The sequence below is a fragment of the Armatimonadota bacterium genome (assembly GCA_031081585.1).
Lineage (GTDB): Bacteria > Sysuimicrobiota > Sysuimicrobiia > Sysuimicrobiales > Humicultoraceae > Geohabitans > Geohabitans tengchongensis.
Map to the genome: position 1 here is coordinate 1 of JAVHLY010000007.1, position 42525 is coordinate 42525.

At 71.2% G+C, this 42525-nt stretch carries 39 protein-coding genes and 2 tRNA genes; 14 read left to right on the forward strand and 27 right to left on the reverse strand.

What is annotated here, in order from left to right:
- Positions 1–690: 690 nt before the first annotated feature.
- Positions 691–1368 carry an aminoglycoside phosphotransferase family protein gene (locus tag RB146_03990; protein MDQ7828144.1) on the forward strand — a complete coding sequence of 226 codons (678 nt, stop codon included), beginning with the start codon at positions 691–693 and terminating at the stop codon, positions 1366–1368.
- A 457-nt stretch (positions 1369–1825) separates the two neighbouring features.
- On the opposite strand, the gene RB146_03995 is transcribed toward RB146_03990, so the two are convergent.
- The 7 genes from RB146_03995 to RB146_04025 form a co-directional block, all read right to left on the reverse strand.
- Positions 1826–1901: transfer RNA gene (locus RB146_03995), tRNA-Arg, on the reverse strand.
- A 94-nt stretch (positions 1902–1995) separates the two neighbouring features.
- The gene (locus tag RB146_04000; GenBank protein MDQ7828145.1) at positions 1996–2568 is read right to left on the reverse strand and encodes a DinB family protein; all 573 of its coding nucleotides are present in this window, start codon (positions 2566–2568) and stop codon (positions 1996–1998) included.
- A 2-nt stretch (positions 2569–2570) separates the two neighbouring features.
- A complete protein-coding gene (gene mazF, locus RB146_04005) occupies positions 2571–2924 on the reverse strand; it encodes an endoribonuclease MazF (GenBank protein MDQ7828146.1) in 354 nt (117 codons plus the stop codon).
- A complete protein-coding gene (locus tag RB146_04010) occupies positions 2921–3163 on the reverse strand; it encodes an AbrB/MazE/SpoVT family DNA-binding domain-containing protein (GenBank protein ID MDQ7828147.1) in 243 nt (80 codons plus the stop codon). Before RB146_04010 ends, mazF begins: the two co-directional genes overlap by 4 nt.
- A 220-nt stretch (positions 3164–3383) precedes the next feature.
- Positions 3384–5285 (reverse strand): adenosylcobalamin-dependent ribonucleoside-diphosphate reductase, encoded by a 1902-nt coding sequence (locus RB146_04015; protein ID MDQ7828148.1) that lies wholly within the window; start codon positions 5283–5285, stop codon positions 3384–3386.
- Positions 5285–7645 carry an LAGLIDADG family homing endonuclease gene (locus RB146_04020; GenBank protein ID MDQ7828149.1) on the reverse strand — a complete coding sequence of 787 codons (2361 nt, stop codon included), beginning with the start codon at positions 7643–7645 and terminating at the stop codon, positions 5285–5287. The genes RB146_04015 and RB146_04020 overlap by 1 nt, the downstream gene beginning before the upstream one ends.
- Positions 7646–7747: 102 nt before the next feature.
- The gene (locus tag RB146_04025) at positions 7748–8662 is read right to left on the reverse strand and encodes a hypothetical protein (GenBank protein ID MDQ7828150.1); all 915 of its coding nucleotides are present in this window, start codon (positions 8660–8662) and stop codon (positions 7748–7750) included.
- Between the two features lie 277 nt (positions 8663–8939).
- Here RB146_04025 and RB146_04030 point away from each other — a divergent pair, with 277 nt between their 5' ends.
- Positions 8940–9677 carry a hypothetical protein gene (locus tag RB146_04030; GenBank protein ID MDQ7828151.1) on the forward strand — a complete coding sequence of 246 codons (738 nt, stop codon included), beginning with the start codon at positions 8940–8942 and terminating at the stop codon, positions 9675–9677.
- A gap of 57 nt (positions 9678–9734) precedes the next feature.
- Here RB146_04030 and RB146_04035 read toward each other — a convergent pair whose 3' ends face one another.
- From RB146_04035 to RB146_04050, 4 genes are all read right to left on the reverse strand, one after another.
- Positions 9735–10505: an ABC transporter substrate-binding protein gene (locus RB146_04035; protein ID MDQ7828152.1), complete on the reverse strand. Its 771-nt coding sequence runs from the start codon at positions 10503–10505 to the stop codon at positions 9735–9737.
- A 234-nt stretch (positions 10506–10739) separates the two neighbouring features.
- The gene (locus RB146_04040) at positions 10740–11018 is read right to left on the reverse strand and encodes an LLM class flavin-dependent oxidoreductase (GenBank protein ID MDQ7828153.1); all 279 of its coding nucleotides are present in this window, start codon (positions 11016–11018) and stop codon (positions 10740–10742) included.
- Between the two features lie 733 nt (positions 11019–11751).
- A complete protein-coding gene (locus RB146_04045; protein ID MDQ7828154.1) occupies positions 11752–12471 on the reverse strand; it encodes a hypothetical protein in 720 nt (239 codons plus the stop codon).
- 97 nt (positions 12472–12568) lie between these two features.
- Entirely contained in the window at positions 12569–14512 is a 1944-nt protein-coding gene (locus RB146_04050; protein ID MDQ7828155.1) for an acetate--CoA ligase, read from the reverse strand.
- 217 nt (positions 14513–14729) lie between these two features.
- Here RB146_04050 and RB146_04055 point away from each other — a divergent pair.
- Positions 14730–14823 (forward strand) — tRNA-Ser (locus tag RB146_04055).
- Between the two features lie 117 nt (positions 14824–14940).
- Here the strand turns inward: RB146_04055 and RB146_04060 are convergent.
- The 3 genes from RB146_04060 to RB146_04070 form a co-directional block, all read right to left on the reverse strand.
- Positions 14941–15444, reverse strand: a complete 504-nt coding sequence (locus RB146_04060; protein ID MDQ7828156.1) for a hypothetical protein — start codon at positions 15442–15444, stop codon at positions 14941–14943.
- Positions 15445–15464: 20 nt separating this feature from the next.
- Positions 15465–16931, reverse strand: coding sequence for a DUF309 domain-containing protein (locus tag RB146_04065; protein ID MDQ7828157.1), 1467 nt, complete (start codon positions 16929–16931; stop codon positions 15465–15467).
- A gap of 68 nt (positions 16932–16999) precedes the next feature.
- On the reverse strand, positions 17000–19162 hold the full coding sequence (locus RB146_04070) for a thioredoxin domain-containing protein (protein MDQ7828158.1): 2163 nt from the start codon (positions 19160–19162) through the stop codon (positions 17000–17002).
- A 131-nt stretch (positions 19163–19293) separates the two neighbouring features.
- Between RB146_04070 and RB146_04075 the strand changes: the two genes are divergently transcribed.
- Together RB146_04075 and RB146_04080 are read left to right on the forward strand one after the other, a co-directional pair.
- Positions 19294–20208, forward strand: a complete 915-nt coding sequence (locus RB146_04075) for a hypothetical protein (GenBank protein ID MDQ7828159.1) — start codon at positions 19294–19296, stop codon at positions 20206–20208.
- Positions 20209–20293: 85 nt separating this feature from the next.
- Complete coding sequence (locus RB146_04080; GenBank protein ID MDQ7828160.1) at positions 20294–20944, forward strand: hypothetical protein; 651 nt, start codon at positions 20294–20296, stop codon at positions 20942–20944.
- 45 nt (positions 20945–20989) lie between these two features.
- Here the strand turns inward: RB146_04080 and RB146_04085 are convergent, their stop codons facing one another.
- The 6 genes from RB146_04085 to RB146_04110 all read right to left on the reverse strand — a co-directional run bounded on the left by RB146_04085 (position 20990) and on the right by RB146_04110 (position 26479).
- Positions 20990–21307 carry a PIN domain-containing protein gene (locus RB146_04085; protein MDQ7828161.1) on the reverse strand — a complete coding sequence of 106 codons (318 nt, stop codon included), beginning with the start codon at positions 21305–21307 and terminating at the stop codon, positions 20990–20992.
- 23 nt (positions 21308–21330) lie between these two features.
- Positions 21331–21789, reverse strand: coding sequence for a DUF1844 domain-containing protein (locus RB146_04090; GenBank protein MDQ7828162.1), 459 nt, complete (start codon positions 21787–21789; stop codon positions 21331–21333).
- A gap of 4 nt (positions 21790–21793) precedes the next feature.
- Positions 21794–23986: a TRAP transporter fused permease subunit gene (locus RB146_04095; GenBank protein MDQ7828163.1), complete on the reverse strand. Its 2193-nt coding sequence runs from the start codon at positions 23984–23986 to the stop codon at positions 21794–21796.
- Complete coding sequence (locus RB146_04100) at positions 23983–24435, reverse strand: hypothetical protein (GenBank protein MDQ7828164.1); 453 nt, start codon at positions 24433–24435, stop codon at positions 23983–23985. The genes RB146_04095 and RB146_04100 overlap by 4 nt, the downstream gene beginning before the upstream one ends.
- 98 nt (positions 24436–24533) lie before the next feature.
- The gene (locus RB146_04105) at positions 24534–25520 is read right to left on the reverse strand and encodes a TAXI family TRAP transporter solute-binding subunit (GenBank protein MDQ7828165.1); all 987 of its coding nucleotides are present in this window, start codon (positions 25518–25520) and stop codon (positions 24534–24536) included.
- A 182-nt stretch (positions 25521–25702) separates the two neighbouring features.
- Positions 25703–26479 carry a methyltransferase domain-containing protein gene (locus RB146_04110; GenBank protein ID MDQ7828166.1) on the reverse strand — a complete coding sequence of 259 codons (777 nt, stop codon included), beginning with the start codon at positions 26477–26479 and terminating at the stop codon, positions 25703–25705.
- 245 nt (positions 26480–26724) lie between these two features.
- Between RB146_04110 and RB146_04115 the strand changes: the two genes are divergently transcribed.
- Positions 26725–26898: a tudor domain-containing protein gene (locus tag RB146_04115; protein ID MDQ7828167.1), complete on the forward strand. Its 174-nt coding sequence runs from the start codon at positions 26725–26727 to the stop codon at positions 26896–26898.
- Positions 26895–27710, forward strand: coding sequence for a hypothetical protein (locus RB146_04120; protein ID MDQ7828168.1), 816 nt, complete (start codon positions 26895–26897; stop codon positions 27708–27710). The genes RB146_04115 and RB146_04120 overlap by 4 nt, the downstream gene beginning before the upstream one ends.
- On the opposite strand, the gene RB146_04125 is transcribed toward RB146_04120, so the two are convergent.
- Positions 27707–28732, reverse strand: a complete 1026-nt coding sequence (locus RB146_04125) for an acyl-CoA desaturase (GenBank protein MDQ7828169.1) — start codon at positions 28730–28732, stop codon at positions 27707–27709. The genes RB146_04120 and RB146_04125 overlap by 4 nt on opposite strands.
- Before the next feature lie 314 nt (positions 28733–29046).
- On the opposite strand from RB146_04125, the gene RB146_04130 reads away from it, so the two are divergent.
- Entirely contained in the window at positions 29047–29421 is a 375-nt protein-coding gene (locus RB146_04130) for a metalloregulator ArsR/SmtB family transcription factor (protein MDQ7828170.1), read from the forward strand.
- A 76-nt stretch (positions 29422–29497) separates the two neighbouring features.
- Positions 29498–31420: a cation-translocating P-type ATPase gene (locus tag RB146_04135; GenBank protein MDQ7828171.1), complete on the forward strand. Its 1923-nt coding sequence runs from the start codon at positions 29498–29500 to the stop codon at positions 31418–31420.
- Here the strand turns inward: RB146_04135 and RB146_04140 are convergent.
- Genes RB146_04140 through RB146_04150 form a run of 3 tightly spaced genes read right to left on the reverse strand, consistent with a single transcriptional unit; the run spans position 31417 to position 34486 of the window.
- A complete protein-coding gene (locus tag RB146_04140) occupies positions 31417–32394 on the reverse strand; it encodes a uroporphyrinogen decarboxylase family protein (protein ID MDQ7828172.1) in 978 nt (325 codons plus the stop codon). The two genes, RB146_04135 and RB146_04140, sit on opposite strands and share 4 nt — an antisense overlap.
- Positions 32391–33341, reverse strand: a complete 951-nt coding sequence (locus RB146_04145) for a DUF1028 domain-containing protein (GenBank protein ID MDQ7828173.1) — start codon at positions 33339–33341, stop codon at positions 32391–32393. The genes RB146_04140 and RB146_04145 overlap by 4 nt, the downstream gene beginning before the upstream one ends.
- Before the next feature lie 5 nt (positions 33342–33346).
- Positions 33347–34486, reverse strand: a complete 1140-nt coding sequence (locus RB146_04150) for a Xaa-Pro peptidase family protein (GenBank protein MDQ7828174.1) — start codon at positions 34484–34486, stop codon at positions 33347–33349.
- Positions 34487–34621: 135 nt separating this feature from the next.
- Here RB146_04150 and RB146_04155 point away from each other — a divergent pair, with 135 nt between their 5' ends.
- Positions 34622–35857 carry a hypothetical protein gene (locus RB146_04155; GenBank protein ID MDQ7828175.1) on the forward strand — a complete coding sequence of 412 codons (1236 nt, stop codon included), beginning with the start codon at positions 34622–34624 and terminating at the stop codon, positions 35855–35857.
- On the opposite strand, the gene RB146_04160 is transcribed toward RB146_04155, so the two are convergent.
- Positions 35803–36330 (reverse strand): GNAT family N-acetyltransferase, encoded by a 528-nt coding sequence (locus tag RB146_04160; GenBank protein MDQ7828176.1) that lies wholly within the window; start codon positions 36328–36330, stop codon positions 35803–35805. The two genes, RB146_04155 and RB146_04160, sit on opposite strands and share 55 nt — an antisense overlap.
- 68 nt (positions 36331–36398) lie before the next feature.
- On the opposite strand from RB146_04160, the gene RB146_04165 reads away from it, so the two are divergent.
- The 3 genes from RB146_04165 to RB146_04175 are packed head-to-tail and all read left to right on the forward strand — an operon-like array spanning position 36399 to position 40008.
- Complete coding sequence (locus tag RB146_04165) at positions 36399–37856, forward strand: DUF1800 domain-containing protein (protein ID MDQ7828177.1); 1458 nt, start codon at positions 36399–36401, stop codon at positions 37854–37856.
- Positions 37857–37869: 13 nt separating this feature from the next.
- Positions 37870–39132, forward strand: a complete 1263-nt coding sequence (locus RB146_04170) for a DUF1501 domain-containing protein (protein MDQ7828178.1) — start codon at positions 37870–37872, stop codon at positions 39130–39132.
- Positions 39133–39192: 60 nt separating this feature from the next.
- Positions 39193–40008 (forward strand): inositol monophosphatase family protein, encoded by an 816-nt coding sequence (locus RB146_04175; protein ID MDQ7828179.1) that lies wholly within the window; start codon positions 39193–39195, stop codon positions 40006–40008.
- Between the two features lie 21 nt (positions 40009–40029).
- On the opposite strand, the gene RB146_04180 is transcribed toward RB146_04175, so the two are convergent.
- Positions 40030–40539 (reverse strand): NUDIX domain-containing protein, encoded by a 510-nt coding sequence (locus RB146_04180; protein ID MDQ7828180.1) that lies wholly within the window; start codon positions 40537–40539, stop codon positions 40030–40032.
- 51 nt (positions 40540–40590) lie between these two features.
- The gene (locus RB146_04185; GenBank protein ID MDQ7828181.1) at positions 40591–41322 is read right to left on the reverse strand and encodes a VOC family protein; all 732 of its coding nucleotides are present in this window, start codon (positions 41320–41322) and stop codon (positions 40591–40593) included.
- A gap of 172 nt (positions 41323–41494) precedes the next feature.
- On the opposite strand from RB146_04185, the gene RB146_04190 reads away from it, so the two are divergent.
- Positions 41495–42525 (forward strand): hypothetical protein (locus tag RB146_04190; protein ID MDQ7828182.1); only part of this gene is annotated, 1031 nt, incomplete at its 3' end.

The following is a 42525-nucleotide window of genomic DNA, read 5'->3' on the forward strand; positions in this document are numbered from 1 at the left end:
GGTGTGCTCCTATGAAGGGAGTGAGTGAGGTGCGTCCGTTGAGAAGAAAGATTCGTCACGAGTCGGCGAGAACCTGCGGTTTTTCAGCACCCTGCTAGGTGTTGCGCTTCCACACAGGCGGCAGCGGCAGCCGGAGCCCGGTTGATCGTGGGGTCGCCTATGGCTTAGCGGTCAAGGGCTCGAAGGTTATGAATTTGGACTTCCTTTAGGCCGCGCCAGCATGGCGGGGGAGGCACCAAGAATGCCGGTAGGGTCGGCCCCATGCCGATTGGGCTGGGGTCGGACGCCTGCGGAGGTGTTTCACCATGCGTGAGGAAGGGTCGAAGCGTCAACACCTTTCCGAGACTGATATCCTGGACCAAGCGCTGGCGGACGCCCTGGGGGGTGCCGGGAATCATCGATGCACTGCCGATAGGTCTTGGGAGATCTCACACCTCCTGCAAGAGGCCGAAGAGAGATGCGATGGTGGCGGATTTGCCGATAGACTGTGACCTGCGATCGGCCTAATCTGAAACAGAGCTCTCAGCCTCACGGATCCTGATGACGATTGGTCACCGGGACATGCCGAGAGCCAACTCGGAGTTTGAGTCGGCAATCACACGTGAACTGACCAGGCTGAAACTACGGCCGGTCGGGGCTCCGGTGGTGGGCAGGAAGACGTTTCGGCTTGTTGTGCAGACTCCGCAGGGAATGAAGGCGTTCTTCAAAGCGCTCACGTCGCGTGAAGATCTGTGGGTCCGAAATTTTCAGCACGAGTTCGATTTCAATATCCTCTTCTCTCAAGTACTCAGGCGCTATTCCAGACACATCGCTCCGGCGCTCATCGATGGCCGGATTGCCACTTCGCCGGGAGAAATTTCCTGGATGTTGTTCGAATACGTTGATGGAGTCCCCCTCGCGAAGGCTCGGGTCCCAGGTCCAGGAGAATTGCGGGAGGACATGGTCGCCCCCTTGATTGACTTGCTGGCGGCCCTTCAGGCTCTCCCAACGAGTCCCTTTTTGGATTCGGAACGGCATGTGTCAAGGTTTGGTCCCGATCGGCTCATTTGTAAGGTGGCGGGCTATCGACCACTCGTCACAAGAAGATTCCCTCAGCACACCGGAACCTTCAGTATCGGGATTGAGCGGTTATCCGTTGCCAAGCGTGCCCTTGGGACAGGACCTCAGGTGCTTGCTCACGGGGATCTCATCGCGCGAAACGTATTGAAGACGAACGGGGGATTCTGCCTGGTCGACTGGGAGTACGCGTGTGGCAGTAACGTCGGCCTCGATGCCGCCATCGTGTGGACGACGAATACGTTCGAACCGGATTGGCGTCGGGACTTTCTCAGGAAGCTGCATCAAACGTGGGCTGGTGCGCGACAATGAGAGTTCGAGATCGCATTCTCTTGCAGCGTCATACGGTTCGCACTCAGAGAGTTAAACGCCTGGGGGAAGGTTGAGTCGCCGAATCGAGCCAAGCAGATTGAGAGCATCTTCGCTGATCAGTGGAGGTCGATTTCTACAGCGCTGCGAGCACTTGATGATTTCGAAGAGTTCTTCGCTATGCCGCGAATTTCCTGACGCCCTGTGATGGATTCAATGTGTGCCGAGAAGCTTCGGAGCGACGATGTACGCGCCGTTTGTCGCATGGTGTCAAGGCAGGAGGGAGTCTTCCGCTTTCCTCGGGTCCTTCGGTCTGTTCCATCAGGCTGTCGGCGTGTGGTTCGACCATGAGATGGCGGGAGCCTCTTTGGATCGTCACCTCGCTCCCTATTTCCACCCGGCACCTCGACCTGGACACCGGGAGATCATGGCAGGAGGGAGGGTTCGGCGAGCGGATCGCTGGCGCGCCCGGCGGGACTTGAACCCACGACCTTCGGCTCCGCAGGCCGACGCTCTATCCACTGAGCTACGGGCGCGCGACGGAGGACGATCAGGTCTATTCTACCATCCCCAGGGCCCCCGACCAGCCGTCGTCCCCGCGGCTGCTGTGGGCCGGGGAGGGCCTCCCGACTACCCCGGCTGACGAGCCGGCGAGGCCGTCCCGCCATCCCCCGGCTCCTCGAGTGGCCGGACCACTTCTTCCTGCACGAAGAAGATGAAGTCCAGGTCCTGGGCGGGGACCCCCAGCTGGCGGAGCATGGCCATCGCCTGCGCCCGGTGGTGCACCTCGTGCAGCAGGAGCTGGGTGGCGATGTCCCGGGCCCGGGCCCGCAGCGTGGCCACCTGCCGCCTGCCGTAGAGCCTGGTCTCGATGACCCGCTCCCAGTCGCGGTCCTCCGCCAGGGTGGCGCGCGTGCGCGGCCACTCCGCCCGCCAGGCCGCCTCGAGTTGCGCGAAGGTGGGGAGGGCCCCTTCGTTCAGGGGCAGCCGCTCCAGCCGGAAGGGGCGGGGCATGGGCTCCTCGCGGAGCCGCATGGCCAGCCAGAGTTCCGTGGCCGCGATCTCCACCAGGGTGGCGCGCAGCGTGCGGTGGGCGAAGGGGAACTCACGGGTGTAGGCTTCCTGGGGCAGCGGGCGGATCCAGTCGAACAGGCGCTCGCGCGCCTGCGTGTGGACGTCGTAGACGCGCACCAAGTCCATCATCGTCACGGCTCACCTGCCCCCAGCAGGACCTGCAGTCTTGCCAGCGTCTCCTCCACCTGCGGGCGAGGGAGCCGGCAGATGAACTCCGCCCTGCGCACCCGCCAGTCGAGGCTCCTGACTTGGTCGGCGAGGACGACACCGGTCACGGGGAGCCCGGGCGGGATCGTCACCTCGAACGGGTACTCTTTGGCCCGGCTGGTGATCGGGCAGCACAACGCCAGCCCCACGCGCGCGTTGTAGGCTCCCGGCGAGAGGACGAGCGCCGGCCGCCGTCCGGCCTGCGCATGTCCCGCCTGCGGCTGGAGCGACAGCCACACGACATCCCCGCGGCGTGGCGTGTAACGCCGCGGACTCACCACACCTCGCGTCCGACGGGCCCTCCGGTCTCGATTTCACCGTGCAGGTTCGCCTTCGTCACCCGAGCCAGCAGGGTCCTCAGGTGAAACCTCCCGGGTCTGACCGGGGTCAGCACCAGGCGGCCGTCCGCGGCGCGCATGTCGACTCCGGCGCCTTCCTCGAGCCCCGCCTCCGCGGCGAGAGGTTTGGGGATTCTCACTGCCAGGCTGTTCCCCCACTTTCGCACCCGGGTGCGCACCCGTCACTCCCCTCCAGTCCTCGACAAGAACAATTGCGGATCGACGCTCAGTATCCTCTTTGTATCTACACCTTTAGATATTCACCCTGTTCCCGCGTGACCGTCAAGAGGGCCGGGATGCGCGTATGAGCGGTTCCAGCCACGCGGAGGGGGGATCCCGGGAAGGGGGGTGCTCGCCGCCGTCAGCTCGCGGGGAATTGCCTGGAATCCGTGAGACGGCCTAGCAGGTCGAGTGGCCGCAAGAGTGGCACTTGCCGCAGGCCTCGGCGAACTCGAACGAGGCCTGGCCGCAGACCGGGCAGACCTCCAGCACCCGGGCCCCGCGCTCGGGCGGGAGCGTCGGCTTGTCCTCCTCGGGGGCGGGAGCCGAACCTTCGATGGTGCCGATGTCGGTGCCGGCGGGGCGGCCCAGGTTGAGGACCTGCCAGCGCTTGGACCGGTCGCGGTAGACCGTGATCCCCTTGCAGCCCAGCTCCCACGCCAGCAGGTAGATGCGGCGTACGTCGTCGGGGGTGGCCCGGTGGGGCAGGTTGATGGTCTTGCTCACCGCGTTGTCGACGTGCGCCTGAAACGCCGCCTGGTGCCGGACGTGCCAGACGGGGTCGATCTCGTGCGCCGTGCCGAAGAGGCGGTGGAGCTCCTCGGGGACGTCGGGCAGGCCGCGGCAGCCGCCCCGCTCGACCAGCGCTTCTGCCAGCGCGTCCGACCAGAGGCCCCGCGCCCGCGCCAGCTCCTCGAAGGCGGGGTTCACCTCGCGCAGGATGGTCCCGTCCAGCACCCGGCGGTAGTAGGCCAGCGCGAAGAGCGGCTCGATGCCGGACGAGCACCCGGCGATGATGGAGATCGTGCCCGTGGGGGCGATGGTCGTGCGCGTGGCGTTGCGCATGGGGCGGTTCCACCCCTCCGGGCCGTAGAGCGAGCGCGCCCAGTTGGGGAAGACGCCGCGCTCCGCCGCCAGCGCCTCCGACGCCGCGTCGGCCTCCTGCTGGATGAAGGCCATCAGGCGGCCGGCCAGGGCCACCGCCTCCTCCGAGTCGTAGGGCACGCCCAGCCGGACCAGCAGGTCGGCCCAGCCCATGACCCCGAGCCCCACCTTGCGGTTGCCGTGTTTGTGGATGCGTTCGATCTGCGGGACGGGATAGCGCGACTGCTCGACGGCGTTGTCCAGGAAGCGCACCGCCAGGCGCACCACGTCCCCCAGGCGCGCCCACTCGACCTCGCCGTTGCGCACGAAGTGCGCCAGGTTCACCGAGCCCAGGACGCAGGCCTCGAAGGGCAGCAGCGGCTGCTCCCCGCACGGGTTGGTGGCCTCGATGCGGCCCAGGAAGGGCGTGGGGTTGGTGCGCGGCGCGTTGATCCGGTCGAGGAAGACCAGGCCCGGGTCGCCGGTCTCCCAGGCGGCCTGCACGATGCGGTCGAGGACCTCGCCGGCCGAGCGGCGGGCCACGGCGCGGCCCGTGCGCGGGTTCACCAGGTCGTAGGCCTCACCAGCCACCGCCAGGCGCATCCACGCCTCGGTCACCCCAACGCTGATGTTGAAGTTGGTCACGCCGCCGGTGCGCTTGCAGTCGATGAACTCCAGGATGTCAGGGTGCGTCACGTCGAGGATGCCCATGTTGGCGCCGCGCCGGAACGAGCCCTGCTTGATGCGCTCGGTGGCGGCGTCGTAGATCTCCAGGAAGGAGACCGGCCCCGAGGCCACGCCCATGGTCGTGCGGACCAGGTCGCCGCGGGGACGCAGGCGGGAGAAGGAGAAGCCGGTGCCGCCTCCCGACTGGTGGATCTTGGCGGTGAGCTTCAGCGTCTCGAAGATCGACTCCAGCGAGTCCTCGATGGGGAGGACGAAGCAGGCCGCCAGCTGCTGCAGGTCGCGCCCGGCGTTCATCAGCGTGGGGGAGTTGGGCAGGAAGTCCAGCGAGGTCATGAGGGCGTTGAAGCGCTCGGCCCACCGCTCCACGTCCCCGCCCCAGGCAGCCTCGGCCTCGGCGATGTTGCGGGCGACGCGCCAGAAGAGCTCCTCCGGAGATTCGGCCGGCCGGCCCTGCGCGTCCCGCTTGAGGTAGCGGCGCTCCAGGACCTGCCGGGCGTTGGGGGTCAGCGGGACGGGCGTGCGGACGGCCATCACACGGCCGCGGCTGCCGGCACGGGCTCCCAGCGCACCCAGGGCCGGCGGGGGATGCGCACGTCCAGCCGGACCAGTCCGGCCTCCCGCGCGGCCCGTAGCGCCTCGGCGAACTCGGCGGGGAAGAGGCGCCGGTTGATGTCCTCGTACTTGGGGTTCTTGCCGACCTGCCCGGCGGGGTAGTACTGGTCCATGACGTTCACGTAGGTCTCCGGACCCAGGGTCGTGGCGATCCAGCGCAGGATGGCCCGCGTGTCGTCGAGCGCCCCGGGCATGACCAGGTGGCGGACGATCAGCCCGCGCTTGGCCAGGCCATGCTCGTCCAGGCGCAGCGGCCCGACCTGCCGGTGCATCTCCGTGATGACCCGCCGCGCCACCTCGGGGTAGTCGGGCGCCTTCAGGTAGTGGCGGGCCCGCTCGGGGGTCCAGTACTTGAAGTCGGGCATGTAGATGTCCACGATGCCGTCCAGCAGCCGCAGCGAGTGCATGGAGTCGTACGACGAAGTGTTGTAGACGATGGGCAGGCGCAGGCCGTGCTCCACCGCCAGGGGCAGGGCCTCCAGGATCTGCGGTACGACGTGCTCGGGGGTGACGAAGTTGAGGTTGTGGCACCCCTGGTCCTGCAGGTGGAGCATCATGGCGGCGAGCTGCCGCGGCGTGACCACCCGCCCCTCGCCCAGCTGGCTGATGTCGTAGTTCTGACAGTTGGCGACCGCGACGCCGTTGACGAGGTAGGAGTGGCTCTCGTCGGCGACCTCCAGGTTGTACACCGGGCCGGTGTAGGGCACCCGCGTGATGCTGCGAATCGGGACGCATGCCGGTGCTGGCCGCCGCCCTGCGCTCGGCCCGTGTCCCTCCCAAACATCCCTCCGGCACTTCACCAAGAAGAGCGTTGTGGACTGACGGACCACACGCTGGCCGATGACCTGCCACGGGGGTCGCGGTGTCGCGTAGAAGTATGGGTGGATGCCGATCCGCAGCAGGAGTCCGGCGAGCCCGTAGGCCAGCTCTTCGGAGACCGTGGTCGCCGTGATGTACGCGCCCTGCCGGGTCCCGTCGCCAGCCCAGTAGGCTTCCAGGAAGGCCCGGACGATGTGCTCCGGGCTGCGGAAGAGTACTGCGGGAACATGCTTGCCGTGAGAGCCCTTCCCGCAGAGACCGACCATCAGCAGGGCGAGGGACGCACTACCTACTTCGACGGTCACAGTTGTCTGACGCGGATAGACTCTGGCCTCCACCCCGAAGACGGCTCGGAACGGTCCCCGGACTTCTTCGACCAGCGAGGTCTCGTGTCGGCCAAAGGAGAGCACCAGGCGGTAGGAGTTGGGTCGGCCGGCCACGCGGGCCACGTGGCCTTCGGCACAGTAATAGCCCAGCAACCGGGCCAGTTCCGGAGTGACCGGGAGGGTGGATGGGACGCCGGCGCCTCTCTCGGTCGTGAATCGGATGCGGTCACCCTCACGGACCAACTCGTTGCGATGTGATCCCTCCTGGGGCCGCAGTCCCCTACGGACCCGAGCCAGCAGTGCTCGAGCATAGGTCGGATGGTAACCCAGCCGGTCGGCGACCTCTCGCGATGAGGCCAGACCTGCCGATGCCAGCGCTGCCTCCGCTTGCAGCACGAGGAGCGGTGCGCGGCGCCTGGCCGGCCTGCGGTACGTCCCGACGAACGGCTGGAGCACCGCCTGCGCGTCAATGGCCGGTGGAGGATCCAGCGCAGGCAGCGGGACCAGCAGTCGGTGGCGTGGAGTGAGCTCGTCGGCCCGAACCCTGTTCATGGTCGGTTGACCGTCGAGACGGGCAAAGAGCTCGTGGTTGGGGGTGCACGCGATGGCGGGGAGCCCCACCGGCTTGATGACGACCAGCGTCCCCTCGTAGGGGTGCTGGAAGGCTTTGGTGACGGTGGCCAGGCGCCCCGTGGCCGTGACGACACGCACGCCCCGAGGGAACCGGACCCGGCCCCCGGGGACGACGACTTCGTCTCCGGCCGCCTCGAAGATCTCCTCGATCCGCTGCATCCCGAGGTCCGTCAGGACCCGCGCCCCAGGCCGGAAGCAGAAGACGCACCGCAGGTTGCACATGCTGAAGAAGATCGTCCCGCTGCCGTTCCACCCCCGCAGGCAGTCCTCTTCGCCGAAGTGGGCGAAGAAGGAGCCGACGATGGCGTAGCGCCCGGTCTTGCAGAGGGCCCACTTGTCGGCCAGGCGGTCGACGCGGCAGTCGCGCGGGCAGACGACGCAGGAGCGCAGCAGGTCCAGGGCCTCCTCCGCCCGCCGGCGGAGGTCCGTCAGCCCCAGCTGCAGGTAGGCCGGGGTGAAGCGGGTGGACGGCAGGAAGAAGGCCTCGGGAATGGCCGGCATCCTGGGATCACCTCAGCCCACCTCCAGCATGGTCCACGAGTGGCGCGAAGTTCAAGGGCCGGAGGGCACGCGGGCGGCGAGCCCGCACCTGGGGGGGAGTGATCACCTCGTCTCCTCGGTGCGGTAGAACCGGAGGGCTTCGCCGTTACCAACGTAGAGTGTGACGGTGATCGCCCGGACGTCCTTGCGCTGAAGGAGCTCCTCTGCACGAGCGACGAAGTGGGGCACCTCACGCGAGAAGACCTCCGTGCGCAGGCTCTGTTGTGCGGTCACCCGCTTCCAGTCGCCGAGGTCCGCTTCCAGAAAGAGGTGCCGGCCGCGTTTGTGCCACCGCAGGCGCGCCCGCTCGACACGGAACTCCTGCAGGCTGACCGGCACGGGGGCGCTGACCATGCGGGCACCGGGAGGGGCGGGGGGAGGGGGGATCGGTGACGTGGGGATCAGGTGCAGCGCGTGGGGGGTCGCGGACTGAAGGCTCTGGATGGCGTATTGCACCGGTTGCCGGTCGACGTACCGAAAGTAGACGGGCGCCACCTGCGGGTAGGCGACGAGACCGATCACTCCACCCAGCATCCCCGCAGCCAGCCTGTGCCAGTACTGCCTCGAACCCGCGCGGGCGACCCGCCGTTGCTCCAGCATCAGGACGACCATGGCGTACAATACGCCAGGCCACCAGAAGCCGAGGATCTGCGCCAGGAGGACCGTGATCCCGAGCATCTCCCAGTCCTCATACGCCCAGACCCGGAGCCAGTAGTAACCGGTGACCGCAGCTGCCAGCATCAAGACCAGGAGCGAGAAGGCCCAGGACTCGCGGGGAGCCGCCGCCGCGCCCCGTATGCCCCGCGCCCGCACTCCCAGGATCGCCGCCACCAGCACGGTCACGATGACTGCCGGGATGGCCAGCAGCCCCAGCGCGACGGAGTGAAGGTGATACATCACGAGCAGAGGCAGGGCGGCCGGCAGGAGGGCGATGAGGAGGCGCATCGCTACGGGGAATGGTAGGATCGGCTCGGTCATCGCTGCTCTACCGATTCCCTGCCCGAACCTGACGGGTCCAAGGCGCCCTCCCACCTCTGGGCCCCCGGGCCAACTGGCGATGATAGCCGCCCCGGGATGGCCTCTCAGGGCAAGTCGCCCCAGGCGCCGGGCGTCGCCCGGTCCACGCCGCATGGCTCACCCATCGCCACGCGTGCTAGCATGAGTGATCGATGGCTTCCGCCGTTGTCACCCACCGTTCACGTCACGTCCCCGCCGTCGTCCAGGTGTTGCGGGTCGGCCTCGAAGGAGGCGGGTGGTGAGCAACCGGCCCGTCGTGCTCCAGCTGCCATCACGCACGGTCGGCCTTGGGCTCGCCGCCATGCAGCTCCTTCTCATGGGGCTGAACGAACTGGCCCATCTCATCCACGCGCGGTACCATACTCCGTTCACGACACAGTTCGTTCTGCTCTTCGACCTGGGGCGCGAGCGGTCCATCCCCGCCTGGTACACCTCCGTGCTCATGGCCGCCGCCGCGGGGCTGCTCCTCTTCATCGCCACCTGGGCGTGGCGGCACGAGCGGCAGAGCTTCCCGGGGTGGCTGGTTCTCACCGCCGGCGTGCTCCTCCTCTCCGTGGACGAGATGCTGGCGCTCCACGAGCCGGTGACCGACCGGTTCCACGGGGGGGTGCAGGCGCTGGCGGGGCAGACGGGGGTGTGGATCGCCGCGGTTGTTGCTGCTGTCATCGCCGGGTTCTGGATCCTCAGGCTGCTGGTGGTGCTGCCGGCGCGGGTTTGGGTGCTGCTGGCGCTCGCGGCGGCCTTCTTCGTGGGCGGCGCCCTGGGGGTCGAGTGGTACGAAGGCGTGGCCCACCGCCTCTACGGCGGCATGAGCCTGCCCTTCCGGGTGGCCGTTCTGGTCGAGGAGCCGATGGAGCTGGCCGGGATGTCGCTCTTCCTCTACACGTTGTGGGTGGTGGTTGGCGTGAAGATGGGCCGGGTGGAGATTCGCCTGCGCAGGGAGACCACAACTGGGTCCAGGCCATTGGTCTCATGACGAAAGATCCCTCCGGACCGGGTCTCCAGCGCCTCCGAGTTGAAGACTCCCGTGAAGCTACGGTACGCGGTAATACACGAGGGGCACGACCGGTGCGTCTGTCAGAATCAGTCGTTCAGCCTGGCGGAGCAGCTCCAGACGTCGGCTTTGGTCGGGTTCCCTCTGAAGATCGGCGATGAGGAGCCCGACGTCGGGGTTGCGATAACCGTAGATATTCTGCGGGCCACCCGGGAGGAACATTTCCCTGAGGAAGTCGCCGGTGGGACCCGCAACCCACGCCAGCACCGCCATCTGAAAGGCTCCAGGGCTGCCGCTCGGGCCACGGCCAACCCGTCGGAAGAAGGCATCGGCCGTGGGTAGACCGACAGCTCTGGCGCGGATTCCGACCGCGGCCAGTTGCATTGTCAGCATCTCGGCCTCAACCCGGCGAAACCTGAGGTCCCCCCGATAGAGAATTTCGAACTCCGGGAGGCCGCTTCCATCTGGGAATCCTGCCGTGGCAAGGAGTTCTCTGGCCTTTGGCGGATCGTACGGATGAATCCGGAGGTCAGGTGTGTGCTGGGGCAGGATAGGCGGAAACCATGAGCCCGCCGGCCCGGGGGAGGACCACCCGGAGGGCAGCGTAGTTCTGACCGCATCGAAGACGGCCTGCCGATCCACAGCCGAGGCCATCGCCTGGCGGAGCGTGGTGTTGTTTAGGGGCGAGACCTCGACGTTGAAAGCCAGGTGCTCAATCCACTGTGCGGGCGACACCTGCGCCGATGAAGGCGCAATCACTAGGCCTGCGATGACAAGCAGTCCCAGCGTTGCTATCGCCTTGTGCCCCATTGAACTCCCCCCATGCCTTACGGACGCCCCCTGTAGTCTTCGCTAAAAAATTGTTACACGAGTTCGGCCCCCTTTGGGGCGTGGTAAGTCAGGTGGCCGTCCTCCGACCAAAGGGCGATCGCCGGGCCTCCCCGCTCGTCGAATCCCACCCAGCCAGACACGCTTCTGCTCGTCCGCAGGATAGAAGAAGGGCCATGCTGCTCCTCCTGACACGGAGCAGACGCTCCAGCGTCCTCAGTTGAAAGCGGGTATCACTTCTTCGGCAAAGAGCCGAATGGTGTCGAGGGGCTCAATGCCATGAAGAAGCACAAAGACGAGGGCGAGGCCAAGACAGAGGCGAAGCCGCGTCGTAAAGGCTGCGGCGGCCGCGAAGACGGTCCACGTCTCCAGCATATGCCAGAGCGGATGGTCGGCCATGGAACAGGCGTAGAAGCCCAGCCGGTCGGCCTCCTGCCACCGGGCTCGAATCGTGGCAATGTCAGGTCCGCCGCTGTGCAGGCCGAACCGCATCATCCTGCGTCACGTCCCTCGACGGACTGCGCGGCGTACTGCCCAGCCGGGGCAGGACCGAAGAGGCCGCGGCGCTGACCGGCTGCCCTTCCCCAATCAACCAGAGCTAATAGACGAGATCGGTGCCGGGGTCGCGCGGGTCGGCAACGACCGAGGCGCCCCGGTCCCGGGCGGGATCGTAGGAGCATAGGCACCATAGAGGGCCTTTTGGCCCTTGGCCCTGGAGTCCTCCTGCTAGGGAGAGGAGAGCAACGATGCCGAGCGCCCGACCGCTGCTGCGCGTCTGAGGGAGTCTCCCATGATAGCTGCGCGTCTGAGAGAGCTTCCCATGATAGAGTGCATGAAGGGAGCTCTCTCGGATTGGAAGGAGGGGTGCCCAACCAGGAGACGGCACGAGGCACGCCCGCAGGCGCACCGACGGGCCACGTGGCCGGCGGTCAGACCAGCAGGTCCCTCATGAGGCCCACGGAGCCGGCCGGAGGGGGGCTAGGGTGCGTCGGGGCGGGAGATCTCCGTCGAAAGCCCCAGGTGCGCGAGGATCGTGTGGATGACCTGGGAGATCGATGGTCGCGGTGAGGCTCATGCGGCCGCCACAGCGAGGGCAGGCCAGCACGTCGATGTCGACGCGCGCCGCATCAGGTCGGTGCACGCCTGGCAGTGGAATCTGCTGGCGAGTGGCGGTGCTCATCACCTCCGGACACGCTGTGGGGGAGTAGGCGCCTTGGCGGAGAGAGGGCTATGCCGAATAGAGTAGCCACTCGTGGCCGTCCGGATCGCGGACCCTCGCTAAGGTCCCCTCCAGTGTGTTGACTGCCGAGAGCCCTTCGATGACCGCCGCACTGACCACAACTGTGGCGCGAACATATTCAGGCCGCTCACCTGGTCGAAGTCGCAACCTCTGGCCGCTGGCCGCGACCAATACGTCGTCGCATACGCCGAAACCGACCTGCTGGTAGAAGAGCTTGAGCCGATCGGGGCGTGACGAGGCGACTTCGATTTCCAGGAGCCCCGGCGTCTCCCGCACGGTCCGATCTGGATAGAGATAGACCAGCTCAATCGAACGGCCGTCCGGATCGGAGACTTCGACGAACAGCGGGGTCTCCAGGAGAGGCCTGACTACCTCAACGTCTTCGGCGAATCGCCTTTTCAGCACCTGGGGCGCCATGCTGGTGCTCCCGAGTTTTCTGACAAAGGGTAAGAGTCTCCGTTGCGCGAGATCGGCCAGCGCAGTGTCCGCATTTGGAGCAAAGAGCCGGAGCTCAATGTGATGCAGGCCAGCAGTCTGGCGTGCAAACAAACCCAAGAAATCCTCGCCATCAGACCATCGGAGAAAGGCCTCCCGACCGAAGCTGCCTTCTACCTGGAGGTGCAACGTCTCTGTGTAGAACTCTACAGAGCGACGAAGATTGGTTACTCGCAGATTGAGGCCGCGAATTCGCCGCACGCCAGACGACATGGGAGGATCCTCCCCAAAAGAGCTCTTCGCAGGATGGCCTCGAGCGCAAGCGTCCGCCCCGGACGCTCAACCTCGAGAGCCTGGAGTGCCGACCCCTTTAAACGGCTATGCGGATCTCCTCCACCGCCTGCGGGTTCTCCAGTGAGGAGAGGTCGCCGGGATCCGTGCCCAGGTAGGCCGCGCGGATGACCCGGCGCATGATCTTGGCGTTGCGGGTCTTCGGCAGGTCGCGCACGAAGCGCACCTCCCGGGGCTCCAGGGTCTTGCCGAGGACGGCCACCACCGTCTCCCGGATCTCGCGCCGCACCGCGTCGGAGGGCTCGACGCCGGGCCGCAGGACGGCGAAGACCACCACCGCCTCGCCCTTCAGCTCGTCGGGGACGCCCACCGCCGCCGCCTCGGAGACGGCCGGGTGCGCCACCACAGCCGACTCCACCTCCGCCGGCCCCACCCGCTTGCCGGCCACCTTGATGGTGTCGTCGCTGCGGCCCAGGATGTACCAGAAGCCGTCCTCGTCGACCATCGCCCAGTCGCCGTGCACCCAGACGTCGGGCCAGCGCGACCAGTAGGTCTCCAGGTAGCGGTCCGGGTCCTGCCAGAAGCCGCGGGTCATCCCCGGCCAGGGGCGGCGCAGCACCAGCTCCCCCACCGCTCCGCGCACCGGGCGGCCCTGCTCGTCATAGACGTCGGCGTCCATGCCCAGCACCGGGGCGGTGAACGCCATCGGCTTCTGAGGGTGGAGGAGCGTGCACCCCAGGATGCCTCCGGAGATCTCGGTGCCGCCCGTGTAGTTCATCACCGGGCAGCGGCGGCCGCCGATGCGGTCGAAGTACCACATCCACGGTTCGGGGTTCCAGGGCTCTCCCGTGGCCCCCAGCATCCGCAGCGAGGAGAGGTCGTGGCGCCGCGGGTGCTCGTCGCCGTAGCGCATCAGCGCGCGCACGGCGGTGGGGGAGATGCCCAGTGCTGTGACCTGGTGGCGCTCGATGATCTGCCAGAGCCGGTCGGGCCCGGGGTGGTCGATGGCCCCGTCGTAGGCCACCATGGTGGCCCCCAGCGTCAGCACGCCGATGATCTCCCAGGGGCCCATCATCCACCCCAGGTCGGTGAGCCAGAACATCACGTCCCCTTCGTGGATGTCGAAGCCGTAGGCCATGTCCATGGTGGCCTTGATGGGGAAGCCGCCGTGGACGTGCACGGTGCCCTTCGGCCGACCGGTCGTACCCGAGGTGTAGATGAGCATGTGGAGCTCTTCGGCGCCGGTCCGCTCCGCGGGACACGTCTCGGGTTCAGCGGCGACCAGGTCGTCGAGCCAGCGGTCGCGTTCCGGATGCCAGGGGACCTGTGTGCCCAGACGGCGCTCCACCACGACGTGGCGCACGGTCGGCGTCTGCGCCACCGCCTCGTCGGCGACGGCCTTCATGGCCACGGGCCGACCGCGCCGCTCGAAGCCGTCTGCTGTGATGAGGCAGACGGCCCCGGCATCCTGCAGCCGCGTGGCCACCGCTCCCGCGGCGAACCCGGAGAAGATGGGGACGTAGGCCGCACCGATGCGGTTCACCGCCAGGGTGGCGGCCACGCAGGCGATCCCCATGGGCATGAAGATGCCCACGCGGTCCCCGCGCCCTACGCCCAGCCGCCTGAGGGCGTTGGCCAGCCGGTTGACGCGGGCCAGCAACTCCGCGTAGGTGACCCGCTCGACGGTGCCGTCCTCGCGCTCGGCGATGACGGCGGTCCGGTCCGCCAGGCGCGGCAGGTGGCGGTCCAGGCAGTTGTGCACGTAGTTGTACTGCCCGTCGATCCACCACGTGGTCCAGGGGAGGCCGCGCGAGGTGTCGAGGACGCGGGTGTAGGGGCGGAACCACTCCAGGCCCAGGTCCTGGACGACGGCGTTCCAGAACCACTCCAGGTCCTCGACGGAACGGCGGTGCAGCGCTGCGTAGTCGGAGCAGCCGTGGCGGCGCATGAAGGCGGCCAGGCGGGTGGCCGCGGCCTGCTCCGGGGTGGGCTGCCAAACGATCTCCGTAGAGAGGACGGCCACGCTGTGCTCCCTCCGGTCGTGTGGTCTTCCCGCGCGCCCGGGCCGCCGTCCCGGAGACGCGCGCGAGCCGCCGGTGGCGACCCAGGCGGCTTCCCGGCGTCCTTCGACGGGGCGGGGGAAGTCCCTCTGCACTCCAGGGTACAGGCGGGAGATGGTGGCGGGTCAATGCCTGCGGGGCCAGCGCGGCAGGAAGTTTATGGTAAGATAGCATCGTTGCGGAGGGGTGGCCGAGCCTGGTCCAAGGCACCCGGTTGCTAACCGGGGCTCGGTTAGAAGCCGAGCCGTGGGTTCAAATCCCGCCCCCTCCGCCACCACCTACTCGTCATCCCCGGTTCCTCGGAAGACCCGCATAGCCCGGCCGAATTGGGATGGTGGTGGAGCCGCATCGCGATCCGCTCCCGTGCTGCCAGATAGTCCACAAGGTGGACTCAGGTGGAGCCCCTGGCAATGACGAGGGTGAAGTGAGGTCGCTTGAACACCGCCAGCGGTGTCTCCCCGTCGGAGGGTCCCGCAGGCGGGCTCGTTCCGGCAGGCACGGCCTCGATCCTGAGTTGGCGCAGTGCCACCCCGGGCCGCCCGAACGTCTCCCGGAGCTGTTCCAGCGCCGCCTCCGTGCCGTAGACCACCACCTGCGGCTCTACCCCGGGCGCCCGCTCGACGGCCGCCAGGCTCGGGGCGGCCGGGTCGAAGATGCCGATCAGGCTCCGCCGCCAGTCGTCCTGCCTGGAGAGGTTCACCGCCCCGGGCGCACCGAGCAGGAGCGCATTCGCCCACGCCCAGCCGATGGCGGGCGCCGGCAGGGTGCGCGGGGGAAGAGCCAGCACCACCCGCAGGGCGTCCACCCATTCAGCCGTCGGTTCGTCGGCCGCCGCGAACCACTCCCCCACCTTCACGTACTCCTCCGGCCCCCGGTGCGGCCCCCGCAGCCTCATGAAACCGCAGGGCTCCAGGTTCAGACTGCGCAGCCACCCTTCCTCCTTCCGCAGCACCACCGAGGCCTGCAGTCCGGCACGCAGCCAGAGGGGATGACCAGCACGCCTCCTTCGCGCAATTGTTCAACCCAGTGCGGTGAGAGATCCCAGACGCCGACGGTCGCCACGATCCGGTCGAAGGGGGCGTCCTCCTCGACCCCGAGCCAGCCGTCCCGACAGACGACCTGCGCGGCGAAGCCCGCGTCCGCCAGGTGGGCCCGCGCCTCCTGCACGATGTCCTCGTCGAGGTCCACCGTGGTCACGCGCCCTGTCGGTCCGGCCAGCGCGGCCAGGAGCGCCGCGTTGTAGCCGGTCCCCGCACCGATCTCCAGGACGCGGTGCCCGGGCCGGACATCGAGCTGCTCGAGCATGGCCGCCATGATGGCGGGCATGCTGGAGGAACTGATGGGCATCCCCGAGGGGTCGCGCCGGGTGACCACGGCCTCCTCGCTGTACGCCACCTCCATCGCGACGTGGGGGAGGAAGAGGTGGCGGGGGACGCTGCGGAAAGCCTGTTCGACGCGTGGTGACCTGACGTAGCCCTGCTCGCGCAATGTTGCCACGAGGCGGTCGAGGAACGGCGCTACCGTGGCGGACGGCCGGGCCGCGGAGGTGGTGCTTCCGTGGGGGGCGTGCCGGCCCTCTGACAGCAGCACGATGCGGGGCCGGTCGGGCGGAGCGATCGGCCGGCCGGGCTCGGGGGTGCGGAAGCGTTCCTGCCACGGTTGCAGCGCCGCCAGGAGGGCCTCGACGTCGATGTCGAGGTGCGCCGGTCGGTAGCGTTCCAGCCGCGGCAGGGCCTTCTCCAACGACCGCCGGGCGCCGAACTGGTTGCCCTTCTCGAAGTGGTAGAAGGCGGCGGCCACCTGGATGATCCCCTGGTAGAAGTCGCGGTCGCCGGGCGGCGCGCGGTGGCGCCAGACCTCCTCCAGGTACTCGTGGCACTCGAAGTAGAGCCCGGCGTTGAAGAGGATGACGCCGCGCAGCAGCGCCGCCTGGAGGTCCTCCCGGCGCCACAGCCCGGCGACGGCGTCCAGCGCCTCCACGGCGTCGGCCAGACGGGCTACCCGCTCGACGAAGTAGGGGGCGTGCGGCCGGAACGCCGGGGGCAGGGCGACGGTCCCGTCGGCGGTGACCACGAGGCCGAGGGCCTGCAGCCGTTCCACCGCCTCGCGGAGTGAGATGGCCTCGCCGGCAACCAGGGGCTCCGCGCGCGCTTCCGTCGGACCGTGCGCCGAGTCTCGCTGCTCCTGTCCCTCTAGCGGCGCCGTCCTTGCCGTTTCTATCGGAGCCGGAACCTGCTCCAGCGCCTCAATCGACACCGGGCCGCCCGAGGGGGAGAGGGCGACGAAGGCGCGCAGCCAGGGCAGGACGCGCCGTCCGGGCGGCAGCGTGATCGTCTCCAGGACGAGGGTGGAGAGGGCGTGCTTCAGCCGGACGTAGCTCACGGACGGATGCGGCTCACGGGGGCGCGGCGGTCCCTGCGCAGGCGAGGGAAGGATTCGGCTGGCGGTCGCTAGCTTCGCCCAAAGCCCTCGATGAGCTGAGCCAGCTCGTCGGGATCGGCGGTGGGAGGGGCGCAGGCTGTCCCCGCGCACACGTAGGCCCGCGTCCCCGTCGCCGCCGCCACCATGGCGCGCACCGGCGCCGGCAGGATCGCACCGTTCCCGTCGGACGTCACGAGCGTGACGATCTTGTCCGGACGGAAGGTCCGCAGCGCCCGGTCGTGGAGGGCTGCCGCCAGGGCATCCACCGGCGGACCGCCTGCCACCAGGGCATCCGCCGGCGGGCTGGCTGCAGCTGGGGAGCCCGCGCCGTCCCGGCCGGCGGCCACCACCACCACGTGGGCCGGCTCGTGGAGGAAGTCGTCCAGGGCGATCACCGCGGTGGAAGCGTACAGTCCGAAGTCGGCCAGCACGCCGGCGAAGGCCCGCAGCGTGCGCTCCGCCGCCTGGCGGTAGCGAGGTTCGTCCAGGAGCCGGCTGAGGCGGTTCAGCACCAGGACGGCCACGCCGTTGGCCGACGGGGTCGGGGAGTCCTGGATCGGCTTGTTCACCGCCGCGAGCACGGGCTCGTCCTGCGCGCGGGCCTCGGCCACCGAGCGAGCCACGTCCACGAACCCGCCGGACGGGTGCTCGTGCTCGCGCAGCACCACCTCCGCCAGGTCGCGGGCCACCTCGAGGTAGCGCGCCCGCCCGGTGACCTCGAAGGCGTCGAGGCAGGCGGCGGCCACGTGCACCTGGTCGTCCAGCAGGCCAAAGTGGGCCGGTCCGGCGGGGGCCACGCGGTGCGCCACGCCGACGCCCGGCCGGTAGGCCTCCGCCAGGACCCGGTCCAGGGCCCGCAGGGCGAGCTCGCGCGCCTCCTCGATGCCCAGCCCCACGGAGGCCTCCAGGCAGGCGCTGGCGGCCATGCCGTTCCACCCCGCGTAGACGGTCTCGTCGACGGCGGGGCGAGGGCGCTGCGCCCGTGCGGCGGCCAGCCGCTCGCGCGCGGAGGCGAGCAGGGCCACGACGCGCGCCTCGGGCAGCCCGGTCAGCAGGGCGATGGCATCGGGGTCCCGGGCGATGTGCAGGACGTTCCGGCGCGGGTCGTGCTGCATCGCCCCGCGCTCGCCGATGTCGTAGTGCAGCACGGCGACGCGGAACTCGTCGTCGGGCAGGACCGCGTGCACCTCGTCGAGCGTCCAGGTGTAGAAGTCGCCGTCGTCGTGCGGCCCCACGTCGGCGTCCTGGCTGGCGTAGAACCCGCCGCGGTCGCGGTCGGCCAGCACCGTGGTCAGGTAGCGGTAGGTGCCGCGCGCCAGCTCGGCGAGGAACGGCCGCTGCGTCAGGCGGTACGCCTGCACCAGGACCCGCAGCAGCGGGGCGTTGTCGTAGAGCATCTTCTCGAAGTGCGGGACGATCCAGCGCGCGTCCACGCTGTAGCGGTGGAACCCGCCGCCCAGCTGGTCGTAGACGCCCCCCCGCCCCATCTGCTCCAACGTCCGCACGACCATGTCGGTGAGCGTGGCGTCCCCGGTGCGGTAGGCCCGGCGGATCAGCAGCTCGAGCGTCGTGGGGTGGGGGAATTTGGGCGCGCGCCCGAAGCCGCCGTGCTGCGGGTCGTAGGCGCGGCGCACCTGCTCCATCGCCCGGTCCACCAGTGTCGGGTCAAGCTCGCCGGGCGCGGTGGCGGCCAGGTCGGGCGCGAGGCGCTGGTGGACCTCCTCGGCGGCGCGCAGCAGCTCCTCGCGGTGGTCCTCCCAGTACTGGGCGATGTGGCGCAGCAGGCGGGTGAAGGACGGCCGGCCGTACTGGTCCACCGGCGGGAAGTAGGTCCCGCCGTAGAAGACGCGGCCGTCGGGCGTGAGGAAGGCCGTCAGCGGCCAGCCGCCCTGGCCGGCGATGGCCTGCACCGCGTGCTGGTAGCGGGCGTCCACGTCCGGGCGCTCGTCGCGGTCGACCTTCACCGGGATGAAGTGCTGGTTGATGATGGCGGCCACCTGGGGGTCATCGTACGACTCCCGGTCGATCACGTGACACCAGTGGCACCACGCCGCCCCGATGTCCAGCAGGATGGGCTTCCCCTCGCGGCGGGCCTGCTCGAAGGCCTCCGGCCCCCAGGGATACCAGTCCACCGGCTGGTGGGCCGCGGAGCGGAGGTACGGGCTGGCCTGGTCCTTGAGCCGTTCGGCCACGAGCGGACGCCTCCGGGATCGGCCTCAGCCAGCGCTCCTGCTCCCGGCCAGGGGCCGGATACCTCCCGGCGCTGCCGGCTAAACCGCACCGATCCCCCTCCAGTCTACCCCTTCGGAACGGAGGGACCGGGATGACCACGATGGCGCGGCTGGCCCTGGGGGTGCTCTTCCTGGGAAACCTGACGCTCCTGCTCGGGCTCCGCCTGGATGCCCGCCTGCACGCCCTGGATCCGGGGCTGGCCGCTCGTGAGGAGGTCTTCACCATGAGCAACCCCGGGCATGCGCTGGCGGGGGTGGGCATCGCCCTGGTCGTCGGCGCGACCGCGCTCCTGCTCCTCAGCACCGTGCGCCGCCGGGCTGTGCTGGCCGCAACGGCGGCCGTCGCCGCGACCGTCCTGCTCGGGCTCCTGTCGCTCTCCACCGTCCGCCTGACCGTCGCGCAGAGCGGCGACGACGGGCACCGGCACCACCACCCACCCGCCCCGGCAGGCGGTCCTTCGCCCGCTCCCGGCACCCACGCGCCCGACGGGGCCACCCCCGAGCAGCGGGCGGCCGCCGAGCGGCTCCTGGCCGAGGTGCGCGCGGCGGCGACCCGCTTCGCCACGGTGGAGGCGGCGGAGGCGGAAGGGTACCGCCGCACCACCCCCTTCCTCTTCGGCACCTGGGGGCCGGCGCACTGGCACAACCGCGCCTACAACCGGGACGGCCGCTGGCTCGACCCCCGCTACCCCGAGGGGCTCGTCTACCTGCGGCTGCGCGACGGGCGGACGGTGCTGCTCGGGGTGATGTTCGTGGCCTTCAAGGGGCAGGGCCCGCGCCCCGGCGGGTCGCTCACGGAGTGGCACACCCACGAGAACATGTGCATCCGCCCCGACGGCCGCGTGGCGCTGGCCATCGCCCCGGGGCAGTGTCCCCCGGGCAGCACCTTCGTGGGCGAGGCGGTGGAGATGATGCACGTGTGGCTCTTCGACCATCCGGGCGGACCCTTCGCCCACCATCTCGACGCGGAGGCCCTGCGCGCAGCGCTGCGGCAGTTTGGGCGGTGATCGTAGACGGCGCGTGACGGTACCGACCGGGTGCCCGCCCCGTGACCGCGTGACGAGGGCCAGGAGAGCAAAGGAGGTCGGCAGGATGGTGACGGTCAGGACGACGACAGCGAGGATGGCGATGCTCTGCACCCTGGCACTGGGGCTGGCGGCGGCACTGACCGCGGCGGCCCCGGCGTTCCCGGCGCTGGCCCAGGGTGCCGGACACCAGCACGCTCCGGCTCCGCAGGCCACCCCCGAGCAGCAGGCCGCGGCGGCGCACCTGCTGGCCGCCGTCCGCGCGGGGATCGCCCGCTTCGCCGACCGCCAGGTCGCCGAAGCGGAAGGGTACCGCCAGTCCGGCCCCTGGCGCTTTCAGACGTGGGGTCCCGCGCACTTCGGCAACCCGCTGTACCGCCAGGACGGCCGGCTCCTCGACCCCCAGCGGCCCGAGGGGCTCGTCTACCTGAAGCTGCCCGAAGGCCGGGAAGTGCTCCTGGGGGCCTTCTTCGTCGCCCCCAGGGGGCAGGGGCCGCGTCCGGGGGGCCCGCTGACCGAGTGGCACAGCCACGAGTGCCTCACCGGCGACGGTCGGCGCCTGCGGTCAGAGGGTGGCGCCTGCCCGCCGGGGACGGAGCTGCGGCCCGCTCGGGTCGAGATGCTGCACGTGTGGACGTTCGACAACCCCGACGGCCCCTTCGCCCACGCGCTCACGCGCCGGGCCATCGAGGCGGCCGTACAGGCGGCCCGGCGCTGAGCCGAGTACGCCCCCGAGGGGCCACTACCGGCCCGCCGGGTGAGATCAGCGGGGCAGGGGGATCTCTGCGAGTCTGGTGAGGCGGTCGTCCCGGTGGTACAGGTCCAACCCGTGGATGCGGGCACAGGCAGAGACGAGGAGGTCTGCGGCGGGGAAGGTCCGTCCGCGGGCGCGGGCCGCACCCGCCAGCCGCCTGGCAGCCTCCCACACGCTATCGTCCGTGGGAACCGTTTCCAGGAGACCTTCCATCCGGCGAAGCCACTGCCGTTTCGCCTCGCCGATGCCGGCCCACAGCTCCAGGCGGACCCAGTCACAGAACCGGGCCTGGCCATTCCGGATGAGAGCCTGCACCCGGGTACGCACGGCCTCATCCCCGCCTCGGCGCACTACCGCTGCCCCGCCTCCCGGCTGCGCTGCTCGACGTAGTTCAGGCGGAGGTTGGTGAGGAGCGTCTCCAGCTCCCGCCGGTCCGTCTCGCCCACCCGGCCCCGGACGACTTCCACCAGCGCCGCCGCGGCGTCGATGGCCAGCCGGGCGTCCTCCAAATGGCGCTCGATCTTCCCCGACGCCGGGTCCGGGACCAGGCCCAGCGCCGCCCAGGCCTTCTGCCCCAGCAGCGAGATGCAGGTGAGGACGAGGGCGGTGGCGTCGACCTCGGCCGGCCGCGCGGCGGACTCCTGCGGCGCTTCGGCGGCCTGCGACGCTGCGGGCGTCCGCAGCGGCTCCGCTGCCGGCGACTCCGGCGCCGGCGCCCTCGGAGAGTCTCCTGCCGGCGGCTGGGTGTCCTGCGGCTCTGGCGTGTCCCCTGGCGTCGCGGTGTCCCGCGGGGTTTCCGCGTCCGTCATGGTCTCACTCCGCGGAGAGGGCCTGGGCTACCCGCGGGCGGAGGAGCTGCATCACCACCGCCAGCGCGATCAGCCCCACGGCCATGAGGTCGAGCGCGGTGGCCGGGTAGATCAGGAGCAGGCCCCCGACGAGCAGGATCGCCCGCTCCAGGAGGGTGGTCCGGCGCAGCAGCCAGGCGCTGACCCCCGACGCCAGCGCCGCCAGGCCTACCAGCGCGGTGAGGGTCACCCTGGCCACGTCCACCCAGTGCGGCGATTCGAGGAGCAGGGCGAGGCCGGAGGGGTGGATGGTGAACATGAGCGGCACCACGAAGGCCGGGAGCGTGTACTTCCACGCCTGCATCATCGTGCGGAAGGGGTTGCCGCCGGTGAGCGCGGACGCCGCCAGCGGGGAGAGGCCCACCGGCGGTGAGACCTCCGAGAGGATGGCGTAGTAGAAGATGAACATGTGCGCGGCGAGCTCGGAGACGCCCAGCCGGATGAGCGCGGGCGCCACCATGACCGCGGCGATGATGTAGGTGGCGGTGATGGGCAGCGCCAGCCCCAGCACCCACAGCGCCACGCCGGCGAAGAGCAGCGTGAAGAGCAACGTCGTCTCCGGCCACGGGGAGACCGCCGCGGCGCTGGTCACGATGATGTCCGAGATCTTCAGCCCCAGGCCGGTCAGGTTCGTCACGCCGACGATGATGCCGGCGGCCGCGGTGGTCACCGCCACGCCCAGTACCTGGCGGCTGCCGTCCGCCAGCGCGGCCACGCCTTTGGTGGCGTTCACGGTGATCCGTCCGACTCCGAGCCCGTCCCGCACCAGGGCGGCTACCAGGAAGAAGGCGGAGAGCGCCGCCCACACGGCCGCCGGCGGCCAGGGCATCGCCTGCCGCCATCCGGCGATGATCCAAGTCAGCGCCAGGGCCAGGATGCTCATGACGAGCCACGGCCAGACCCGGCGCGGCCCTGGCGCTCGCTTCACGACCACGAGCGCCGTCTCCCGCCGGAAGAAGGACGTCACCAGCGCGATGATGGTCGCCCACAGCACCGCGTTGATGGCGGTGAACCCCAGGACCATGAAGAGCGGGATGACCACCAGCGAGGAGAGCAAGTACCAGTAGCGGGCGACCAGCGCCAGCGGGTCTTCCGCCTGGATCTCCACCTGGCGCAGGTGGAAGCGGCGGGCGTCGAGCTCGATCATGAAGAAGATGGCCGCGTAGTAGAGCAGCGTCGGGATGATGGCCATCTTCAGCACCTGCAGGTAGGAGATCTTCAGGATCTCGGCGATGATGAAGGCCGCCGCCCCCAGGATGGGGGGAGAGATGACGGCGCCGATGCCGCCCGCGGACAGCAAGCCGCCGGCGGCCTCGCGGTCGTAGCCGGCGCGGCGCAGCAGCGGGTAGGCGATGGCCCCCACCGTGACCGTGGTGGCCACGCCGCTGCCGGAGGGACCGCCCAGCAGGAACGACGCCACCGTGACCGCCTGCCCGGCGCCCGTGCGCCGGCGCCGCGTCAGGGCAAAGGCCAGGTCCACGAAGAACTTGCCCGCCCCCGACTGCTCGAGGAAGGCGCCGTAGATCGTGAAGAGGATGATGAAGGTGGACGAGACCTCCAGCGGGACGCCGAAGATCCCCTCGAGGGTCATGTAGAGCTGGCCGACCACACGGGCCAGGTCGTAGCCGCGGTGGGTGAAGGGTGGGGGCAACCACGGCCCCACGAAGGCGTAGACCAGGAAGGCGACGACGAGCAGGAGCAGCGCCTTGCCCACGGTGCGCCGCGTCGCCTCCAGCACCAGCAGGATGGTGATGACCCCGAAGGTGATGTCCAGCGGGGTGGGGATGACCGCGCGGTAGATGAACCCCCGAAAGTCCACGAAGATGTAGCCCAGGGCCAGGACGGCCAGGCCGGCCAGGACGACGTCGCCGGGGGTGATGCGCGCGAGCGCCGCGCGCCGCGACGGGTAGAGCAGGAAGGTGAGCACCAGGACGAAGAGCAGGTGGATGGCCAGGTGCGCCTGCCGGATGAAGGTGGCCTGCGCCGCGTACAGGTGGTAGAGGCTCATCAGGACGAGGCCCGCCGTGATGAGCCAGCCGGCCAGCCCGCCGAGCCGCCGGGTCTTGCCCTCGAACTCCTCGACGATCTCCTCGAGCGCCTGCGCGGACGTCGGCAGCGCTGGCTCGCCGGACCGGGCCGGACGCTCCTTGTCCCTCACCCTCGTCCCTCCGCCAGCCAGAGGCGCAGGCGCGGCAGGCGTCGCACCTCCACCCGCAGCCCCGTCCCCACCCCGGCGTCGAACAGCGGCAGGCTCGCACCGTCCACGTGCAGTACCGGGCGGCCCCGCTCCCCCACGCGCAGCGTGAGCGCGTCCAGCGTCACCCCGGTCACGGGGGCGGCGAGGCGGCCGTCCTCGCGCCGGTAGGGCGCCGGCAGGCGGTGGTACTCCAGGACCGCCTCCGCCGTGCTCGCCACCTCGACCAGCGCCAGCCGCCCCGAGCGCACGACGAACCGCTCCCAGGTGGGCGCGCCCCAGATGGAGTTGACGTACTCGAGGACCACGGGGCTCCCCTCCTCGACCGGGACCAGCCACCGGCGCCCCCCGGCCTCATCCGTGACGGTGAGGACAGGGACGGGCCGGGCCAGCCCGGCCAGGGCCACGGCCACCCCGACCGCGACCGCGGCCAGGGCGGCGGCCCGGGGCCGCGCCGTAAGGCGCAGCCGCCGGGCCCCCCGCGTCTGCGGTACCGGACTCGCCCGCGCCGCTAGAAGCCCTCCACGCCGCGCTCCCGGAAGTACCGCACCGCGCCGGGGTGGAAGGGGAGCGGTGAGCGGCCGGCGATGCCGACCAGCGTGATGTTCTGCGCCTCGGAGTGCACCTGCGCCAGCTCAGCCCGCCGCTCGAAGATGAGCTTCGTGATCTGGTAGGCCAGGTCGGCGTTGAAGTCGCGGTGCACCACCAGCAGGTTGGCCACCCCGATGGTCGGCACGGTGGCGGTCATGCCGGGGTAGACGCCGTTGGGGATGCTCACGCGGAAGTAGAGGTTGCCGTAGCGCCGCTGGAGGGTCGGCAGCACCGAGTCGAGGGGCACGAGCTTGATGCGCGTGCCCGGCGTGGTGGCCAGGTCGAGGACCGCCGGGGTGGGCAGCCCGCCGCTCCAGAAGAAGGCGTCGATCTTCCTGTCGCGCAGCGCGTCCACCGACTGGGCCACCCCCAGTCCTTCCCGTCGGATGTCCCGGTCGGGGTGGAGACCGGCGGCCTCGAGGATACGCAGCGCCGTCACCTCGGTGCCGCTGCCCGGCGACCCCACCGAGACGCGCTTGCCCCGCAGGTCGGCCACCGTGGCAATACCGGTGCCTTCCACCGTCACCAGGTGGTTGAAGTTGTTGTACAGCGGCGTCAGCGTGACGGCGGGCACGGGGGCGCCGCGGAAGGGCCCCTCCCCCTTGATGGCGTCGACGGCGGTGTCAGCCAGGGTGAAGGCCAGGTCGGCGCGCTTCGCGGCGATGAGGCGCATGTTGTCCACCGACGCGGAAGTCACCTCGGCGGTGGCCTCGACGTTGGGGATGTGGCGGGAGATCAGCCGGGCCAGGCCGCCTCCCAGCGGGAAGTAGACTCCCCCGGTGCCGCCGGTGGCGATGGAGAGCCGGACCTGGGGCGCGGCCAGCGCGGACCCCAGCGGGCCCACCAGCAGCGCCAGGGCCAGGGTGAGCATGAGGATGATCCCCGCTGCACGTCGCACGGTCTGCATCCCTCCTTCGTGAGGGTGGTTCACTGTCCGGCATGGAGACGGACTCGCGACACCAGCGTATCTGCTCCGGCGGGCTGGCGGAAGGGCCCGCATCCTCTGGCGCTACATCCTGCCGAACGTCCTCTCCCCGCTGCGCGTGCACGTCTCCCTCTCCACCGCGGCGCCATCGCGGCTGAGGCGGTCTAGGTCCGCTCGGCCCGCGCGACCAGGGTCTCGACGGTGAAGACCACCGGCGCACCGTCCGCCACCTCGATGGCGAAGGCTGTGCGCGCCGCCTCGGGGGCCCGGAGCAGCCGCTCGCGCACCGCCGCGGCGGTTTCCAGGTCGGCCCCGGCGCGGGCCAGCCATTCCTCCACCGGCTGGCGCTTGCGGCGGACCTCCCACGCCGTCGGCCGCAGGCCCGCGCCGGGCAGCAGGTCCATCCACTCCTCCACCGTGTAGGCGCGCACGTGGGTGGGGTCGCGCAGGGCGTCCAGGGTGTTGATGAAGCGGTCGAGGGCCGGCTCGGAGGGCGCCAGGTTGTCCACGACCACGAAGCGCCCGCCCGGCCGCAGCACGCGGGCCACCTCCCGCAGCGCCCGCGGCACGTCGAGGAAGTGGTGGGGGGCGATGCGACAGGTGACCGCATCGAAGCTCCCGTCGGCGAAGGGCAGGGCCTCGACGTCGGCCAGGATGGGGAGGACGTTGTCCAGTCGCCGTTCCGCCGCCAGCTCGCGGGTGCGGGCGAGCATCTCCGGGGCGATGTCCAGCGCCACCACCGCCCGCACCAGCGGTGCCACGGCGGCGGCGGTGAACCCGGCCCCGGTGGCCTCGTCGAGGGCGAGCATCTCCGGGTGCGGGTCCAGCAGGCGCACGAGGACGGCCAGGTCGTCGCCCCGGGCGAAGGTGGCGCTCTGCGCGTAGGCGCGGGCCTGCCGCCCGAAGTGCTCGGCGAGGCGGCGGCGCGGCGAGGAGGACACCACAAGATCGGCTTCGCGCGCGTCTGCACGTCCTCCTGTCGGGGGATCCGCCCGGCGTGGACCTCCGGTCCGCGTGGGCCCGTCGGGCTGTGGAGCGCCTGCTCTCCCGGTAGAGGCCCAGCGGCGCCGCGCGCGGGTCCCGCGGCATCCGTCGACAGCGCTCGCCGGATATGCGATAATAGGCTAGTTTCCGCTCGATGCCTCCCGTGCGTTGGGAGGACCACAGACCCGGAAAGGGGACCCGCGTGAGGAAACCCAAGGTCGGCGATCGCGTCTGGTGGAAGCAGGCCCAGCAGGCCCAGTCGGGCGTGGTCATCGCGGTGCGCCGTGACGGGACCACCACGGTCCGGCACGACGACGGGCGCGAGGTCGAAGTCGGGCTCGACCGGATCTACCGGCGCGAGCGCGTCAAGGCATGAACACCCGCCCGGCCCTCGTCACGCTCCGCCCGCAGGAAATCTACGCCATGCACGAGGCCCGCGCCCGCGGCGAGTCGGAGCGCCAGATCGGCGAGCGCTTCGGGCGCCCGGTCAGCGAGGTGCAGCAGTTCCTGCGCCCTCAGTCGGCCACGCGCATGCCCGTGCCCTACCACCTCCACCACAGCGACCCTGCCGCCGACGTGCGGGTGGCGATGTACTGGCTGGGGTTCATCACCGGGGCCTGGGGCCGCATCTACCACCGGGCCGTCCCCTACACCCTGGTGCTGCCGGTGGCGCGGGACGAGGTGGAGTACCTGCGTGTGCTGCTGCGCGACCTGACGGCGAGCCACGCCACCTACGAGATCTGCCACAGCAGCCGGTTCGGCGACGAGGCTTACGTGCGCGACCATGCCCTCAGTGCCGCCCTGCTCCAGTGGGGCGTGGCGGAGCAAGCCCCCGCGCCGGTGGCCGTCGAGTACGTCTCCGACGCCGCCCTCCCCCACTTCACGCGGGGCCTCCTCGAGGGGCAGCGCGGGCGCGGCGAGGCGCACACCTTTACGGACGGCGGCGACCGGGTGGCGCTGGTGGCGAGCGCGGAGGTGGTGACCGCGCTGGCCGGCCGGTTGCCGGAGCAGGAGCGCGCCCTCAAGGGGACGGTGGAGGTCGGGACCCCCGAGGGCGCCGCCACGCTGCGCTTCCGCGGCCCGGCGGCGCGGGCCCTGCTGGCCTGGCTCTACGCCGATCCCGTCCGTTCCAGCCCCCGGGCGCAGCGCCTGGCGGCAGCCTACGGGGCGGCCCGCCACACCGGCTAACCGGCTTCTTCCACCCGCAATCCGTGTCCCAGGACGGGCGAGACGTGCCCGGAGCGGGGGTCGACCAGCCGCACGTTGTCCAGGTAGAGCCGGGGCGTCCGCCAGAGCAGCCCCAGCGCCCGCCGCAGCGGCATCTCGTGGTAGCGGTGCGGCCAGAGGTCCCGCAGCAGGCGTTTCACCTCGGGGAGGTAGCGCGCGCTCATGGCCGGGAAGATGTGGTGCTCCGTGTGGTGGCTGAAGTTTCCGTGCAGGACGTCCAGCAGACGGGGCACGGTCACGCTCAGCGACCCGGCGAGGGGGTCGTCCTCTTCCAGCAGCGGGTTCAGCAGGTGGTTCGTGGCGATGTAGGCCATCACCACGAAGTTCCCCACCAGCAGCGGGATCACGTAGAAGTACGGGAGGGCGTCCCACCCCAGCCACCATCCCAGGAGCGTCCAGGCCGCCATGGGGCCGGCGAACTGGGTCAACAGCAAGAGGCGTTCGCGCCCACGCTCCCGGCGCAGCGCTCCCACCAAGATGATCCAGGAGTGGATGCTTAGCCAGACCGCGAGCATGGCGAAGAACCCGACGCTCCTCACCGGGACCAGCCGGTGGAGCAGGCGCAGGGCGGGGCGCCGGTGGTACTGCTCCAGGGTGCTGTAGGCGTCGGGGTCGCGTCCGGCGATCTGGGTGTGGCCGTGGTGCTCGACGTTGTGCCAGCGCCGCCACAGCCGCGGTCCGATGCCGCTGGGGAGGAGGCAGACCGCCCCCAGCAGGTCGCGGACCCAGGGGCGCCGGACCACGCCGCCGTGGAGGATCTCGTGCCCGAGGAACCCCAGGGAGGCGTAGGCCATGCCGATGGTCACACCCAGGAGGACCCTGGCCGGCACCGGCAGGTCCCACGCGGCGATGGCCCAGGTCCCTGCGGCCCCGACCAGGGCATAGGGCAGGATCCAGAGCGCCCGGGCGGGCACGGGGCGGAAGACGTGCGGCGGCAACCGCTTGCGCAGTTCGCGCACGTAGGTGCGATGGGGGCTCTCCACGTCGGCCTCCTGGGCGAGACGTTGCAGATCGACGTGCGGGACGCGGCCGCGATGTGTGCCTGGGCCGGGGCCGCGATGAGGAGCACGGTGCGGCCCCGACCAGAGTACCCGGTGCCCAGGGTGGATGCAACCGCTACCTGTGGGGCATCAGGCCATGGGAGGTGTCTGCTGCGGACCGGCTCTCGCGCCGTGACCCAGCCAGCCCCCATCGGTTGACGGTCGGCCGACCCGGGCCTATGATGGCGTCTGGAAAAGTGCAGAGTTGTGCACTCATGCAACTTTTCCCGGTCCGGTGGGGAGGGTGGTGAGGCCGTATGGCCGTCAGGGCAGCGTTGCGCCGGGAAGGCACCTGCGAGACCTACCACGTCGACGAAGCGAAAGTCCGGAAGGTCCGCCGCCAGCTCCAGGATGAGGGTCGCTTCGAGGCGGTCGCCCGGATGTTCCAGGTCCTCGCCGATCCCACGCGCGCCAAGTTGCTCTTTGCCCTCGCCCAAGAGGAGTTGTGCGTCTGCGACCTGGCCAGCATCGTGGCGCGGAGCCGCCCCGCCGTCTCCCACCAGCTCCGTCTCCTCAGGGACCTGAAGCTGGTCAAATACCGTCGGCAGGGCCAGATGGCCTACTACGCGCTGGCCGACGAGCACGTCCGGCACCTCATCCAGGAAGGGCTCGACCACGCCGCGGGCTCCTGATGAGCGCATCGCGGCGCGTGCGGATCACGGCCGCGTCGTCGTGATCCACCCCCGGGCCGGGCGACCGCATGACCCCATGAGCCAGGCGAGCGGCGAGGCAGAAGTCAGCGCCTACGGTGGGGCCTGGTGGCGGTTCCCCGCCATGCGCGATGCGCTGGCGGGCGGAGCGCTCATCGCCCTGACCTTGGCCCTCTCCCACCTGCTGGGCTTCGGGCGTCTGGAGCCGTTCGGCTACGCCGCGGCCGCGGTCCTGGGAGGGCGCCACTTCGTGAGGGAAGGGTGGCGCGGGCTGTGGAGCGAGCGCCAGGTGGGCGTCGAGATCTTGATGAGCGCGGCCGCCGTGGGGGCCGCCCTCCTGGGCCTGTGGGACGAGGCCGCCGTCCTGGTCTTCCTCTACGCCACGGCGGAGGCGCTGGAGGAGTACGCATACGCTCGGACGCGGTACGCCATCCGGGGGCTGCTGGATCTGGCGCCCAGGGAGGCGCGCCTCCTGCGAGACGGTCGGGAGGTGACGGTCCCGGCGACGCAGCTCCGGCCGGGGGATCGGTTTGTGGTTCGCCCGGGGGAGGCCATCGCCACCGATGGGGTGATCCTGGAAGGGACCTCCACGGTGGACGAGTCCCCCGTTACCGGCGAGTCGATGCCGGTGGACAAAGTCCCCGGCACGCAGGTCTTCGCCGGCAGCCTGAACACACAGGGCGCGCTGGTCGTGGAAGCCACCGCCTCCTGCGAGGACAATACCCTCTCGAAGATCATCCACCTCGTGGAAGAGGCGCACGAGCAAAAAGGGCGCCTGCAGCGCTTCATCGAGCGCTTCAGCCGGTGGTATTCCCCGACGGTGCTCGTCGCAGCCCTCCTCTTCCTGGTCGTCCCACCGCTCTTCGGCCAGCCGGTCATGCCCTGGGCGCTGCGGGCCATGGTGCTGCTGGTGGCGGCGGCTCCCTGTGCGCTCGTCATGTCCACGCCGGTCGCCGTCGCGGCGGGCATCGGCATCGCCGGGCGGAACGGCGTCCTGATCAAGGGCGGGCTTCACCTGGAGAACCTCGGCCGGGTTCGGGTCGTCGCTTTCGACAAGACGGGCACGCTCACGACAGGGAGGCCGGAGGTTACGGACATCGTGCCGCTCGACCGGATCAGCCCGGCAACCCTGCTGGGTCTGGCCGCGGCGGTCGAGCGCTTCTCGGAGCATCCGCTGGGGGAGGCCATCGCCAGGCGAGCGGACCAGGAAGGCGCACCGCGCGTGCCGGTGGCGGCGTGCCGGGCGCTGCCTGGCCTGGGCATCGAGGCCGAGGTCGACGGCCAGCGGGTCGTCGTGGGCAGCCCCGCCTGGCTCCGGCAACGCGGCATCATCCTGGAGGCCGCGCAGCCCGCCATTGAGGCGCTCCACCGCCAGGGCAAGACCGTCGTCGGCGTTGCCCGGAACGGCACGCTCCTGGGCCTGTTGGCGATGCGCGACCAGCTTCGCCCGGTCGCCCGGCCGACGGTCGCTCGCCTCCACCGTCTGGGCGTGAAGGTGGCCATGCTGACCGGCGACCATGCGGACACGGCGGCCGCCATCGCCCGGGAGTTGGGCATCGACCACGTCCACGCCGAGTTGCGGCCCGAGGACAAGGTCCGGTACATCAGGGAGCTCGAGGCGCGCGAGGGCGCGGTGGCCATGGTCGGTGACGGGATCAACGACGCTCCGGCGCTGGCAGCCGCCACCGTCGGTATCGCCATGGGCGCCGCGGGGACCGATGCGGCCATCGAGGCGGCTGATGTCGCCTTGATGGCGGACGACCTGCCGAAGGTCGTCTACGCCATCCGCCTGGGTCGGGCGGCCCGCGCCATCAGCCGTCAGAACATAGTCTTCTCGCTCCTCGTCCTGAGCCTCCTCATCCCCGGCGCCATCGGTGGCATCGTCACGGTGGTCCTCGCTGTGGTCGTCCATGAAGTGAGCGAACTGCTCGCGGTGGCCAACGGGCTGCGGGTGGCCAGATTCCGACCCACCGAGGCCTAGGAGGGCTCCACCGCCGCCCGCACCGCCCGCAGGTTCGCCTCCGGCGTGTCGATGAGGATCGTGCAGCCGGGGGCGACGACGTGACGGCGCCCCTGGGTCTGCGCCAGCGCGTCCCGGACCTCGGCCGCGCACGCCTCCGGCGTGCCCTGGGCCAGCGTGCCCAGCTCGTCCACGCCGCCGGCGAGACAGCCGGAGAAGCGGGCGCGGGCCTCGGCCAGCGTGGGGCCGGCACGTCGGTCGTGCCAGTTGAGGGCGTCCACGGGGTACTCGGCGGCCAGGTCGAACATCACCTGCGGGCCGTGCAGGTGGAGGAGGCGCACCTCGGCGGCGTCGGCGCCGTCCAGGACCTGCAGGTCGTAGGGGCGGCCGAACTCCTCATACTCGTCCAGGGTCAGGTAGTCGGTCGTGGCGCACTGGGTGGCGAAGAAGATCCCGTCGGCGCCGGCGGTGAGCGCCTCCTGGGCGAACCGCCGGGTAACGTCGGTGATGACCGCCAGCCCCGCGTGCAGCGCCTCGGGCTCCTCCCGCAGGTAGCGGACCAGCGCCTGGTCGCCGGCCAGGGTGCGGGCCACGGTGAGCGGGCTGAAGACCGTGGCCAGGATCACCTCGTCGCGCAGCTCCTGGCGGATCAGGCGGAGGGCGTGCAGCTCGCGGCCGTAGGCGCCGGCGGAGACGTCCAGGGGCCGCAGGCGCCCCCAGTCGGCCGCCTTCTTGATGGGACGGTCGGTGTAGTGGCGCACCCCCTCGCGGTTCGGCCGGTAACCGGCGCGCAGGCCCCAGTCGTCGCCGTAGTAGCCGCTGGCCGGCGTCACCTTGAGGAAGTCCCACTCCCAGGCGCGGAAGAAAGCGACGTGGGCGCGGGCCAGGCTCTCGGCGCGGCTGTCCTCCCGGGGGAAGTGGCGCCACAGGGCCACCGGGGGACGGTCCACCGGGTCGCCGCGCAGCGCCGCCAGCAGCCGCTCGCGCCGCGTCACGGCGTGGTCCGGGCCTGGCGCCGCAGGTGGAGGAGCACCAGGCGGTCGACGATGTCGTCCTCGCGCCAGCGCTCCTCCAGGTTCTCCACCCCGACCCAGCGGCGGAAGGCGTCCTTGGTGCGCGCGTCGTAGCGGCCGGTGACCTCGCCCTCGTAGAACCCGCGCCGCCGCAGCGCCTCCTGGATCTCGCGCACCGTCGGCTCGGTCAGGCGCACGACGTCGGGCACGCCCGGGGGGAAGTAGAAGCGGTGCAGCTCCAGCAGCCGGCGCAGCTCGTCGACGGGGCGCTCGCTGTCGTCCACGCGCAGGTCGACGTAGCGGTCGAGCACCCCGCCGTAGGCGCCGCGCTCCTTCGCCACGTAGAGGGCGGCGGACTGCCGGCCGCGCCGGTCCCCGCCGGCGGCCTCCCCCGCGGCCAGCGCCGCCACCAGCCGCTCCGGGAGGGCGCCGTCGGTCCGCGCGAAGGTCTCGGCCATGGCCGCCACCACCTCCGGTCCGGCCAGGATGTTGCCCTGGCAGGTGAAGCCCTCGCCGGTGCGGTGGCCGGCCCACTCCAGGCACTCGCGCCCGGTCCATGCCGCCGCCCGGCCGCGCGCGTCCACCACGCCGAGCTGGCGGTGCTCACGCTGCTCGTCCGCGTCGACGAGCCGGGCCACCACCTCGTCAGCCGCCAGGCCCTGCTCCAGCAGGCGCAGCCCGTCGGGCCCGTAGCTCAGGTTGGCCCACGCCTGCGTGGCCACCGCGCCCACCCCGGCGCGGGCCCAGGGCACCGCCGCGCCCACGGCCAGGAACTTGCTGGCCACGGCCACCCCCACCTCGCCTGTGCGCGGGTCCAGGGCAACGATGGAGAAGGTGGCGACGGCCCGGCGCATGGTCCGGGCCGGGCGAACGTCCCTGGCCCGGCGCGCGCCGTCTGGCTGCTGCTCGGGAGCTGCCCGGTCCTCCATCGCCCTCAGCCCACGATCAGCGAATCGAGGTCCTTGGGGTAGTGGGTGAGGACCTCGCACCCGTCCTCGGTGACCACGATGGTGTCGGAGTGGCGGAACCCGCCCACACCCGGCACGTAGATGCCGGGCTCGACCGACAGGACCATGCCCGGCTGCAGCACGGTCTCGTCCCCGGGGGCGAAGAAGGGCAGCTCGTGGTAGTCGATGCCGATCCCGTGCCCGGTGCGGTGGATGAAGAACGCCCCGAAGCCCGCTTCCTCGATGACGGCGCGCGCCGCCCGGTCCACCTCCCGACAGGGGACGCCCGGCCGGATGGCCGCCAGGGCCGCCTGCTGGGCGCGCACCATCACCTCGAAGAGCCCGCGCTGCTCCGCCGTGGCCTTCTCCACGAAGATGGTCCGCTCGTCCTCGCTGTAGTAGCCGTTCACGGTGCAGCCCGTGCCGTGGATGACCACGTCCCCGGAGCGCAGCTGACGCCCCGAGGGGATGGAGTGGGGCAGCACCGTCTTCTCGCCGGAGACCGGCCGGGAGCTGGCAGCGACCTCGTCGTCGGAGAAGCGGCGGGCGGCCTCGCGCAGCATCGCCGCGTTGCCCTCCGCCATGATGGCCACCTCCGCCGCCCCTACCTGGCTCGCGTCCACCTCCACGGCCATGCCGTGCTCGGCCAGCAGGCAGCCGCGGCGGATCAGCTCCAGCTCCCCCGCGTCCTTGACCATGCGCGGCGCCTCCACCAGCCGCCGGGTGGGCTGCAGCTCCCAGGGGGCGTGCTCGCGCAGGTAGGCATACCCCTCGAAGGTCAGCCCGCCGGCCTCGAAGCCGACGGGCCCCCGCACTTCCTGGCTGCGCAGGACCTCGATCGTGAGGTCGAGGGCGAGGTGGACCGGGTGTTTGCCGGCCAGCCCGCCGAGGCCGGTGTCGGCGTAGGTGCGGATATCGCGCACCCGGGAACGGGCCTGGGCGTGGGCGGCCTCCAGTTCCGGGATGACCAGCACCGGGGAGGCGGTGAGGACCACCACCACCGGCCGGGAGTAGGTGACCGCCCGGAAGCCCGTCAGGTAGTAGGTGTTGGCCGGGGTGGAGACGATGAGGGCCTGCAGCCCGGCGTCGCGCACCGAACGGTAGACGGTCTCGAGGCGGTCCGTCATCCCTGCATCATTTCGGGCGGGCGCGCTCGCCTCCCTGTGCGCAATTTTTTCGTGCGGGCACGCTCACCCCTCGATGCGCCCGGCGATGGAGGAGTTCCCCCTGCGGTCGCCTAAGCGGGCGCGGGGAGACGCGGGATGGCCACGGAGACCGGGGCAACACGGCGAGGCACCGCGGTCGCGCATCCCCGCCAGCGGGCCATGGTCCCGGCCAGGCTCTGGACGGGCGTCCTCCTGGCAGCCTGGCTCGTCGCCGCCGTGGTGCTGGACGGGTGGGCCCACCACCGCCACCTGGCACACACGCTCGCCCCCCGGACGGAGCGGCGCGGCCCGCCGTCCGTGGCGCTCGGCCTCCCCGCCGCCCCCGTTCCCCTGCACCTGCCGTACTTCCTGGGCCTGGGCGCGGTGGCGGTCCTGACAGCCGGCCGGCTGGCGCGCCTCGGAGGGCCGGGGCGCGGATCGGCTGGTCGAGCGGTCCAGGAACTGGGCCAGGAGAGCCTCCCGGCGGTGGGCCTGCTGCTGGTCCTCGGGGGGGTCACCGGGACTTTGTTGCGGCCGGGTCCCTTCCGCGGCCCGAGCCCCCTGACCATCGACGAACCCCTCACCCCGCTCCTCCACCCCTTCCAGGTTCTCCACGCCGCCGGGCTCGGGCTCATCCTCCTCGACCCGCTGCGCCGCGCCTGGTGTGCGCCCGCAGGGCGTCGACGGCCCCGGGACGCCTTTCCCGCGGTGCTCTCCCTGGGGCTGTTCCTCTTCCTCGTCGGCTACATGGTCCAGTACGCGCACCCGGTGGTGGAGCCGCTGGCGGCCGGCGTGAGCTACGGGACGCTCGGCACCCCCTCGCGCTACGGGGTCGGCGCGCACATCTACGGTCTCGGGGTGCTGGGCTACCTCGTCCAGAGCGTCTCCCTGACCGGCGGCCTCCTCCTGCTGTTGCGGCGGTGGCCGCGCCTGCCCTCCGGCGCCGTCACGCTGCTCCTCACCCTGAGTGTTGTCCCTCTCAGCCTCCTGCGCGGCACGGTGGTCCTGGTCCCGGGGATCGTCCTGGCCGGCCTGGCGGGAGACCGGCTCGTCGACCGCCTCGGCGGGGGGCAGGGAGGCTCGGACTCGGGTCAGGTGCGCCTGGTGGCCGCGCTGGTCCCGGCCGCCACCGCCCTCGCCTCTTTCCTGACGCTGGCGGCCCTGCAGGGCGCGCGGGGACACGGATCGCGCGGGGTCGTCGGGCTGTCCGACCTCTTCCCGGCCTCGCGGGTGGCGTGGAGCGCGGACCTGTGGGTGGGCGTCACCGTGCTCTGCGGCGTGGCCGGCTGGCTGGTGAGCTATCTCGTCTTCCCGCCGCGCCTGCCGGACGGGGCCGGAGGTGCGGGCGCGTGAAGCTGCCGGCGCGCCTGGTGCATGTAGACCCGGAAGCCGAGCCGCTCCCAGAAGCGCATGGCCTCGGGATTCCCGACGGCCACGGTGAGCTCGACCGTGGCGATGCCCTCTTCCGCCATCCAGGCCAGGAGGTGCTCGACCAGGCGGGTGGCGATGCCGCGGCGCCGGTAGCGCGGGTGGGTCACCACGTCCTGGATGTACCCGCGGCGCCGGTCGGCGAAGAAGGGCGGGAGGGTGGTGAGGCGGCCGACGGCAAAGGCCACCACCGTCCCGGCCACGCGGGCCACCAGGACGCGGGCGTCGTCGCGGTGCATCAGGTCGAGCAGGTAGGCTTCGTAGGCGCTCCGCCAGTGCGGGGCGGGCGCGAAGGCGGGGTCCAGCCCGGCGTGGAAGGCCGCCAGGTCGCCCCACAGCTCGAGGAGGGTGGGGAGGTCGGCAGGGCGGGCGCGGTCGATCTCCACGGTCGCGGCCATCTTCGACCGCGCCCCGGCTAAACCTCCGGATGGTGCCGGGTGTCGTAACGGAAGGGGAGGGGTGACCTGTGGCCGAGCCGTCCCTGCGCCGGTTCCGTCCTACCGCCAGTGCCCCCTGGGACGAAGTCCGGGCCGCCCACCTGCTCAACCGGGCCGGCTTCGGCGGGCCGCCGGAGGAGGTGCGCCGCCTGGTCGCCCTCGGCCCGGACGGCGCCGTCGAGGAGCTGCTCGGCTACGAGCGCACCCCCGAGGCGTTCCCACCGCCCGACTACAGCGAGCTCGGCCGCCTGGCCGACGAGGCGGAGGCGCTGCGCCGCACCGGGGCCGACGAGGCCGCCCGCCGCGCCCTGGCCCAGCGCATCGTGCGGTCGCAGCGGGAGGCGTTGCAGGCCACGCGGGAGTGGTGGGTGGCACGCATGGTGCAGACGCACCGGCCGCTCCAGGAGAAGATGGTCCTCTTCTGGCACGGGCTGCTGGTCTCCGGCTTCCCCGAGGTGCGCAACCCCGTCCTGCTCTACCAGCAGAACGAGCTCTTCCGCCGCATGGCCCTGGGCAACTTCAAGGCGCTGATCCTGGCGATCAGCCGCGACCCGGCCATGCTCACCTACCTGGACAACGCCAGCAACCGCAAGGGCCGCCCCAACGAGAACTACGCCCGGGAACTCCTCGAGCTCTTCACCATGGGGATCGGCCACTACACCGAGCAGGACGTCAAGGAGGCCGCCCGCGCCTTCACCGGGTGGACCTTCCGGGGCACCGAGTTCGTCTTCAACCGGGCGCAGCACGACGACGGGGTGAAGACCTTCCTCGGGCGCACCGGGCCTTTCGACGGCACGGACGTCATCGACATCATCTTCGAGCAGCCGGCCACGGCGCGCTTCCTGCCGCGCCGCCTCTTCGAGTTCTTCGCCGGCTACCGCCCGCCCGACGGCCTGGTGGAGGAGCTGGCCCGCACCTTCCGCGCCGTCGACTTCGAGGTGGGGCCGCTCGTGCGGACCATCCTGCGCTCGGAGGCCTTCTACGCCCCGCAGGCCCTGCGAGCCCAGGTGAAGAGCCCGGCGCAGCTCGTCATCGGCACGGCCCGCCTGCTCGGCCTGGGCTCCGAGGCCGCCCGCGCGCTCACGCTGGCGATGGACCTGATGGGCCAGGCGCTGCTGATCCCGCCGCACGTGGGCGGCTGGCCGAGCGGCGAGGGGTGGATCACCACCTCCACCATCCTGGTCCGCTACAACTTCGCGGGGCTGCTCACCAACGGGCAGATGCCGGGCGTCCCCCGCCGGGCGGCCGGAGGGCTGCGCCCCGTGGAGGTGGCCGGGCTCCTGGACGGGGCGGAGACGGCCGGGGAGGCGGTGGCGGCGCTCATCCGCCGGTTCCTGCCGGGCGCGGTCCTCGACCGGAAACGCACCTTCGCCCTGCTGCGGGCCCTCGGGGCGAACCGTCCCACCGACTCTGTCCGGTTCACCCTGCAGCGGGTCCGTACCGCGCTCCACCTGATCCTGAGCATGCCGGAGTACCAGCTCTGCTGAGAGGAGGCCGCCCATGCCGCACGGCATGACCCGGCGCGAGTTCGTGAAGAAGGGGCTGACCATGGTGGCCGTGGGCGCCACCGCGCCCGCCTTCCTCACCCGCACGGCCCTGGCCATGACCAACCCCTGGGACGTTGCCGAGGTGCAGAGCCGCCCCGGCGTCCCCGACCAGCGCATCCTGGTGGTCGTGCAGCTCGGCGGCGGGAACGACGGGCTGAACACGGTGGTGCCCTTCGCCGACGACGCCTACTACCGGGCGCGCCCCACGCTGGCTGTGCCGCAGAAGGACGTCTTGCGGCTCACCGACTCGCTCGGCCTGCACCCTGCGCTGGCGCGGTTGAAGGGGCTCTACGATCAGGGTGCGGTGGCCGTCGTGCAGGGGGTGGGCTATCCCAACCCCAGCCGCTCCCACTTCCGCTCCATGGAGATCTGGCACACCGCCGACCCGGAGGGCCGGGTGGTGCGCTACGGCTGGATCGGCCGCTACTTCGACAGCCAGTGCCCGGTGTGCGAGCAGCCCACCGTGGGCGTGAACGTGGGGCCCACGCTCCCGCTGGCGATGCGGGCCGCCTCCGGGCAGGGGGTGACCCTGGAGTCCCCCGAGGCCTTCCAGTGGATGCCGAGCTTCGAGGGGATCGGCCGGCAGGAGCAGGTGGAGCTCTTCCGCCTGCTCAACGCCCCGGCGCCCAACGAACCGGGCACCATCGACTTCCTGCGCCACACCGCCATGAACGCCTACGTCTCGGCGGAGCAGGTGCGCGCGGCGGTGGCGCGCTACCGTGGCGGGACCGGCTACCCCAACAGCCACTTCGCCGCCAGCCTGCGCCTGATCGCCCAGATGATCGCCGGCGGGCTGCCCACCCGGGTCTACTACGCGCACATGACCGGGTTCGACACCCACGCCGCCCAGCGCGGCGTCCACGAGCGGCTGCTGGCCGAGCTGGCGGAAGGGGTGGAGGCCTTCTACCGCGACCTGCGCCCCCAAGGCAACGCCGACCGGGTGCTCACGCTGGCCTTCAGCGAGTTCGGGCGGCGGGTGGCGGAGAACGGCAGCGCCGGCACCGACCACGGGACGGCGGCACCGATGTTCCTCTTCGGGCCGGCGGTCAAGGGCGGTCTCTACGGGCAGCACCCCAGCCTCACCGACCTGACCGACGGGGACCTCAAGCACGCCATTGACTTCCGCTCCGTCTACGCGACGGTGCTGGAGCGCTGGCTGGGCGCGGACCCGATCAAGATCCTGGGCGCCCCGTTCGACCGCGTGCCCTTCGTCTAGTCGCGCCGCCTCGACCGGCAGCCCCTCCACTCCCCCGCCGACGCGGTACAGTAAGGGGACGTGGATGCCAATCGCACCTTCGAGGACTTCCTGAGCGACCCGTACGCCGCCTTCGCCGTCGACCTGGCCCGGCGGGCCGGCGAGCGTCTCGGGGCCCTCTTCGCCGAGACGGCCGCGGACAAGGAGATCCGCCTGAAAGGGCCCGCCAACCTGGTCACCCGGGCCGACCGGGAGGTCGAGGCGTTCCTGCTCCAGGCCGTCACGGCGCGCTTCCCCGACCACGGCTACCTGGGCGAGGAGGGGGCGCGCCGCCCGGGCGGCGAGTTCCGCTGGGTGGCCGACCCGCTCGACGGCACGACCAACTTCGCCCACGGGGTGCCGGTCTTCACCGTCTCCCTCGCACTGCAGCGCCGGGAGGAGACCGTTCTGGGGGTGATCTGCGACCCGGTCCTGCGGGAGCTGTTCGTGGCGGGGCGGGGTCGCGGTGCCTGGGTCCTGCAGGACAGCGGCGCCCCGAGGCGGCTCGAGGTGTCGGTGACGGCGCGGCTGGAGGACGCCCTCCTGGCCACGGGGTTCTCCGGGACGAAGGTCCGGCCGGAGCACCTGCGCCCGTTGGGCCGCTTCCTCCAGGTGGTGCACGGGGTACGCAACACGGGGTCGGCCGCCCTGCACCTGGCCTACGTGGCGGCCGGTCGGCTGGATGCCTTCTGGGAGGCCGGGCTCAACCTCTGGGACGTGGCGGCGGGGCTGCTGCTGGTCGAGGAGGCGGGCGGGCGCGTCTCCGACATCCACGGCGGGCCGCTGCGCTCGTGGGACGTGCTGGCGAGCAACGGCCACCTGCACGAGGCCGTGGTGGCGGTGCTCAGCGCTCCGTGAGGGGCGCGGGCAGGCGGCTGCTCAGCCGCGGGCGGCCGCCTCGAGGCGGTCCCGGTGTGTCTCCAACAGAGCCCGCTGCTCGGGCCACAACATCTCCGGCAGCGAGTCGAGGGGGAACCACCCGCCGAAGGTGGGGTGGTGCGCCGCGTCGGCCGGTATGGCCTCGCGCTGGGTGGTGCGGAAGAGGAAGTAGTGCGTGGTCTTCCAGCGCGAGCGGTCGAAGCTCAGCCGCTCCACCGCCCCGAGCGGGCCCACCAGCGTCAGGTCGGTGAGGCCGGTCTCCTCGGCCACCTCGCGGCGGGCGGCCTCCTCCAGGGACTCGCCGGGCGCGACCCGCCCCTTCGGCAGGACGTAGCGCGGCCAGTGGCCCTCGCGCGCCAGCGCGACGTACACCCGCCCGCTCTCCAGGCGCACGACGACTCCCCCGGCGGAGGTCTCCTCCGGCACCCCCGGAGGCCTCCTGTACCAGGTCGCGTCGACCGGCGGCGTCGCGTCGACCGGCGGCGTCTCGTCGATCGGCGGCTCACCCATGGGCCCCCGGCGGCGTGGCGGGCTGTGTCGACCTCAGCGATCCCCCTCGGCTCAGCGGTTCCCCTCGGCCGGAACGCGCACCCCGTAGGGCCCACGGCCGTAGTCGTACATGAGGCGGGTGAAGCGCTCGGGGCGGGGGATGCCCCGGTGCTCCGGTTTGATCTCGGACAGCTGCACCATGAAGCGCACGTCGCCGTTGTCGTAGAAGAAGTACAGCGACCAGCGCTCGTCCCGCTCCAGCACCATGTAGTCGGACGGCAGGCCGTGGCGGCGCACGTGGTGCCAGGCCGCCGCCAGGTCGTCGACCACGAAGCCGATGTGGTGCACGCGCGAGGGGACGCCGGGGTTGAGCGGGCCCGGCGCGGCGTCGAAGAGGAAGATCGCGCCCGCCCCCGCCGTCAACACGGTCTGGTGGGCGTCGTCGCGGATGACCCGCAGGCCGAGGACCTCGCTGAAAAAGCGGCGGGCGTCGGCGCGGTCGTACACGGCCAGGGCGATGTGGTCGAAGCCGACGTTCTGCCAGGACCCCGGCACGGTGCCGAGCGGCTCGCTGGTGACGTGGAAGGTCCGGGTGCCGAAGTGCGCCACCGTCTCGCCGATGAACATGTCCGGGTAGACGGGGTCGCCGGCGGGAGTGCGGATGGTCAGGCGGCGTCCCACCCGTAGCCCGTCCGGGAGGAGACGCTCGAGCGCCTCGTGGAAGATGCCGCTGCGCGCAACCGCTCCCTCGTATCGGTGTCCCTCGGTGAGGAAGGTCAGGGTGACGGTGCTATCGGCGGTCATGGGCTGCACCCCTCCCCCTGGGCATGAGAGTATGTCGCAATATTCCTGCGCAGGAAAGGCTCCTGCACCACCGTAGTCTCCTCACGACTTCACGCTACAGCCTGAGAGTCTCGTTCAGCGCCTCCGGGGGCGGAGGGAGCCTCGGGCATCCTTCCGCCCCTGGGAGAGGTGGGTGGCCGTGCGGAAGGTCATAGGGGCCTGGACGGGGCTCGTCCTCCTCTGCCTGCTGGCGGCCGCTCCCTCGCTGACGCAGGCCCGGGCGCCGATCGATCCCCGCATCTTCGAGCAGATGGGCACGAATCCGACGGGGGAGGCCACCTTCCTGGTGGTCCTGTCGGCACGGCCGCAGCTCGACGGTCTGCCGCCGGCGCCCGACCGGCTGGCCCGGCGAGAGCGGACGGTCAACCTCCTCAAGGCGACGGCCGCCAGGAGCCAGGCCCCCGTCCTCCACCGGCTCACGCAGCTGCACGCGCAGGGACTCGTCAGGGCGTTCCAGGGGTTCTTCTCGACCAACGTGGTCTCGGTGACCGGCGGGCAGCCAGCCGTCTCCACCCTGGCCGCCCTCCCCGGTGTGGACGCCCTCGAAGCCGACACACCCGTCCAGGTGCAGGGATGGCTCGTCGGCGGCGCCCGCCCTGCCGACGCGGACGTGGGCATCCTGGCGGTGCAGTCGAACATCCGGCAGGTGCAGGCACCGGCGGCGTGGGCGCTCGGCTTCCGCGGCCAGGGGGTCGTGGTGGCGGGGATCGATACGGGCGTCCGGCACACGCATGCGGCCCTGGTCCGGAACTACCGATGTGGCCGCGACGGTCCCCACCGGACCTGCTGGCTCGACGCCGTCGCCGGAGAGCGCGTCCCCTACGACGACCACTTCCACGGGACCCACACGATGGGGACGGCCGTGGGGCGCCTGGGCCCTGGGCATCGGGGTGGCCAGAAGCGCCAAGTGGATCGCCTGCAAGGCGATGGACGCGGGCGGGAGGGGCACGCTCACCGACATCCTGGAGTGCTCCGACTTCCTGCTGGGCCTGCCGGCGCGCTCCATGCCGGATACGATCAACAACTCCTGGGGCGCTCCCCGCGGCAGCACGGCCTTTACCGGCCTGATCGATGCCTGGCTGGCCGCCGGGATCACCCCGGTCTTCTCGGGGGGAACGCCGGGCCGGCCTGTGGGAGCACGAGCAGCCCCGGGGAGTACACGCG

Bases quoted from the DNA above. Each gene is read 5' to 3' on its own strand.
- RB146_04035 (MDQ7828152.1), bottom strand. From the start codon at position 10,505: ATGGGGCACAAGGCGATAGCAACGCTGGGACTGCTTGTCATCGCAGGC.
- RB146_04025 (MDQ7828150.1), bottom strand. From the start codon at position 8,662: ATGACCGAGCCGATCCTACCATTCCCCGTAGCGATGCGCCTCCTCATC.
- RB146_04145 (MDQ7828173.1), bottom strand. From the start codon at position 33,341: ATGGAGGACCGGGCAGCTCCCGAGCAGCAGCCAGACGGCGCGCGCCGG.
- RB146_04170 (MDQ7828178.1), top strand. From the start codon at position 37,870: ATGCCGCACGGCATGACCCGGCGCGAGTTCGTGAAGAAGGGGCTGACC.
- RB146_04080 (MDQ7828160.1), top strand. From the start codon at position 20,294: ATGGTGACGGTCAGGACGACGACAGCGAGGATGGCGATGCTCTGCACC.
- RB146_04155 (MDQ7828175.1), top strand. From the start codon at position 34,622: ATGGCCACGGAGACCGGGGCAACACGGCGAGGCACCGCGGTCGCGCAT.
- RB146_04160 (MDQ7828176.1), bottom strand. From the start codon at position 36,330: ATGGCCGCGACCGTGGAGATCGACCGCGCCCGCCCTGCCGACCTCCCC.
- RB146_04180 (MDQ7828180.1), bottom strand. From the start codon at position 40,539: ATGGGTGAGCCGCCGATCGACGAGACGCCGCCGGTCGACGCGACGCCG.
- RB146_03990 (MDQ7828144.1), top strand. From the start codon at position 691: ATGAAGGCGTTCTTCAAAGCGCTCACGTCGCGTGAAGATCTGTGGGTC.
- RB146_04090 (MDQ7828162.1), bottom strand. From the start codon at position 21,789: ATGACGGACGCGGAAACCCCGCGGGACACCGCGACGCCAGGGGACACG.
- RB146_04135 (MDQ7828171.1), top strand. From the start codon at position 29,498: ATGAGCCAGGCGAGCGGCGAGGCAGAAGTCAGCGCCTACGGTGGGGCC.
- RB146_04015 (MDQ7828148.1), bottom strand. From the start codon at position 5,285: ATGGCCGTCCGCACGCCCGTCCCGCTGACCCCCAACGCCCGGCAGGTC.
- RB146_04130 (MDQ7828170.1), top strand. From the start codon at position 29,047: ATGGCCGTCAGGGCAGCGTTGCGCCGGGAAGGCACCTGCGAGACCTAC.
- RB146_04185 (MDQ7828181.1), bottom strand. From the start codon at position 41,322: ATGACCGCCGATAGCACCGTCACCCTGACCTTCCTCACCGAGGGACAC.
- RB146_04020 (MDQ7828149.1), bottom strand. From the start codon at position 7,645: ATGCCGGCCATTCCCGAGGCCTTCTTCCTGCCGTCCACCCGCTTCACC.
- RB146_04040 (MDQ7828153.1), bottom strand. From the start codon at position 11,018: ATGATGCGGTTCGGCCTGCACAGCGGCGGACCTGACATTGCCACGATT.
- RB146_04060 (MDQ7828156.1), bottom strand. From the start codon at position 15,444: ATGAGGCTGCGGGGGCCGCACCGGGGGCCGGAGGAGTACGTGAAGGTG.
- RB146_04045 (MDQ7828154.1), bottom strand. From the start codon at position 12,471: ATGTCGTCTGGCGTGCGGCGAATTCGCGGCCTCAATCTGCGAGTAACC.
- RB146_04000 (MDQ7828145.1), bottom strand. From the start codon at position 2,568: ATGATGGACTTGGTGCGCGTCTACGACGTCCACACGCAGGCGCGCGAG.
- RB146_04075 (MDQ7828159.1), top strand. From the start codon at position 19,294: ATGACCACGATGGCGCGGCTGGCCCTGGGGGTGCTCTTCCTGGGAAAC.
- RB146_04105 (MDQ7828165.1), bottom strand. From the start codon at position 25,520: ATGCAGACCGTGCGACGTGCAGCGGGGATCATCCTCATGCTCACCCTG.
- RB146_04150 (MDQ7828174.1), bottom strand. From the start codon at position 34,486: ATGACGGACCGCCTCGAGACCGTCTACCGTTCGGTGCGCGACGCCGGG.
- RB146_04120 (MDQ7828168.1), top strand. From the start codon at position 26,895: ATGAACACCCGCCCGGCCCTCGTCACGCTCCGCCCGCAGGAAATCTAC.